Origin of the sequence: Idiomarina piscisalsi (genome assembly GCF_003987095.1) — a bacterium.
GTDB lineage: Bacteria > Pseudomonadota > Gammaproteobacteria > Enterobacterales > Alteromonadaceae > Idiomarina > Idiomarina piscisalsi.
On record NZ_PIQA01000003.1, the window covers coordinates 285803 to 343248 of the forward strand.

The following is a 57446-nucleotide window of genomic DNA, read 5'->3' on the forward strand; positions in this document are numbered from 1 at the left end:
AGCTCTACATCCGCTAACTGCTGAACCGCTTGTGGCACTTGCTCATTCAATACTTTTGCGCCCAGGCTTCCGCCGACAACTAATATCGTTATAGGCCCTGCAATGCTCTTGTCTTCCTGATGCGTTTTTACAACCTCGGTAAAAGCCTGGCGCAGCGGGTTTCCTACTACCGAGTATTGGCGCCATTGAGGTGTCGCCACCGGCAAACCTAAAAATACATTGGTTGCCCGAGGCGCCAGTAAGCGGGTTGTCATACCCGGTACTGCGTTCTGTTCATGCACTAACAGTGGAATGCCCATCATTTTTGCTGCAATGCCCATCGGCGCACAAACATAGCCACCAAAAGTCACAACAACGTTCGGCTGTAACTGCTTTAACAGCCGACGACATTGCAGGACAGCTCTCGCTAGCACCAACGGCATCTTCAACTTGCGCAATAGCCCGTGACCGCGAACTCCGGTCATGCTAATACTATGCAAGCTAAAGCCTGCGGCCGGAATAACTCTGGATTCAAGACGCCCTTCCCGGGTTCCCAGCCAGTCAACCTGCCAGCCGTCATCTCGTAAATTTTCAGCAACAGCCAGTGCTGGGAAAATATGGCCGCCAGTACCGGCAGCCGCAATCAGTGCACGGTTCATTCAGCACCTCCGCGCGGCGCAACCTTGCGACCACTCATTCGGCGCTCATGATCAATGCGCAGCAATAATCCGATAGCCAGTGCTGACACAACCAAGCTGGTGCCACCGTAACTTACTAATGGCAGCGTTAAGCCTTTTGTCGGCAACGCACCGGATGCCACACCGATATTCACAAAGGCCTGGATACTAAACCAAACGCCAATGCCATAGGCCAAATACCCGCCATAGCGTTGGTCGACCATTAGGCAGCGGCGCCCGATAATTAAAGCGCGCCAAACCAACATTAATACGACCGCTATCACGCCCATGACGCCTACAAAGCCAAGCTCTTCGGCAACAACGGCCATGATAAAGTCGGTATGAGCCTCTGGCAGGTACTGCAATTTTTGGATGCTATTCCCTAAACCCGCACCGCTAAATTGCCCCTGTCCAAAGGCAATAAGCGACTGCATTAGCTGGTACCCTGCGCCAAATGGATCTTTCTCGGGCTCAAGGAAGGTCAAAAAGCGCTGCATTCGATAAGGCTCAACAATAATCAGCAGTATCATTGCCAGCACACAAGTAATGAATACCGCGAAAAACTGCCAGAGTTTAGCCCCCGCCAGAAAAAGCATGGCGACAGTCGTCGCTGACAAAACAACGACGGTTCCAAAGTCAGGTTGCATCAGCAGCAATACCGCCGCGATAAACAACAAGACCAAGGGCTTGATAAAGCCTTTAATAGCTTCCCGGACTTCATCTTCACGACGCGCCAGGTAACTGGCCATGTACACGTAGAAAAACAACTTAGCCATTTCGGCCACTTGCACAGTGACGGGTCCCACTTTTATCCAGCGCTGCGAACCGTTCACTTCATGCCCAATAACCAGAACGACCAACAACATGGCCAGTCCAACCAACAATAGTTTGCCGCTATGTTCATTCCATAACGTGGTAGGAATCCGCAAGGACGCCAGCATTACCAATAAGCTGATAACAATATAAATGCCATGCCGAATTGCAAAGTGAAATGGATTTCCTGTCAACCGGTCAGCCGTTGGTAATGACGCTGAAGACACCATAATAAACCCAAAGGCTAACAATGCGAGTGACACCGTCAGCAGCACGCGGTCGTAAAGAGCCTGACTGGTTGACGGTTTAAACCACTCAACCAGTTGCTGCCAGCGCGGCGCTTTGGCGGCTGGCATTTCAAGCGCTAATTGTTCTTCACGCACTGTTGCCATTGGCTGCCTCCACCGCTTGACAGAATACGTCACCGCGATGCTCAAAGTTATTAAACTGATCAAAGCTTGCACATGCTGGCGATAACAACACCATGTCGCCGGGCTGCACCAGTGACTTAGCAAGCTCTACAGCCTGCTCCAGGCTCTTAACCTGCCTTGAGCCATTAAACAGCTTGCCAATTTTCGGACCGTCTTTGCCTATTGTCAGCAGTATGTCAACTTTGTCTAAGGTCTCGGTTAATTCCTTAAAATCCGCCCCTTTGCCGTCGCCACCGGCTATTAGGAGCAGTCTACCGGTAATTGCCGGTCGCAGCCCCTCTACCGCCGCAGCGGTTGCACCAATATTGGTGGCTTTTGAGTCATTAACCCACAACACGCCCGATTCCTGACTCACTAACTGGCAACGATGTGCTAACCCTGTAAAGTTTTTAGCTGCTTCTACTGCATCTTCTATTGAAATACCTAGCGACAATGCCAGTCCCAGTGCAGCTTGGGCGTTCAATAAGTTATGAACACCCTGCAGCTGAAGCTGATCTGCCCGCAGAACCACTTCCCCGGCATAGGTAATGGCAACAGGGCCGGTTGATTTATCAACATTGCCACCTAGCAAGCCGAAATCATTGGGATGAGCGTCTTTGCCAACGCTCAGTACTTTACCGGTGATAGGGTGAGGCCAGGTATCCTGTTGCTGACGGTTCAACACCCAGGTATCTGCGTTATTAAATATACGCTGCTTAGCAGCAATATAATCCTCAAGCGCATTATAACGGTCGAGGTGATCAACGCTAATATTCAGCAATGCTGCGGCTTTTAATTTTAACTTTTCTGTCAGCTCCAGCTGAAAACTCGATAACTCAAGCACGACAGCGTCTGGCTTGTTATCCAGCTGCAGCAGGTCTAATACAGGTAAACCAATATTTCCCGCAGCAACCACATTCTTTCCGACCTGCTGACCAATAAACTCGACCAGTCGGGTTACTGTCGACTTACCGTTTGAACCGGTCACAGCCACCAGCGGAAAATCGATGTTTTGAGCAAAAACCTCAATATCTCCAACGACTGGAATACCCGCATCGCGAGCTAGCGTCAGCGGCTCTTCACGTAAATCAATACCAGGACTTGTGATAATCAAGTCGGCGGCTAACGTGTCCTCTATTTCCCAACGGCGAGTGTTGAACTCAGCTCGTGGCATTATCGCTTTCGCGTCTTCGAGACCTGGCGGGTTTTCACGCGAATCAAACACTCGCACATCAGCAATTAACGACGGCTTGTTGGCCAGAAAACGCACAACCGATACCCCGGTCTTACCCAGACCAAGCACCATGATGTGTTTTATTTTCTGCCAGTTTATCGTTGTCATTGTTATTACCGAAGTTTCAGTGTTGCTAAACCAATTAGCACGAAAATTAAAGACAATATCCAAAAGCGCACAATAACGCGTGGCTCTGGCCACCCTTTTAGCTCGTAATGATGATGAATAGGTGCCATACGGAAGACTCGTTTACCTCTAAGCTTGTATGAGCCAACCTGAAGCATGACCGACACGGTTTCCATGACGAACACACCGCCCATAATAAACAGCACCAGCTCCTGACGAACCAAAATCGCAATGATGCCAAGCGCAGCCCCTAGCGCCAGCGAACCAACATCGCCCATAAATACCAGTGCCGGATAGGTGTTAAACCAAAGGAAGCCAAGACCGGCTCCCACAATAGCGGCACAAACAACCAGTAACTCTGCGGTTAGAGGTAAATAAGGAATTTGTAAGTATTCAGCGAAGTTCACGTTACCGGAGGCGTAAGCAAAAATACCCAGCGCCGCTGCCACCATAACGGTTGGCATGATGGCTAAACCGTCCAGGCCATCGGTTAAGTTCACCGCATTACTGGTACCCACCATTACAAAGTAGGCCATAAGAATGTAAAGCATGCCCAACTGCGGCATGACATCTTTAAAGAACGGCACCAGTAGCGCAGTTTCAGCCCCCATGGTGCTGCTCCAATACAGGTATACCGCCGCTGCACTGGCAATAACGGATTGCCAGAAGTACTTCCACTTGGCAATGAGGCCTTTTGGATCTTTACGCACAACTTTACGGTAGTCGTCGATGAAGCCAATAATGCCAAAACCTGTTATGACCAGTAGCACAACCCAGACATAACGGTTTTCTAAGTCAGCCCAGAGTAATGAAGAGCCAAGCACTGCCGCCAAAATTAAAACGCCCCCCATGGTTGGGGTTCCGCTCTTACTTAAATGACTTTGCGGGCCGTCATCTCTTACGGTCTGCCCAATTTGCAGAAGCTGCAGACGACGAATTAATGTTGGACCTAACCAGAGCGATAGTACCAATGCCGTTAAGATGCTTAATATTGCTCTCAACGTTAGGTAAGAAAACACGTTAAACGCGCTTTCAAATTGCATTAGGTACTCAGCCAACCAAACTAACATGCGTGTTTATCCCCTATACTGCTGTGGCTCTCTACAGCGCTTTGCAACGCCGCTACGACGCGCTCCATGTGCGCAGACCGTGAGCCTTTAACCAGCACTGTGACCGGCTGCTTACCCTGTTGTTCTGTAAGTCTTTGTAAAATCGCCTGCACTAGGGCATCTAGTTGACTGAAATGCTTGCCTCCGTGGCCGTTAAACACTTCACTGGCGCTTTGACTGAGTACGCCCAGACTGTATAAGTTATCAATACCTGTATCTATTGCATGCTCGCCTATTTCTTCATGATAGGCGCGGGCATCAGCCCCAAGTTCTCCCATGTCACCCAGGACAAAAATTCGATAACCACTGTAGCTACCCAGTAAATCTAGCGCAGCTTTTGTTGAGGCAACACTCGCATTATAGGTGTCGTCAATAATACGTAAGTGCTCACTAACTTTGATGGTGGTTAGACGACCTTTAGCGGGAGTTACCAGCTCTAAGCCGCGAATAATGTCAGTCAGAGAGGCGCCTAGCTGATAAGCTGCTGCTGAGGCTGACAGCGCATTAAGCACATTGTGGCGGCCACTTAACTGTAAAGTCACTGCCTCGGCTTGGCCGTCAATATGTAAGGTAAAGGTTGGGTGGCCTTCATCGTTGAGTTGAATGTCTGTTGCATATACATCGGCTTGATCAGATAAACCGAACGTCTGCCAGTGGTAATTAGCGCAAACTGACTCCCAGCTTTGGCTATACTCAGACTCCAGTGGGGTAATCGCCACTCCCTGGCTCCCCAGACCACGGAAAATCTCAGTTTTAGCGCGCGCAACACCGTGTACACTGCCAAACCCTTCAACATGGGCAGCGCTGACATTATTCAGTATTGCTACATCAGGCTTAGTTAATTGAGTGGTGTAGCCAATCTCCCCGGGGTGATTCGCGCCTAACTCAATAACCGCGTATTTATGTTGCTTTTCAAGGCGTAACAATGTCAGCGGTACACCAATGTCATTATTGAAGTTACCGGCTGTTGCCAGAGTACTGTCCTTAAGCGACAGAATGGAAGACAGCATTTCTTTAACGGTGGTTTTTCCGTTACTACCGGTAATAGCAACGGTTTTTGGGGCCACTTCTGCTTTCACTGCCGCACCAAGCAGCCCCAGTGCATAGCGCGTATCTTCAACGATAATTTGACTTAATTCGGTTTGCTGTGGCTTTTCGACAAGCAAGGCTTCAGCACCGCCTTGTCGAGCTTGTTCGGTAAATCGATGCGCATCGAAATTAGGTCCTTTTAACGCAATAAATAGCGCTCCGGTTAAGTCGTCACGCGTATCCGTTGATACCTTACTGATGGTTTTGTCTTCACCGACAAGACGTCCACCGACTTTCTCTGCTATCCAGGCTAAGGTTACAGAAATCATGCGCAGTCTCCTTGCAGCCAGTCGCTGACAACCGCTCGTTCGTTGTAATCAACACGTTGTGTGCCTATTACTTGATAATCTTCATGCCCCTTGCCAGCCAAAAGTACGACATCATCCTGCTGGGCTTCTTGCATAGCCCGAATCACCGCTTCCCGGCGACCCGGCCATACTTTTACTTTGTCCTTTTCAGCAATGCCGGCAAGAATGTCATCAATAATCTGTTCACTGGGTTCAGTACGCGGGTTGTCGTCGGTAACAACGACAACATCGGCTGAGTCTGCCGCGACTTTCCCCATTTGCGGGCGTTTACCCCGGTCTCTGTCACCACCACACCCAAACACACACCATAGTTTACCTTTGCAATGCAGTCGTAGCGCTCTTAGCACTTGGTCCAAAGCGTCCGGCGTGTGAGCGTAATCAACGACGACCAATGGCGAATGCTGATTGTGGAAGGCCTCCATACGACCCGGCACAGGCATTAACTGCTTGCAGGCATTGGCTAAGTCACTTAGCTTGTACCCAAGAGAAAGCAATGTCGCTATCGCAGTTAACACGTTGTAGATATTGAAACGCCCTAATAGCGGCGTTTCTATTGCATAAGACTGACCTTGCCAGTTCAACTCGAATGCCGAACCCTCTTCATGGAATTGCAGCCCTGACGCTTTTAAACTTGGCTCTAACGATGCGTCGTTTAATGTCACCCAAAGCTCGGCACCATGCTCTTTGTACCAGTTCGCCAATACCGCATCATCGGCATTCACAATTCGGTGTTGAACACCAAAGTCCGTAAATAGGCGCTGTTTTGCAGCAACGTAATTGTCCATCGTACCGTGGTAATCCAGGTGGTCACGACTAATATTGGTAATAGCGGCAGCCGCAAATTGAATGGCGTCTACCCGGCGCTGCACTAACGCATGCGATGACACTTCCATAGCCACCAACTCAGCACCTTCCGCTTTCAACGTAGCTAGCCGTTGTTGAATAGTAACCGCATCTGGTGTGGTATGACGCTCTGGTAACAGCCGTCCAATTAAGCCGCTTCCTGTTGTGCCAATAACGGCAGACTCCTTACCCAAGCGCTGAGTAAGTTGCGCAATAATATGAGTGACTGATGTTTTGCCGTTAGTACCGGTAACGCCGATAACAGTCATACCTTTTGACGGGTGCTCGAAGAAGTTTCCGGCAATTTCAGACAGATGCTCACGAACCCCACTAAAGCCGATAACAACGGCGCCTCGCCGCTGCTCTACCGCTGGGCCCGGAGACTCAGCAATCACCGCAACAGCGCCCTGGTCGATAGCCGCGTCGATATAAGCACGACCATCGGTTTCGTACCCGGGTATTGCAATGAATAAATCACCGTTAGCGACCTGACGGCTATCCAGTTTTACGCCCGAGACGGTCACATCTGGAATATTTAATGATGCAGGCAACATATTTAGAAGTTCAGAAAGCATTTTCATTGCTGACCTCCAAAGCCCGCTGCGCGAATTTCTGTGTCATCCGGGTTGTCCGGCGGCACGTTCAACAAGCGCATAGTTTGCGCGACGATATTCGAGAATACAGGGGCGGCTGCGGTACCCCCGTAATAGTCATCAGTTCCCGGCTCGTTTATCGTCACAACAACTACCACTTCAGGATTACTCACCGGCGCAATGCCGGCAAACAAAGCGACATACTCATCACCATAACCCCCCGTTGCTTTCGTTTTCCGCGTGGTTCCAGTTTTTCCGGCAATTCGATATCCCGGTACCTGAGCTTGTTTCGCGGTACCGTCACGCACGACTTCTTCCATCATGTGCATGACCGCACGTGTATTGTCAGGATTGAAGACTTGCTCGCCTGGTAGCGGTGACTCTTGGCGGAATATAGTCAGCGGTCGTTTTACACCACCCGATGCAATAATACTGTAAGCTTTAGCTAGCTGTAGGGTCGTAACAGACAAACCATAACCATAAGACAACGTGGCTATTTCAAACTCAGACCAACGGCGACGATCGCTCAACAGCCCCATCCCCTCACCCAGTAAGGCAACTCCTGTATCACTACCAAAGCCAGCATCCGCGTAGGTTTGCAGTAATGGGTCGACACCTAAGTCCAGTGCCATTTTCGTCACCCCCACATTTGACGAGTGTTTAAGAACTTCCGTCAGGGTAAGTTCTCCGCGGTTACGCGGGTCGCTCACACGGCGTCCACCCAGGCGCAGCCAACCAGGGCTAGTGTCAATAACGTCGCCGGCTTTATGACGGCCGTTTTCCAGCGCACTCAGCACCACCAAGGGCTTGACCGTCGAGCCTGGCTCGTAGCTGTCGGTAATCGCCCGATTTCGCATTCTGAATGACTGCAAATCGGCACGATTGTTAGGGTTAAAGGACGGGCTGTTGACCATTGCCAGGATTTCACCAGTATCAACATCGAGTACAATAGCGGAGCCAGACGTTGCCTGGTTGTAGCGCACGGCTTTTTTAAGCTCTGTATAGGCAGTCGCCTGAATCCGCTGATCAATACTCAAGGTTAATTGTTTTGGTTGTTGCGCCTCTGTCTGGCTAATTTCCTCAACAACCCGCCCTTGCGCATCCTTGCGATAAACTCGCTTGCCCGGTTGTCCGGTCAAGTGTTCGTCATACAGTAACTCGAGTCCTTCCTGACCCTCACCATCAATGTTTGTCAGACCCACTAAATGGGCAGCAATTTCACCGGTTGGGTAATAACGGCGAGACTCTGTTTTTAAATAAACGCCCGGAATTTTTAGTTGCTTGACGTAATCCGCTTCCGAAGGTGTGACTTTTCGTTGCAAATAAACAAAGCGTTTGCTTGGATCATCGACCTTATCAACCAAGGCTTCGCGATTCATTCGAAAGGTCTCTGCCAATGCCTGCCAGCGCCGCTTATCCGCCAACGCATTATGTTCATCAATACGTTTGGGGTCAGCCCAGACAGTTTCTACCGGGACACTAACTGCAAGCTCGCGGCCATGACGGTCGACAATACTGCCACGCTGCACTGGCAAGCTATCAGAGCGCAAACTACGCATATCGCCCTGCAAAGAAAAACGTTCAGGGCTAACAACTTGTATATAAGCCGCACGCGCAACCAGAACGGAGAAAACACCGAACAGCACGGTCACTGCGATATAAAAACGCCAGCGAGTACCAGCCGGTTCAGTCCGTTTTTTACGCTTCGCCATTACCATGAGACCATAACCTCCGTTTCGGATGTTACGTCACGCATTCCGAGCTGCTGTTGAGCAATACGTTCAACCCGACTGTGCTCTGTCAGTGCATTCTGTTCAATCACTAAATGTCGCCACTCGCGGTCAAGCGTGTCGCGGTAAGACAACAGGTCATCACGTTCAGCTGTCAGCTGACGGTTCAAGTGAGCCACATAAACAATGCTTAGTGCGTTAAAAACGACCACCACGCCCAGTAGCACAATCCACTTGTGCTGCACTAAATCTTGCAGCACCATTTTGGTTAAGCTGGGATAGCGTTGTTTAGTCATGGTAGACCCTCCTTGCTATACGCAGCACCGAACTGCGTGCCCGAGGGTTTAGTGAGACTTCGTGTTTGCCTGGTTTTATGGCTTTACCCACTTTCTCTAATGACTTGTCTTTATTTATCTCGGCATCAGTAACAGGTAATCCGGCTGGTACCTGCTTGCCTTCGCTGTGTTTGCGAATAAAACGTTTAACCAATCGGTCTTCCAGGCTATGGAAACTAATAACGACTAGACGTCCGTCTTGCTTCAGTGCCGACAGAGAGGCTTCAAGCGCCTGCTCTATTTGTTCCAGTTCTTTGTTGACATGAATTCGAATAGCCTGGAATGTCCGCGTTGCTGGGTGCTTATGCTTTTCTTTTACCGGGCTGACACGGGCAATCATGTCCGCCAGTTGTTTCGTGCGCACAAAAGGCTCTTTCTCGCGATCCATAACAATGGCGCTGGCAATTTTTCGCGCAAAACGCTCTTCGCCGTATTCTTTAAGTACCCAGCTTATCTCATCTTTTTCAGCTCGGTTCAGCCATTCGGCGGCTGTTTCACCGCGCGTGGTATCCATTCTCATATCGAGTGGTCCGTCGCGCATGAAGCTAAAACCTCTCTCGGCATCATCGAGTTGTGGGGACGACACGCCAAGGTCGAATAAAATACCGGTGACTTTTCCGGTTAATTGCCGCTGTTCAAGTACCTGTTGCAGGTTTGAGAAAGGGGTGTGGATAATGTCAAAACGTGGGTCGTCTTGCAGTGTTTTAGCGGCTTCAATAGCTTGTGGGTCTTGGTCTAACGCAATAACCTGAGCGTCATTGCCTAGCTTTTCTAACAACGCACGCGTGTGACCGCCACGTCCAAATGTGGCGTCAATATAGGTGCCTGCTGTATCAGTCACTAAAGCGTTGATGGACTCTTCCAGTAGCACCGAAACGTGTTGTGGTGACGTTGTTATCATTATAAAGAGAAGTCTTCCAGTCTTTCGTTTAGGGTGAAGTCGCCCTCGCGCTCAACGTCCATATCCTGAGCCACTTGGTCATGCCAAGCGTCTTCATCCCACAGTTCAAATTTGTTCAGCTGACCAACCAACATAAGCTTCTTCTCGAGCCCTGCGTGTTGTCTTAAAGGTGCTGATATCAGTAAACGACCGTTTTTATCCATTTCGCAGTCGTCTGCATGACCGAGTAACAACCGCTGCAAGCGGCGTTCTGCGGGGTTCATACTCGATAAACGGGTGAGTTTCTGCTCAATGATTTGCCACTCGGGAAGCGGGTACAACAACAGGCACGGTTGTTTAATATCAATCGTGCATACCATTTTCCCTTCACAGTCTAAAGACAAGGCTTGGCGATACTTAGCTGGGATTGCTAAGCGCCCTTTGCTGTCAAGACTGAGTGTTGTTGCTCCTCGGAACATGATCCCACCTGATCATTAAGATCCACTATTATCCACAAATCCCCACAATGTTACAGTCTAGGTGCCACTGTTTCCCACTGTCAAGAAAAAAACCGCTCTATTTGTCAGGGTTTCTGGCCGATAACAACTAAACTCTTGAAGAAACGTGTGAAATAGCAGTGTTAGAGCCTGGGATTAATTTGTGTAATACTCAGGAGAGTCACATTTGAGGTAAATTCGTGCATGAAGCGTTTTTGGCTTTTCATTATTTTTAGCTTTGCTGTTGCCAGCACCGGTGTTATTTGGTTTGCCGAAAACCAACACGCTCAAACCGTAGAAGCCCGAAAGCGCACAGCAACCGAACGCCTTGGCAAGTTGCGTGCTTCGTTAGAGGGGCAACTGAATTCCTCGTTAGTCACTGTGCGCGCTTTGCGAGCTGAAATTAAACTTTCTCCCAATATTTCTAATGCTCGGTTTAACGCATTGATGACCGAGTTAATCACCCAAGATGTCCCCATCCGCCATGTTGCCTTAGCACCTGACCTGGTTATTCAATTTGTGCACCCATTAAAGGGCAACGAGCAAGCTCTTGGTTTTAATTACCGAGAGTCACAAGCCCAACTTGAGGGCGTACAAAAAGCCATTACAAACGGCGACGTTGTTATAGATGGCCCCGTCGAGTTAGTACAAGGCGGTTTAGCCTTAATTGCGCGAGCCCCCGTTGTTTTAGAAAACGACTTATGGGGTGTCATTGCAGTTGTTATTCAAATTGATGAGCTTATGGCCAATAGTGGCTTAACTTCTGAGCAAAGCATCTATTCGACATCATTAGCGAAAGTTAATGCGGCGGGCGCCAGAGAGTTTCAGTTCGGAGATTTATCTGTGTGGGAGAAAGATCATGTCACTAGCGACGTCTCACTTTCCGCTGGGCAATGGCTACTAGCAACAGCGCCGGTTGATGGGAACTGGGTCTCCCGAGGCTTCGTCTACTGGAGCATTGTCGTTTTTGGTCTCATATTGGCAGCCTTAATGAATGCCTTTATGTATTACCTTTTTTATACGCAAATGCGACTGCGCAAAGCCCTTACCATTATTGATGAACAAGCCAGCTTTGACTCGCTCACACAGTTGCACAATCGGCGCTCCTTTATTAGACACCTCAACCGTTTAACGGGCAAAGCGGCTAAATACAACCACTTCGCAATTCTGTTTATCGACTTAGATCACTTCAAAGAGGTGAATGACAGTCTTGGGCATGACTCTGGTGATGAGTTATTAAAGGTGGCGGGCTCACGTTTAAGAAAAGAGCTTAGAACGGAGGATTTTATCGCTCGTTTGGGCGGCGACGAGTTTGTTGTTGTTATTAACCGGCTGAAATCAAAAGACGTTATTGACCAATTAGCCCTGAAACTAAATAACGCGTTGAATAAACCCTTTGCGTTAAGTCATAGCCAAGTGCAAACCTCATGCAGTATCGGCGTTGCACTTTATCCAGACGATGGCCTGACTACCGAACAGTTACTTAAAAATGCCGACTTAGCGATGTATGCCGCGAAAGAAGCTGGGCGACGCACGCACTACTTCTTCAACGAAGAGCTTCGCAGGCGTTCGGAGCACCAGAACTCGATACATAGCCGTATGCGAGCAGGGCTGAAAAACCGTGAGTTTCGTTTGGTGTATCAGCCTATCGTTAATTTTAGTAACGGCAAAGTTGAAAAGTGTGAGGCTCTGCTGCGATGGACAGACGACAACGGTAATGTCATATCCCCTGCAGAATTTATCCCGGTTGCCGAAAGTACCGGTTTAATACACGAACTTGGTCAGTTTGTTTTAGAGCAAGCCTGCGCTGATTGGAATTTACTGCAGAGAAACGACATTCATATAGGCTTGTCCATTAACCGCTCCGAACGGGAGCTGAATGATTTAAATGCCGCCAAACAATGGCTTGAATGTATTAGTCAGCACCAGTTACCGGCGGACAAAGTGACCTTTGAAATTACTGAATCACTGCTAATGAGCAATAAACAGCGACAGATTCACATTCTGCATTACTTGCGTTCAAACGGCGTTAAAATTGCGATTGATGACTTTGGGACTGGCTACTCCAGTATTAATTACCTTCAGCGCTATCCGGTTGATTACCTGAAAATTGATCGGAGCTTTCTGAACCACGCACCTGGCGATAGAATACAAGTTGCCTTGACTGAGGCATTGCTGCGAGTGGCCCGCGCATTAGATATTGATGTGATTGCCGAAGGCGTTGAAAACAAAGAACAATGGGAATTTCTCCAACACCAGAAATGCGACTTTGCACAGGGCTACTACATTAGTCCCGGCCTGGGTATTGAAGAGCTCACACGTTTCTTAAAACAGTGGCAATTTTGAAATAAGGGGAGAGCCGGCCGATAAGCCGGGTTCTGTCGTGGACAATCATTCATCTAGTGATCAGGTTGCCCTGATCCTCAAGCAGTCTACCCGGGTTCAACGCGGGCCGCGTCAATGAACCCCTATTTGACCTTGCTCCGGGTGGAGTTTACCGTGCCGCGGACTGTTACCAGCCGTGCGGTGCGCTCTTACCGCACCCTTTCACCCTTACCTGTGCTGCAAGCAGCCATCGGCGGTTTGCTCTCTGTTGCACTAGTCGTCGGCTTACGCCGCCCAGACGTTATCTGGCACCCTGCCCTATGGAGCCCGGACTTTCCTCCCCCTGTAAACAGGCAGCGATTGTCTGGCCAACTCTCCGGCGACGGATTCTACGCTGTGTGGCGCTCTAACTCAATCGTTGTTTTTCTGACTTAACGCCCACTGATACAATTCATTTTTTCGCTCGCCATGAAGCTTCGCACTTAAAGCCGCCGCTTTTTTCAAAGGCAGTTCTTCAAGCAGTATTTGCAAAGTGCGTTTCGCTTCTTCCCCTGGACCAGAGGTGTCCTTAGGTGCCTGAAACGGCTCAACCAACAGAACCATTTCCCCGCGCTGCTGGTTTGGATCCTCGTTTAAGCGTGTTATGAGCTCCCCAGCCGAGCCCGTTAAATAAGTCTCGAATTGTTTGGTAAGCTCGCGCGCTAACACCACTTGCCGCTCGTCCTCGAAAATATCCGCCATCGCTTCCAGAGTGTGCAGTATTCGGTGTGGGCTTTCATAAAACACTAAAGTACGCGGTGTGTTCACCAAGCTCTCCAGCTTTGCTCGACGTTGTGCCGGCTTAGACGGTAAAAAGCCCTCGAATTGAAAACTGTCGGTCGGCAAACCGGCCCCTGAAAGCGCCACTGTCAGCGCACAAGCTCCTGGCAACGAAGTGACTTTCACATTCTGTTTCCGACACAAACTTACCAGCGCATAGCCCGGGTCACTAATTAACGGAGTACCCGCATCAGAGACCAGAGCTATCGACTCACCATGTGTCACCCGCTCAATCAGTTGTTCAGCTTTTGCTTTTTCATTGTGATCGTGAAATGCAAAGACAGGAACCTGTACGCCATAATGTTCCAGTAATTTACGAGTATGACGTGTGTCTTCCGCTGCAATTGCGTCCACTTCCTTAAACACTGTGAGTGCTCGTTCGGTAATATCCGAGAGGTTTCCAATTGGCGTAGGTACTATATAAAGAGTGCCTGGTTCCGACATAAAAGCGCCTTCGTTTGTGTCCATGTTCAATGCGGTTTATAGTATCACCGAATAGTCGTCAATGCGGAATCTTACTGTGTTTAAAGCGTATCGTTTTGTTTTTATCGCCATTATTGCCTGCTTTGCTCTGACACAATGTACGTCAGCGCCACAACGCACCCCAAAGCCACAAGAGCGGCCGGATGTTCAGCAGCAAACGCTCGATTTAGAGGACGCGAAAAGCTCTGCTGACTGGCTGGAAGAAGCATGGCAGGCTTCCAATGATATTGCCAAAAACTCAGCATTAGTGCAGGCGGCACTGACCCTTCAGGACGAGAAGGAATGGCAGAAGTCGGCAGCGATACTTTCGCGCCTGGATAAAAGCCAGCTTACGAATGACGCTAACCGTTATTTCCGACTGGCCAAAGGCCGTTGGTATGCACACAATCAGCAGTGGCCTCAAGTTTACAAAACACTAAAAGGGCTGCCTGAGCAGTTCACTCAAAAAGAATACAAACGCCTAACTCTGGAGTTACTCGCCTTCGCTGCTGGAGAACGGCATCAGTATTGGCAGGCACTGACGTGGCAAGTCGAGGCCCAACGCTATTCCGACGAGCCATCACCTAACATGTTATGGCAAATAGCACGTCAGGTGACACAGTCTCAGTTGCCAACGGAACGACCTAGAGATCTTGTTTTAGCCGGTTGGTGGCGTCTAATCGATAACCACCATCAGGCAATGACGTCGCCAGGCGCTTTTTCAGCGTTGTTAGACAATTGGCAAAACAGTTTCCCGAATCACCCTGCGCGTGAACTCGTCAACTCCTGGGTTAGCTCTGATAGCCAAAGCAATGAAATCGACAAACGTAAAAATACACTCGTTGCTGTTTTACTGCCATTATCCGGTCAATATGAAGCGCAGGGCCTAGCAGTGCGTGACGGCATTATTGCCAAAGTTAGTGAAACCAGAAGCCATGAGCTGGTTTTTATCGACACTCACCAGCTAAGCTTCGAAGAGCAGCAGTCCAAGCTAGAAGAGTTAAAGCCAGCAGGAGTTATTGGTCCTCTGTTAAAAGACTCTGTTGCCGAATGGGTTGGACAGACAAGTTTAAATACTCCTCAGGTCTTTCTTAACCAAATTGATGCAGATACCTCAAAGGCGACGGCAAATAGCCATTCCATTTTCTTTGCGCTAAATCCTGAAACAGAAGCAGAGCAAGCGTCTGAGTTTATGAGCTCAGCATCGAGCCGAACGAAGCGTCCGCTGGTTTTGGCAGCGAATACCCCTGGTTCGCAACGCATGGTTGAGCGCTATAAAGAAAGCTGGTCAGGTATTAACGAGCCTTCGGTGAGCTTATTCAGCCAACGGGACGACATGAAGTCGGCAGTGGAAACATCGCTGGGACTCGTGGGCAGTAAAGAGCGAATTCGGGCAGTAAAAATTGCAGCTGGTAAAATCATCGTTGATGAGCAAGAGCGTAGCCGGCGTGATATAAGTGGTATTTATTTGCCCGGTAACCTCCAACAAGTTCGTCTGTTAAAACCCTTTATTGACGTCAGCATTTCACCTTTTGCTGAACGTATACCTGTTTACGGAACCTCGTCTGCACACGAGCTTACGAATCAACTCGGCGACAACGATCTCAACGGTCTTATATTTTCTGAAACACCTTGGTTAGTCCGGAACGGCGGCCAAAATATTTTGCTAAACCAATGGCTTGACGCTCGTTCAGGGTGGGACCTCTCACAAGCTCGTTTAGCCGCTATGGGTTACGATAGCGTCGACTTGTTACAACGTTTACCCATAATGCAACGTATGCCAGGAACACACTGGAAAGGTTTAAGTGGCGTTCTGAGTGTAGAAAACCAAGTCGTAAATAGACAGTTACAATGGGCTGCATTTAAAAACGGGAGTATCACCGTGCTAAAGGAGCAGCCCAATGCAGGAAAAAACAACCGGTAATAAAGCGGAGTCCATAGCGTCCGAGTTTCTGGCCAAGCATCAGATTAGCATTGTCGAGCGGAATTATCGTATTGACGGTGGAGAGGTCGACCTAATAGCCAGAGATAACGACGCTTGGGTATTTGTAGAAGTAAAGTATCGTGCTAATGAAAAGTTTGCGTCAATACTGGAACAAATAACGCCCCAACAATGTCGTAGAATTCGCTATACTGCGCGCCATTATTTAATGACTCATAATATAGATGAACATACCGCAGCAATAAGGTTTGATGTTATTGGCATAAGCGGAAGTTCGCTTAACATAGAATGGATTAAGGACGCCTTTTAATAATGATGACTGACGAGTCTATTAAAGCGCTTTTTACACAGAGCATTCAAACCCAAATATCGGCTGTCGAAAGCCTCTCAGAGGACATGCTGGCAACCGTTGAACTACTCGTTGGACATCTTCTGAACGGTCAGCGTGTTTTTATTTCCGGAACGGACACAAGTAGCTCACTGGCTGGTCATTTTGTGCACCTAATGACGGAAGGCATGAAATTAGAGCGTCCGCCTTTTCCGGTAATGAGTCTAACATCGAGCCCCAAAAAACAGCTTGCGGCACTCGGCCAGTCCGGCGATATCTTGCTCGTTATTGCGGATAAAGACTCCGAACAACTAACGGGGGTTATGGAAAGCGCAATTAGCCGGGAAATGATTATTATCGCACTGACCGGTGAAGGAAATGAGCTAGTGTCGGGCTTGCTGGGGCCAAATGACGTTGAATTGCGAGTGCCCAGTTTAAATGCAGCCCGAGTGCTGGAAACACAATTGTTTATACTGCACAGCCTGTGCGAGCAAATTGAATCGACTATTTTTCCTGAGGAGCATTAAAATGATGAACCAAAGTCGTCATATTCTCATTGTATCAGCGCTTTGTTTAGCGTTTCTTCAGGGCTGTGCGGCCGTAGCAGTGGGAGCTGCTGCCGTGGGCGTTAGCTCCGCCAGCGACCCTCGTACTATCGGTACCCAAATCGATGATCAAACCATTGAAATGAAAGCTAACGCCAAATTAGGCAATGAGAAAAAGCTTAACGAAGCTCGCATCGTTGCAGTTAGCTACAACAACAATGTACTTCTTATAGGTCAAGCTCCGACAGAAGCGCTAAAGCGCCTCGCAGAAGACACTATTCGCGATACCAATGGTATTAATAATATATTTAATCAGATCCGTATTGGTTCTAAAGCTAGTCCAGGGGTTTTAGCAGGGGACAGCTGGATAACCAGCAAGATAAAACTTAAATTTGCCAGCAATGATGCTGTACCAGCTACTAGCATTAAAGTAGTTACCGAAAATGGTGAAGTTTTCTTGTTAGGAAATGTCACTCAACAACAAGCAAATGCTGCTATCGACATTGCCAGAAATGTTGACGGTGTCGAGAGAGTCATCAAGGCATTAACGATTAAGGGTTAATGCCTTGGCTTACACTATTTGACGACTTTAAGATGGCCGCGTTTTTTCGGCTTATCTGACGGGGTGTCATTACCTTCATTCGAACCAGGGTTTGAATCTCCAACTTCATCATCAAGTTCGGGCATCTTATCAAGCTCTGGTTCCGCTTCGAACATGGCACCAGCGCCATTTTCGCGGGCATAAATAGCCAATGCCGCAGTCATAGGAACAACAACTTGCATAGGCTTTCCACCGAAACGAGCATTGAACCTGACTTCAGCGTCTCCTAATTGCAGTCCCTGTACAGCAGATGGTGAGATGTTTAAAACAATCTGACCATCGCTGACAAAGTTCTGCGGCACTACCGTACCCACAATGGTTGCATCGACAACCAAGTGGGGTGTGAGCTCATTGTCAACGATCCACTCATAGAGTGCTCGCAGTAAATAGGGACGTTTAGGTGTCATCATTACTTCCTCCACCTTTGAAGCGATTGGGCATTAATTAGCCGCGTGCAAGCTCTCTTTCAGCTTCAGTCAACGAGTCCTGGAATGTCTTACGTTCAAATAGACGGACCATGTACTGCTTAATTTCTTTTGCGCCTTGACCGTCTAACTCAATACCATAAGCAGGTAAACGCCAAAGTAGCGGTGCCAGGTAACAATCAACCAAGCTAAACTCTTCACTCATAAAGTAAGGTGCGTCGGCAAAAACAGGCGCCAAGGAGAGAATACCTTCTTTCAATTCCTGTTTCGCTTGTGCGTCACCTTTAGCAATTTTATCGGCCAACGAGTACCAATCCCTCTCAATACGATACATCATTAAGCGGCTAGTGCCTCGTGCGACAGGATAAACAGGCATAAGCGGCGGGTGTGGGAAACGCTCATCCAAATACTCCATGATGATTTGTGCGTTATATAGCACTAAGTCACGGTCAACAAGCGTTGGTGCCGCTTCAGGATAAGGGTTAAGCTGCAATAGATCTTCCGGGGTGTAGTCTTCCGTCACGAATGTGATTTCAACACCGACACCTTTTTCAGCTAAAACCAAACGCACCTGATGACTTTTTAAATCATCTTTTCCTGAATATAACGTCATTACTGAGCGTTTATTTGCTGTTACAGCCATTCCTTTCTCCAGATAATATCAACGGCAAAAGGGTGGCAAGCCACCCTTTTAAATTCCGCTTGTGCGGATAAACAGACCCAATTACTTAAGATCTTTCCAAAATTCTTTTTTCAAGAACCACGCTAAAATCGTAAAAATAAGCAGGAATCCGAACACAAACCAACCAATGCGACGTTGTTCCAACAGCATTGGTTCACCCGTGTAAACCAGGAATGAGGTTAAATCAAGCGCGGCTTGATCATATTCACTCCCTGATAAGCGGCCACTGCCGTCAGCCTGGATACCTACATAAACTTCTTTCATTTCACCATCTATCATACGCTCTTCGTATGTCTTTTCCGGTACACCCTGCAGTTCTTCCAAGACATGCGGCATTCCCACGTTAGGGAATACTGCGTTATTCACCCCAAACGGACGGCTGTCGTCTTTATAGAAAGAGCGTAAGTAAGTGTATATCCAGTCGGCTCCACGAACTCGGGCTACGTTAGTTAAGTCAGGCGCTGCAGTGCCGAACCAGTTAGATGCTGCTTCGGTGCTCATATTATTGGTAATACGATCACCCGCTTTTTGACCAGTAAACTGCAGATTTTCTTCACCCAGCTCCTGTGGAATGCCAAGATCTTCAAAGGTTCGGTTATAACGATGATACTGCAATTGGTGACAACCCAAGCAGTAGTTCATGTATAACTGTGCGCCACGTTGCAGTGATGCTTTATCGTGCAGGTCAACCTCAGCTTCGTCCAAAGGTACGGTTGGACCCGCCGCGAAAACCAGCGACGGGACCAAAGTCATAAGAGCGATTAACAATTTTTTCATTTCGACGTCACCCTTTCTGGAACCGGTTTCGTCTTCTCACGTTTACTGTAAAACCACAGTAACCCGAAGAAAGCGAAGTATAGGAACGTAAATATTTGCGCAAAAATAGTCGCTACAGGCGTCGCTGGCTGAGTACCTAAATAGCCAAGCACAATGAAGCTAATCGCAAATACGGTTAAGTTCAGTTTGTGCAATACGCTACGGAAGCGAATTGAGCGAACTTTACCACGATCTATCCATGGCAACAGCGCCAGGAAAACAATCGCTGCGAACATTAAAATAACGCCGAATAACTTGTCGGGTACCGCACGCAAAATTGCGTAGAACGGAGTGAAATACCAAACAGGCGCAATATGCTCTGGTGTCTTCAGAGGGTTCGCTGGCTCAAAGTTTGGTGGCTCCAGGAAAAATCCGCCCATTTCCGGATTAAAGAAAATGACATAGCAGAAGAAGAACATGAACACACCAAAACCGAACATATCCTTAATGATGTAGTAAGGGAAGAACGGTATTGAGTCGACAATGTCTTTTTTGCTTGTAAAGCGCTCGTGAAATTTGAACTTCGGCTTTTCTTCGTCTGGCACTGTGCCTTTTGGCTTTTTGGTATCGACACCGTCGGGGTTGTTCGAACCAACCTCGTGCAGCGCAACAATGTGTAAGAACACCAAAATAACCAATACCAGAGGCAAGGCTATAACGTGCAGTGCAAAGAAGCGGTTTAGTGTTGCTCCCGAGATAACGTAGTCACCACGAATCCACAGTGTCAGGTCATCACCAATAACCGGAATAGCACCAAACAATGAAATGATTACCTGTGCGCCCCAGTAGGACATTTGTCCCCAAGGCAGCAAGTAGCCCATGAAGGCTTCCGCCATTAGCACCAGGAAGATAAACATACCGAACAGCCAGATAAGCTCACGTGGCTTCTGGTAAGAACCGTACATCATGCCGCGGAACATGTGCAGATAGACCACGACAAAGAATGCGGAAGCACCGGTTGAATGCATGTAACGCAATAACCAACCGTATTCGACGTCACGCATAATGTATTCAACTGACGCAAAAGCACCTTCAGCACTTGGCACGTAATTCATGGTCAGCCAAACACCGGTCAGTATTTGGTTAATAAGAACTATCGTCGCCAAAAAACCAAATACGTACCACATATTGAAGTTTTTTGGAGCTGGGTACTGCGCCAGGTGGATGTTCCAAGTTTTTGTCATCGGGATGCGAGCATCCATCCACTCTACAAATCGCTTAAACATTATGCTTGCCCCTTATCTTCACCCACCAAAATGGTGTTCTCGTCGACAAAGTAATGCGGCGGTACAACCAAGTTTAATGGTGCAGGGACGCTTTGGAATACACGTCCGGCGATATCAAACTTAGAGCCATGGCATGGACAGAAAAAGCCTGATTCCACACCCTCTACGTGTTCGCCCATTCCGCTCGGCAAATAAGATGGAGAACAGCCCAGGTGAGTACAAATACCAACCGCAACGAAGAACTCTTCTTTAATTGAACGGTATTTATTCTGTGCATAAGGAGGCTGTTGTGGTTCTTCTGAATTAGGATCACGAAGTCTGTCTTCAATTTTCGACAGCCCATCGAGCATATCCTGTGTACGACGCACAACCCATACAGGTTTGCCACGCCACTTCACACGGATTAACTGACCCGGCTCAGCTTTACGAATATTCACTTCTACAGGTGCGCCCGCGTTTTTCGCTTTCGCACTCGGGTTCCACGACGCTATAAAAGGAACGGCGACACCCACCGCACCAGCGCCGCCAACCACTGAGGTTGCGACAGTCAAAAAACGACGGCGACCTTTATCTACAGGCGCATTGCTCATCCATCTATTCTCCAGTTTTGGACGCTTCACGATTCATTGCCGCGAAGTCGGAATTAGCTGCTGCTTTTGTCCGCTTTAGCGGATCACAGAAAATGCTTTGAGATAATAAAGAAAAGACACACTTTTTACAAGAGTAATGCGTCGACAACTGAGGTGTAACCCTGTTGGAGTACGCATAAAAAAACCCAGCCGAAGCTGGGTTTTTGACACCACACAAAAAGCAGATTAACGCTTCGAGAATTGTGGGCGTTTACGTGCTTTATGCAAGCCGATTTTCTTACGTTCAACCTGACGTGCGTCACGAGTAACGTAACCTTCTTTACGCAGCGTTGAACGCAGCGCTTCGTCGTATTGCATTAATGCACGAGTGATACCGTGACGAATCGCACCAGCCTGACCAGTAGTACCACCACCACTTACCGTGATGTAAAGGTCAAACTTCTCAGTCATTTCTACCGCTTCTAAAGGCTGACGAACAACCATTTGTGCGGTTTCACGACCAAAGTACTCATTCAGTTCACGTTGATTAATTTTGATGTTGCCGCTACCAGGACGCAAAAATACGCGAGCCGTGGAATTTTTGCGACGACCAGTACCGTAGTATTGATTATCTGCCATAGTGTTCTTGCTCCGTATTATATATCCAGTTGTTTCGGCTGTTGAGCATTATGGTTATGCTCAGCACCTGCGTACACTTTCAGTTTACGGAACATGGCACGACCCAATGGACCACGGGGTAACATACCTTTAACCGCTTTCTGAATGACCATTTCTGGTTTCTTAGCAATCAGCTTTTCAAAACTGATTGATTTGATACCACCCGGAAATCCAGTGTGCGAGTAGTACATCTTATCCTGAGCTTTGTTACCAGTTACAGCAACTTTCTCAGCGTTAACAACAACGATGTAATCGCCAGTGTCTACGTGAGGAGTGTACTCAGGCTTGTGCTTGCCGCGCAGGCGACGAGCGATTTCAGTAGCTAAACGACCTAAAGTTTTGCCTTCAGCGTCTACTACGTACCAGTTGCGTTTTACCGTTTCTGGCTTGGCTACAAATGTTTTCATTGTATAAAACCTACATTTTAAAAGTTCACGGACAGTAATTCCGGGCTTCCCCGCGAATCACAACAATAAAATAATGAATAAAATCATTAATTTACTTGCTGCAACCATTACTTAACCGAAGTTAACGCAATGGACTGTAACGTGGGCTGCGCGGATTATAGGAAAAATGCGGTTAAAGATCACGCATTTTTTGAAATTTATGCTTTGTGTGCCATCGCCAAATATTCACGGCTTTGCATTTCTTGCAAGCGACTCACGCAGCGGCGGAACTCAAAACTCAGCTGCCCTTCTGTATAAAGGGACTCGATGGGTACTTCCGCAGACAAAATAAGCTTCACTTTGCGTTCATAAAATTCATCCACTAACGCGATAAAGCGTCGAGCAATATCGTCTTTACCTGCGCCCATTTGCTCGACATTGCTTACTAACACGGCATGGTATAGCTGCGCTATTTCCATATAGTCATTTTGACTGCGTGCCGTTTTGCACACGGCATCAAAGTCGAAGAAAACGACATCATCGCACTCAGCTCGGACAGAAATTTTCCGACCTTCAATATCAATGCTGTCAGATTCATACTGGTCACGACACTCTGGTGCTAAATCTTTAAAGTACTGCCACAAGTTTTCATCCGCTTGAGGGTCTAACGGCGAGTGGAAAATCTCAGCTTGCGTCAGTGTACGCAGGCGATAGTCAATACCGCTATCGACATTCACTACCTCACAATTGGCCTGTATCAGTTTTATTGCCGGAATAAAGCGGGCTCTTTGCAAGCCGTTTTTATAGAGGTCATCTGGGACGATATTTGACGTTGCGACTAAAATTACGCCTCGCTCGAACAAATATTCAAATAACTTTCCGAGCAGCATTGCGTCAGTAATGTCCTGTACAAAGAACTCATCAAAACAAACAATTTGAGTTTCGTCTGCAATTTTATCGGCAATAATTTTTAGGGGGTCGCTTTTCTGGTCTAATTGCTTTAACTCATTGTGAACGCGGTGCATAAATCGATGAAAATGAATACGCCACTTCGCATCAATTGGTAAACTTTCAAAAAAAGTATCCACCAAATAGGTTTTGCCACGCCCGACACCGCCCCAGAAATAAAGTCCCTTAGGTTTAACAGGAGCCTTTGATAACCAGCGTTTAAGTGCTGGAAGCTGCTGATAGTTATTCCAGGCAATGAGTTCTTCGTAAAGTCTTTGTAAATGCTCGACAGCGTTAAGCTGCGCCGCATCCTCTGAAAAACCATTGTGCTCAATGTCATAACGGTAACGCTCAATTGGCGACATTTGCTGTTGCGGCACTACCACTTCACCTCAGTTGCGATTATCCTAATAAATAATATGTTATCATGAAGGCGTTTTGCAGCAATCAAGAAAAGCTGTCGCCATTTGCTGAGGAGTCAATTATGAGCTGGATTATTGGGGTTTTATTAGTGATAGCAGGAGCCATTATCGGCTTTTTTGTTGCACGTTATACTCAAACAAACGGTCAGTCCGGCAACCTTGAAGAGCAAGTAGAGAAAAGTCAGCAGCAATTGAGCGAGTACCAGCGTGAAGTTGCCGAACATTTTGCTACCGCTAACGCAATGATGGAGCAACTGTCTGACACTCAGCAGAAGTTGCAAAGTTACCTGAATCAAAGCGCGGAACTTCTCCAGCAGCCAGGTTCTCAAGGTGACCTTCCCTTCTTCTCGGAAGATACCATTAAGCAATTACGGGTTGCCAACTCATTAAATCAAGATCACCGCTCAGGTCGAGATGGCCGTGAGGCTGAACAAATTCCGCGTGACTATACGGAAGGTTCAAGCGGCCTTTTCTCTGATGATCGCCGTGAGTCCGACAAAAAAGATACGTCCAACATATCTTGAAACATTTTTAGAGTGAACTCATATCACTGACAAGCGGTCATAAACACGAACCGTTTGTTGGTGATTATTTAAGGAGTTACTCTAATCATGAAACGAGTCTTAGCCTTATTCAGTGCTCTTGTTATTGTTACATCGGCAACCTTGAGCTCTCCCGTAAGTGCAGGTATTCCATTTTTCAGTAAAAATGACGAGCAGCCGACACTTGCTCCCATGCTTGAAGAAGTCACACCTGCCGTTGTTAATATTTCCGTAAAAGGTAAACGCGAAGTAAGACAGCGCCTGCCCGATGCATTGCGCTTTTTCTTCGGCCCCAACGCACCACGTGAACAAGTTCGCGAGCACCCTTTTCAAGGACTAGGCTCGGGCGTCATTATTGATGCTGAAAACGGCTACGTTGTCACTAACAATCACGTTATTGATGACGCAACAGAGATTTTAGTGACTTTAAAAGACGGTCGCGAATTGGATGCTAAGGTGATAGGTACAGATGAGCGTTCAGACGTTGCGTTATTAAAAATCGAAAACGCTGAAGGTCTCAGCGAAATTGAACTGGGCAAGTCATCAGAACTTCGTGTTGGAGACTTTGTTGTTGCTATCGGTAATCCATTTGGATTAGGCCAAACCGTCACTTCAGGCATTGTCAGTGCGTTAGGTCGCGGTGGTTTAGGCATTGAAGAGTTAGAAAACTTCATTCAAACCGACGCTGCTATTAACAGCGGTAATTCTGGCGGCGCCCTGGTGACATTGGACGGCAAGCTGATAGGAATTAACACCGCTATCCTTGGTCCTAACGGCGGTAATATAGGTATTGGGTTTGCCATCCCTTCAGACATGATGAACAACCTGGTTCAGCAATTAATTGAATTCGGTGAAGTCCGTCGAGGTGTTCTGGGAGTGCGCGGTAACGACCTCACTCACGATGTTGCACAAGCGCTGAATATTCCTGTTAACCGGGGCGCTTTTGTGTCTCAAGTGATTCCGGGCAGTGCCGCAGCAGAGGCTGGAATTGAGTCCGGTGACGTTATTATTGAAGTCAACGGTCAGGCCATCCGATCATTCTCTGAGTTAGGCGCCTTAGTCGGATCCATTGGTTCTGGTCAGGACATAGAGCTTGGTATTATCCGCGACAGCGAGGAGATGACCGTTGATGTCACCTTGGGCTCGCAAGATACCGCTGTTACTGCTGCCGTCATACACCCCGCCCTTGAAGGAGCAACCCTTGCGGTGGCCAGTGGTCAGCAGGGCATTGAAATAACCGAGCTCGAGGAACGCTCACCCGCGGCCCATATAGGTCTTGAGGAAGGCGATATTATTCAAGGTGTTAACCGCAAACGAGTCACTAGTGTGGCAGACCTTAGAGCAGCAATAGAAGACAAGCAAGGGGTCATAGCTCTCAACGTTAAGCGTGGCGACAGTTCACTCTTTATTGTACTGCGTAACGCAAACTGAGGTTGTGACATTTCAGTGGCATCAGTGCTATGCTGATGCCACCTAATAATAAATATAAAAGGCGAGTAACGCGTGTCTCCAATACTACGGTTTTTGTTTCAATCGGTTGGTTTAGGTCTTGTCGTTGCCGCCATTGTTTTACTGACTCAACCCCTTTGGGGACAAAGCAACTCTTTCCGCCAGTCACAAAACGACGTTATTTCTTTTAGCCAGGCCGTCAAAAAGGCCGCGCCAGCTGTCGTCAACATTTACAGCATGGGTGAAATTCAAGGCTCTTACTACCAGCCTCAGTCATCGCGCGTTTGGCGATTGGGCTCGGGCGTTATCATGGACTCTAACGGCTACATTCTTACCGCTCATCACGTTGTCGATAGCGTCGATAAGATTGAAGTCGCACTACAGGACGGCCGTCGATACGCGGCGCAACTCATTGGTAGTGACAGATATACAGATCTTGCGGTGCTTAAAATAGACGCTAATAACTTGCCTGTCATTCCTGTGCAGTCAAGCCGCCGTGTGCAAGTGGGTGATATCGTTTTAGCCATTGGTAACCCCTACAATATTGGCCAGACCATTACTCAGGGAATTATCAGCGCAACCGGTGGACGCGTAGGTGTCAGCAATTCCTATTCTGACCTTATTCAGATGGATGCAGTCATCAATCAAGGTGCCTCAGGAGGAGCCCTGGTTAATACAGCTGGAGAGCTTATTGGTATTAATAACGCTCGGTATAACTCTTCATTCGATAATGGTGGTGAAGGTATTTATTTTGCAGTACCTTACGCAACTGCAAAGTCGGTAATGGAAACCTTAATCCGTGAGGGAGAAGTCGTTCGAGGCTACATTGGTATTACTGTTAATCCAAACTTTAGTGAGCAGCAGTCGTTATCGGGAATTTATGTGACTGGCGTAGAAAGGGGGAGCCCCGCCGCTTTAGCCGGGTTAAGACGTAATGACTTTATTGTTTCTATTGGCGGTCAACCGGTTCGCTCCGCTCCTGAAGGCTTGGATAAAGTTGCCAGCACGTCACCGGGTGACAAGCTTAAAGTCGAGTTTTATCGGGGTGAACAGAAGATGGTTACAACCGTAACCGTTTCTGAACTGCCCCGATAGCATTATTTTTCGCTGACACGAACAATATCAGCGCCAAGCGTTTGTAGTTTTTTCTCAATAGACTCATAGCCGCGATCGATGTGGTAAATACGCTCAACCGTTGTTTCACCAGTCGCTACAAGTCCGGCAATAACAAGCGATGCAGAGGCACGCAAGTCAGTACACATAACTTCTGCCCCGGTTAATTTATCAACACCATGACAGATAGCAGTATTACCTTCTGAGTCGACATTTGCCCCCATGCGTCTCAATTCTGGAATATGCATGAAGCGGTTTTCAAAAATCGTTTCGCGGATATTGGCAGTTCCTTCAGCAATAGCGTTGAGCGTACAAAACTGCGCCTGCATATCTGTCGGGAACCCCGGATGTGGAGCAGTAATAATGTTAACGGCTCTCGGTCGTTTAGTGCTTTTCAAAGACAGCCAGTTATCGCCTTTTTCAATATCAGCCCCTGCTTCCTCAAGCTTTTTTATAACAGCATCGAGTGCTGAAGGGTCTGTGTTCTCACATCGAACTGAGCCTCCCGTCGCCAACGCTGCAACCAGGAATGTCCCCGTTTCAATGCGGTCCGGCATTACGCTATACTCGCCACCCGACAAAGATTCAACGCCATTAATATAAATGGTGTCATTGCCTGCGCCTTTGATATCTGCGCCCAGTGCATTCAGGAAATTTGCTAAGTCGACAATTTCTGGCTCGCGGGCAGCGTTCTCAATCACCGTTTGCCCATCAGCCAACACGGCCGCCATCATTAAGTTTTCAGTACCTGTGACGCTGACGGTATCAAGAAGGATTTCGGCACCTTTTAGGCGTCCATTGACCGATGCTTTTATATAACCATTTTCAACATCAATATGAGCGCCCATTTTTCTCAGACCCTCAATATGCAAGTTAACAGGCCGCGCACCTATTGCGCATCCACCCGGCAATGACACTTCTGCCTTGCCTGTTTTAGCCAGCAGAGGACCTAGCACCAAAATGGACGCACGCATTGTTTTTACGAGCTCATAAGGCGCCTTAAAGTGGTTCAAGGTGGTTGGATCGATACATACTGCAGTCTCGCCGACACGGCGGTGTGTTACGCCAAGGCAATCTAACAGTTCCAGAGTAGTATCGACATCGTGCAGATTCGGCACGTTCGATAACGTCACTTTATCGGATGGCAAAACCGTTGCCATAAGAATAGGTAGTGCAGCGTTTTTAGCACCAGAAATAGTTACTGTGCCGGACAACGCCTGCCCACCTCTAATTTTAAACTTATCCATCAACAATCAGGCCTTAAGGCATCATCAGTTTTTTATCACGCGCCCAGTCATCCGGCGTGTACGCTTTTATTGATACCGCATGGATTTCACCGCTTGAAATATGAGGGTTCAGCGGTGCGTAGATAGCTTGCTGACGCTTCACTTTGCTCATACTTTCAAAGTCATCACTGACGGCGATAATTTCAACATTAGCACCGTCAACTTTCACGTAGAGTTCACTCAGGTTTAATGCGTCATTGAGCAATGTTTTTAACTGTTCTTCATTCATATCTAATAAACCGCTTATGTTCCGTCCAAAGGCGACTAGCTTAACGAAAGCAGCGACTCAACGCCACTTACTGACGCAATTTGCTTCAACTGGTCAGAAGCGCCAATACACTTGAGGGGGGTTTTAGTGCCCTGCGTTGCTTTCATAATTTCCAACAGGAAAGCAACGCCAGCAGTATCAATAACTTCAACTTGGCTTACATCAACTGACACTAGCTCGTCGCCAAGCCACTGTTTACGCGTTTTCCATAAAGCCGGGACACTGTTACGCGTCAGCGAGCCTTTAAAGGCAATAATACTATCTTGTGTTCGACTCACCGATGCCTCTGTCGTGCTCATTATATTCCCTCAGCTGGATTATCAACTTCTTCGTCAGCTTTGATAGGCTCTTGAGCCTTTTGTTCAATGAGCTCAATCGTTTTGTCGATGCCGTTTGAACGAATCACAGCAGAAATTTCACTTTGCTTGCTATTTAATAAACTAATGCCTTCCACCACTAAGTCATAGGCCTTCCAGATGTCTTCATCCCGGTCATAACGAATACGAAAATCCAGGCGTATCTCAGGGCGTCCAGTTTCCTTCACCCGTGTTTTTACAACCGCCGTCCGCGCGTCCTCCGGAAGCTCAGCTGCCGGCTCAAAAGAGACCGAGTGTTTGCTCTCGTCGTACTGTGTAAATGCGCGCGCATATGTCGCCACTAAATAGTCGTAAAAAGCTCGGTAAAAAGCTGCTCGCTGCTCTTTTGTTGTATCTCTCAAATACCGACCTAACACTTTCTTAGATGCATACAAGCTATCCACATAAGGCATAAGCTCTTCTTTAACGATGACCTTTAAATAGTTTGGATCTGCGTCAATTTTGTCTCTTTCGTTTTCAATACGTTCAAAAGTGACTTCAGCCACTTCCTTTAGCAGCTCGTATGGATCGTCATTTCGAATAAGTTCCGCTTTTGCTGCTGAGCTCACAACGACCATCGCGACAAGCGCTAGCAGCCACTTTTTAAATGACATGATTGACTCCTTTAAACTAATCATTGCCCTGACTAAATAAGAATTGCCCAATTAGATTCTCTAACACCAACGCCGACTTCGTGTCCGTGATTGAGTCGCCGTCTTCAAGCATACTGACGCTGTCGTCAATGAAGCCTGGCTGTAAGCCTAAGTACTGCTCTCCAAGCAAGCCCGATGTCAGGACAGAAACCGAACTGGTCTCAGAAAATTCGTCGTACTCTTTGCTAATAGACATCTCTACCAGTGGCTCGTAATAGTCGCCTGTCAACGAAATATTGGTGACACGACCAACGACGACCCCTCCCACTTTCACTGGTGAACGCACTTTCAAGCTACCGATATTGTCGAACTTCGCGTAAAGCGTGTAAGTTTCTCCTGATGTAGTCATGGTGCCACTGGCCGCTCGCAAAGCGATAAAAAACAGCGCCAACACGCCCAGCACAACAAAAATACCTACCCATAACTGTGTTTTTCTTGATTCCATGGTTACCCACCAAACATGATAGCTGTAAGAATAAAGTCTAGACCCAAAACGGCTAACGACGCCGTGACAACGGTTGAAGTTGTTGCCGCACTGATACCCGCAGATGTTGGCACTGCCCGGTACCCTTTATAGAGGGCTATCCAGGTGACTACAAATGCAAAAACAATAGATTTTATGACACCGTTTAATAGGTCATCCCGCCAGTCGACAGCCGATTGCATAACGGACCAAAACGCCCCTTCATCAACGCCCAGCCAGCCAGAGCCTACTAAGTAACCGCCATAAATACCCACTGCTGAAAACATCAGCGCCAACAGCGGCATACTGATTAAACCAGCCCAAAAGCGCGGTGCAATGACCCGTCGTAACGGGTCAACTGCCATCATTTCCAGGCTTGATAACTGCTCGGTTGCTTTCATTAACCCAATTTCTGCTGTGAGCGCTGAACCGGCTCGGCCCGCAAACAATAAGCCTGTAACAACGGGCCCTAGTTCGCGTAAAAGTGACAATGCGACCATTGGACCTAAGCTCTGCTCAGCCCCGTAGTCCACTAATATCGTATAGCCTTGCAAACCTAAAACCATGCCAATGAACAAGCCACTGACAATGATAATAACCATCGAAAGTACACCAACAACGTACATCTGCTTAATAAACAGAGGCCAGGACTTACGTGGTTGCGGTTTACCAATAATGGCACTGACAAACATCGCTAACGCAAAACCAATACCTGCAACACTATCGAGCACACGACGGCCGACATTTTCGAAAAACTGACTCATTTTTCGCCTCCGAGTAAGTCCGTCGTGAAGTCGTCGTTAGAATAGTGGAATGCCACAGGACCGTCCGCATTCCCCTGTAAGAACTGCTTAATAATATCGGTATCGTTATTTCTTAGCTCATCAGGAGTGCCTTCACCAACCACTTTTTTGTCTGCTATAACGTACGCATAGTCAGCAATAGAAAGCACCTCTTTTACATCGTGAGAAACCACTATAGAGGTTAAGCCCAGCGATTGATTCAGTGATTTAATCAGTTTAACGATAACGCCCATTGAAATAGGATCCTGCCCAGCAAAAGGTTCGTCATACATAATTAATTCGGGATCGAGCGCAATGGCTCTTGCCAGAGCTGCGCGCCGAGCCATACCGCCTGATAATTCAGAGGGCATTAAGTCTCTCGCACCACGAAGCCCTACAGCTTCCAGTTTCATTAAAACAACACTGCGAATAATATTTTCGGGAAGTTCAGTGTGCTCGCGCAACGGGAACGCCACATTGTCAAAAACAGACATATCGGTAAACAACGCACCGCTTTGAAACAGCATGCTCATACGCTTCCTTAACTCATAGAGCTTATCTCTACTGAGTTTCGGAACCTCTTCCCCTGCAACTTTAATGCTGCCTTTGTTTGGTTTTAGTTGCCCACCAATAAGTTTCAGCAATGTCGTCTTCCCGATACCACTGGGGCCCATCACCGCAATCACTTTTCCTTTTGGCACAGTCAATGACAAACCGTTGTATAAAGGTCTGTCACCATGCGCAAAATGAACGTCTTTTAACTCAACTAACTGTGTCACACGCTGTCCTGTTTCTCTCAACCGCCAAGCTTCATAAAAGCTGAAGAGTATAACGGTTTCCGGTTACATCCTGCACCGCAATAATTGTTGCAAAGTTTATCAGCTACCGGAGTTTGTTTCCGTTAATTTATCGATTTGATTCAGTAAATATTCCGCAAATTGCTCTCGTTCGGTCACGCATTGCTCGCACAAGTTCAGTTGCTCGAACAAACGCGCTCCATGCACCGAGTAAAACAGCATTCGCCCTACTTGTTCACCCAGGTGCCGCTCCATCTGCTTTATGGTGTCATTGACATGCCGTTTTAAAGGCTCGAGCAAATCTGGGTTGCTCGCTGCGGCTGCCAACATTCCGCTACCCAATCGAGCACACTCAGCATCAGTATCCAAAGCCGCCAGTAATATACTCTTAGGTTCTTTATTTGGGTCATTTTCCAAACGTTCTAAATGCTCTTGCTTCAACCGCTCAAAACGTTCAACCCGACGCTGCAACATGGCTTGCAGCAATGCATCCTTATTGGAAAAGTGATAAAGCAGGCCGCCTTTGCTAATTCCGGTCTGTTGGCTGAGTGCATCAAAGGTCAGGTGTGAGGCGCCTTCGCTTGCCACCAAGCTGTCCGCAGCATCCAGAATTAGTTCTTTATTGCTAGGCCGACCCACCTTATTTTTATGCTGCATATTGCAGTGCATACAAAACTCTCTTTATAAACCGTCTGGTTGGTATAGTAATTAAATTCCTGCAAAATCGCAAGAATTCTTCCTATGCGGTAGGCATAACCTAAGTGAATAACGTATTATAGCCCCAGTATAGTTAAGATTGGGAAAAAGCTATGAAGCAAGTGACCCAGAACTTCCGCCAATTAGGCCAACAAGTCCTGGATATTGAGAAACAGGCCATTGAAGGGCTGTATGAGTACCTTGATGACAACTTCGATGCTGCCTGCCAGACATTATTTAACTGCAAAGGCCGGGTTATTGTTACCGGCATGGGTAAATCAGGACACATTGGCGGGAAAATTGCGGCGACACTCGCCTCAACCGGAACACCATCGTTCTTCGTTCACCCGGGTGAAGCCAGCCACGGCGATCTGGGCATGGTCGCTGCTCAAGACGTTGTCATCGCTATTTCAAACAGCGGTGAAACATCAGAAGTTCTCAATATTTTGCCAGTTATAAAGCGCCTTGGTGTGCCGCTGATAGCCATGACAGGCAAGCCCGAGTCGACACTTGCCCGACTGGCTGATACACACGTTTGCATTGCAGTAGCACAGGAAGCCTGTCCGTTAGGTTTGGCGCCAACAGCCTCGACTACAGCAACCCTGGTGATGGGTGATGCGTTAGCCGTGGCCCTGTTAAACGCCCGTGGCTTTACGGCGGACGATTTTGCATTGTCACATCCTGGCGGTTCTTTAGGTAAGCGTTTGCTGCTTCGTTTGCAAGACATTATGCACACCGGCGAACGTATTCCGTTAGTGTCAGAAAGTGCCATTATTCGTGATGCATTGCTGGAAATGTCACGTAAAGGTCTAGGTATGACGGCAATTACCGACGCACAAGGTCGACTGGCCGGTATTTTCACCGATGGCGATTTACGCCGCATTCTCGATAACCAAGTCGATGTACACACAACTTCTATTGCCGATGTTATGACTCGTTCTTGCACAACAGCAAATGCTGATATGCTGGCCGCAGAAGCCTTAAAACTTATGCAAGACCGCAAGATAAACGGCCTTATCATTACTGACCAGGAAGGCCGTCCTTGTGGCGCGATGAATATGCATGACTTACTGCAAGCAGGAGTTCTGTAACATGGAATGCATTAATACTTGGTATGGCGACATCGAAAAGCCATTGTTCGAGCGTTTTTCTCAAGTTCGACTGTTAGTGCTCGATATCGACGGTGTTTTTTCCGATGGTCGCATTTACCTCGGTAACGACGGAGAGGAACTAAAAGCTTTTCACACTCGTGACGGCTTTGGTATGAAAGCACTAAAGAATGCCGGTATAGAAACAGCCGTTATAACTGGCCGTCAATCGGACATCGTTCAGCGGCGCATGCAGCACTTGGATGTGTCTCACATTTATCAGGGACAAACGGATAAAACCCAGGCGTTCAACGAGCTTCTGTCTCAACACAACTTAAGTGCGGAACAAACCGCTTATGTGGGTGACGACACACCAGATCTTGCACTAATACAACAGGCAGGCATTGGCGTAGCGGTGAAAGACGCACACCCGTCTGTTCAGCAACAGGCACAATATATTACCCGGTGCGCTGGCGGTTTTGGTGCCGTGCGTGAAGTATGCGATTTAATTATGTTGAGCCAGGGGCTTTTGCATGACGCCAAAGGAGCCAGTGTGTGAATTGGCGTATCGTCGGTATTATTGTCCTTTTGTTTGGCTTAGGACTCTTACTTGTGCTGCGTCCTTTTAGTGATGACGACGAAGAAGGCGCTGCTACTGCGACAAAGTTGATGCAGCCGGACTTTACGGCCTACGGCCTTGAGACCAAGATATTTGAGAGTTATGGTGCTTTGGCGCACCAAATTCGCTCTGAAGAAATGGCACACTACAACCAAATTGGTTTGACCGAACTGAAACAGCCAAAGTATTCCGTCTTTTCACAAGACGGTACTGAAACCTGGCAAGTCAGTGCGGAGCAAGGTACCTTTTACGATGACAAAACGCTGATTCTGGAGCGCAGTGTCGAGATACAGGCTTTGCTGGAAAGTTCACCAATACAACGCATCATGACAGAATACCTGGTTATAGACTTAGCCAATGAGTCCATGAGTACTGAATACCCAGTAATAATGCGAGGGCCACAAGTGGTCGTTCGTGGTGATGGTTTAAGCGCCGACATGAGCGCAGAAATAATGGAGTTAAAACGACATGTTAAAACGGTTTTCCAGCCAAAGTCTTAGCTTCCTGGCGCTATTAGTGCTTCCTTTGGCTGTTATGGCGCAAGGAAAAGCTGACTTTAAAAAGCCGATGGAAGTCGAGTCGAGCCACGAGCAGTTCGACATCAAGAATAATAAGCTAGTACTGACTGACAACGTTATCATTCGGCAAGGTACCTTGCTTATTAACGCTGACCGACTTGAAGCCTCTGCCAGTGAAAACGGTGAACAAGCAGACACCTTTATTGCGGAAGGCTCTCCGGCAACCTATACACAAACGCTGGAAAACGGTAATGAAATTAGTGCTCAAGCCAATAAGATAACCTACTTCCAGGCTGAGCAGCGGCTGGAGTTAAGTGGCGATGCAAAAATTTCGCAAGGTACCAGTAGTTCAAGTGGCGATACTATTGTTTATGACTTGGCTGAGCAAACCATCTCGGCAAGCAGTTCTGATACCGATAACGGACGCGTGATTACGATATTTACGCCGAAAACAAAAGACGACAAAAACGATAACGAGAACCCTTAATATGGCAACCTTACGAGTTAAACATCTCGCCAAAAGCTTTAAGCGTCGTCAGGTTGTAAAGGACGTCAGCCTGGAAGTCAGTCAGGGCCAAATTATTGGGCTGTTAGGGCCAAATGGTGCCGGCAAAACAACCACCTTCTATATGATAGTCGGCTTAATCAACAGCGACAAAGGCCAAATTTTACTGGATAAAGACGACTTAACCGCTCTACCTATGCACGAGCGTGCTCGCCGCGGAATTGGCTACTTACCGCAAGAGGCGTCTATTTTCAGAAAATTGACCGTGCGTGATAACTTGATGGCTATTTTAGAAACTCGCAAAGAGCTCTCTGCAAACGAGCGTGAAGAGCAGCTCGACTCGCTGCTGGAGGAGTTTAATATTGGGCATATCGCTAATAGCCTGGGCATGAGTTTATCTGGCGGCGAGAGGCGCCGCGTTGAAATCGCCCGCGCATTAGCTGCTGAGCCCACGTTTATTCTGTTAGATGAGCCTTTCGCAGGCGTTGACCCTATTTCGGTTATCGATATTAAGAAAATTGTTGAACATTTAAAACAGCGTGGTATTGGTGTACTTATTACCGATCATAATGTCAGAGAGACACTGTCCGTTTGTGAACACGCGTATATTGTTAGTCATGGAGAACTTATTGCCAGCGGAGATGCAGAAAGTATATTATCAAATCAACAGGTTAAAGACGTTTACCTCGGTGAGCAGTTCACCCTTTAATGTGATACCGGGACGATAACCATGAGACAAAGTCTGCAGCTAAAAATTGGTCAGCAACTGACCATGACGCCTCAGTTACAACAAGCTATACGCTTGCTGCAGCTCTCTTCGCTCGACTTACAGGCAGAGATTCAAGACGCTCTGGACAATAACCCACTGTTAGAAGTAGAGAGTGAGCAGTCCCAGGACAGCGACAATGCGGACCATGTAAACTCCTCACATAAAGACGACAGCCAGCGCGAAACATCCGACGTTATTAAAACTCAGGAAATGCCGGAAGACCTGCCTGTCGACAGTACCTGGGACGATACTTATTCGTCATCTACGCCAGTCAATGGCGCAGCATCGAGCAATAAGTCGTACGACGGCGACTACGAGGTTTACCAAGGCTCAACCAGCGAATCTCTGCAGGATCATCTCATTTGGCAAATGCAGCTCTCACACTTTTCTGAGGAAGACACCGCCATTGGCGAAGCCATTATTGAGGCTATTGACGACAACGGTTATTTAACCGCCGATATCGACGACATTATAGAGTCTGTGCACCTACCCGAGGTTGGCGAGGAAGAAGTTTGCATGGTACTCAAGCGCATTCAACATTTCGATCCTGTCGGAGTTGGTGCGCGCACAGTCAGTGAGTGTCTCGCTATTCAGTTACAACAACTGGATGACCGCACGCCGTTCAAAGACGACGCCCTAACCCTTGTTTGCGATCATATGGACTTGTTAGGCAACCGCGATTTTCGCAATATTCAGCGCAAACTAAAGCTAACAGAAGGCGACTTGCGGGAAGTGATGCGCCTGATTCAGCAAATGCACCCGCATCCGGGCGAGCAAATTGCTCAGCAAGAAGTCGAGTACGTTGTTCCTGACGTTGCGGTCATGAAAAAGAATGGTCGCTGGGTGGTCGAATTAAATCCGGACAGCGTACCTAAATTAAAGGTGAATGAAGAATATGCTGCCTTAAGCAAGGCTGCGAAATCATCGGCTGACAGTCAGTATATTAAAAACCATACGCAAGAAGCGCGTTGGTTTATTAAAAGCCTCGAAAGCCGTAATGAGACGCTACTGAAGGTGGCTAACTGCATTGTCCAGCGCCAACAAGGCTTTTTTGAGCACGGCGAGGAGGCAATGAAGCCAATGGTGCTTAATGATGTCGCCGAAGCGGTGGAAATGCATGAAAGCACAATTTCACGAGTGACAACGCAGAAGTTTTTACATTGCCCAAGAGGCATTTTTGAACTGAAATACTTTTTCTCTAGCCATGTCAGTACAGAAGGTGGAGGTGAGTGTTCAAGTACCGCAATACGTGCTTTAATTAAGAAGTTAGTCGCTGCAGAGAATCGCAGCAAACCGTTAAGCGACAGCAAAATCGCTGAACTGATAGCCGAGCAAGGCATCAAAGTAGCGAGGAGGACAATTGCGAAGTACCGGGAATCATTGAATATTCCCTCATCGAGTCAACGCAAGAGTCTTTTATAACTTGTAAACTGCAGAAGGAAGACGTTATGCAAATTAATCTTACTGGTCATCATATCGATATCACTGAGTCTCTGCGTGAGTATGTGGATACAAAATTTGCTAAGTTAGAGCGCCATTTTGACCATATAACCAACGTTCACGTCATCCTTAATGTTGAAAAAACGAATCAAAAAGCAGAAGCTACCGTGCATTTGAACGGCGGTGAAATTTTTGCTGACTCTGTTCACGATGATATGTACGCAGCCATTGATGGTTTAATCGATAAGCTTGACCGTCAGGTTATTAAACACAAAGAAAAAATGAAAAAGCATTAGTCCATGCAAATAAGTGAGTTGTTAAGCCCCGACTGCACCAAGTGTGCAGTCGAGGGTGCAAGTAAAAAGCGGTTATTAGAAACCATTAGCCAAATTGTCGCGCCGAAACTGTCAGGCATTACCCGTCATGACATTTTTGAAAGCCTTATAAATCGCGAGCGCTTGGGAAGTACCGGCATTGGTTTAGGTATTGCGATACCTCATGGACGACTCGCTAAAGCCAGCCATCCGGTTGCCGTATTATTGACGTTGGATGAGCCGATTGAATTTGACGCTATTGATAACCAGCCGGTTGATATTATTTTTGCGCTGTTAGTACCTGAGTCAGAGCATGAAAACCATTTACAGACACTGGCCGCAGTTGCACGTCGCATGAACGACAAAGATTGCACCAGAGCACTTCGCAACGCTGATACAGACAACGCACTTTATCAACTATTTATTGGGGAAGGTGAAGATAAGCCATGCAACTGATTATTGTCAGTGGTCGCTCGGGATCGGGTAAAACTATCGCCCTTCGAGTACTCGAGGATCTTGGCTTTTACTGTGTCGACAACTTACCCATTAGCCTACTACCAACACTGGTCCATGCGGTCATGGAACAGTATTCTAAAATTGCCATAAGCATTGACGTTCGCAACTTGCCAGAGCATTCAGAAGAGCTGCTCGATTCACTGAATTTTCTACCCAAAGGGGTTGAACCAGAAGTTCTGTTTATTGACGCCGACGACAACACCCTACTTAAGCGATTTGGTGAAACACGCCGGTTGCACCCGCTGTCGCAAAAAGAGTTACCTTTGGTTGATGCGTTACAAGCTGAACTGAAGTTGCTAGAGCCTATTATGGAACGCGCCACCTGGCGCCTCGACAGCAGCGACTTGTCATTGCATCAACTGAGCGAAGAGGTGCGAGAGCGTGTATTAGGCAGAGCAGATAAAAAACTGATTATCGTTTTTCAGTCATTCGGGTTTAAGTATGGACTGCCGAAAGACGCCGACTTTGTGTTTGACGCTCGCATATTGCCTAATCCGCACTGGCAACCCGAGCTCAAATTGCTCACGGGGTTAGACCCGGATGTGCAGCATTATTTCCGGCAACAGCCGTTAGTGACTAAGTTTATTTATCAGCTCGAAAACTTTTTAGGAACCTGGCTGCCACACTTCCAGCGCAGCAACCGCAGCTACTTAACAATTGCTACAGGCTGTACTGGCGGGCAGCATCGTTCCGTTTATATTTCTCAGCAGTTAGCAGAGCGTTTTGAACAAAAATCGGTGAAAGTTCAGGTTCGTCATCGGGAGTTAAAGCAGCATGACTAAAGCTTGCAAGACACTTGTTATACAAAATAAACTAGGACTTCATGCTCGGGCAGCCACTAAACTTGCGCAGCTCACACAGTCATTCAAATCTGAAATTACCGTTCAGCAAGGCGAGCAGTGTGTTAACGCAGCAAGTGTTATGTGTTTAATGCTACTTGCCAGTCAACAGGGCAAGTCGGTTGAGGTTTGTGCTGAAGGCGATGACGCAGAAGACGCATTAGTAGCAGTGAGTGAATTGTTCGAAGATCGCTTTGAGGAAAACGAGTAACACATGATAGCCGAGCTGTCCGATAAAGAATATGCCATGCAAAGAATTCAGGAGGTTAACTCTGCGTTAGCCGACGGTATGTTCGTGGCCGCTCGACGCATGCTTCACAACATGCCTGCCTGCGACGTTGCCTTACTTCTGGAGTCGTCGCCACCGAAAAGCCGTTCGAAAATCTGGAAGCTTGTCGACATTGACGAGCACGGCGAAATTCTTGAAGAACTGAACGAAGAGGTTCAGAAAGATATTATTCGTCAGATGGCGCCGGAAAATCTGGCCGCCGCGACTGAAGGCATGGATACCGACGACTTGGCTTACGTGTTACGGGGTTTGCCCGAGCCAGTGTATCAGGAAGTCTTAAAGTCGATGGACGAAGGCGACCGGGAGCGGGCTGAAACCGCTCTTTCCTACGCCGAAGACAGCGCTGGTGGTATCATGAATACTGATACCATTACGGTGCGCTCAGACGTCACCATCGACGTTGTATTGCGTTATCTGCGCCTTAAAGGGGAGTTACCGGAAGCAACAGACAAGCTCTATGTTGTCGACCGTAATGAAAAAGTTACCGGTGAAATATCTCTAACGCAATTACTGACCGTAGATCCCAGCCGCCGTATCGATGAAATTATGTCGTCAGATATTACGACCATACCCGTCGATATGGAAGAAACCGAAGTAGCAAAGCTCTTCGAACGTCATGACTGGGTCTCCGCGCCGGTTGTGGATAGTGACCAGCAGCTTGTTGGTCGTATCACTATCGACGATGTGGTGGATATTATTCGCGAAGATGCTCAGCACTCTATGCTGAGTATGGCAGGTTTGGAAGACGACGAAGATACCTTCGCGCCCGTACTGAAAAGTACCCGCCGCCGCACTGTTTGGTTAGCCGTCAACTTAGTTACCGCCTTGCTCGCCGCCATGGTGAGTTCATTATTCGAAGATATTTTAGCGCAAATGGCGGTGCTGGCTATTCTCAATACCATAGTTCCAAGTATGGGAGGAATTGCCGGTAGTCAGACTCTGACGTTGGTGATTCGGGGCATGGCGCTCGGCCATATAGGCTCCAGTAACTCTCGCTGGTTAATCGGTAAAGAGCTCGCAATAGGCTTTCTGAACGGCGTTATTTGGTCGGTACTTATTGCGGCGGTTGTCGCGCTCTGGAAGCAGGATTTACTGGTCGGCGGTATTATCGCCTTTGCCATGATGATGAACTTACTGGCAGCAGCACTGGCCGGTGCAACCGTACCGCTGATACTGAAACGCTTTAACATTGACCCGGCTCTTGCCGGCGGTGTTATTCTGACTACGGTCACCGATGTAGTGGGTATTTTCGCCTTCCTTGGCTCAGCAACCCTGTTACTCTCTTAACCGCCTTAAGCGCGTAAAGGGAAGCTTAGTGGCCTGCCACACTCATTTGCTCTAACAGTACAGAGCCGGTATGCAACGCATGGCGATCATCCGTATCGTTACCAATAGCGACTATATTCGCCAGCATATCTTTTAAGTTTCCGGCGATAGTCACCTCTTCTACAGGGTATTGAATTTCGCCATTTTCTACCCAAAAACCAGCGGCACCGCGTGAGTAGTCACCATTGACCAGATTAACACCCTGCCCCATGACCTCCGTTACAAGAAGCCCGGTTCCCATTTGCTGGCACAACTGCTGCAACGAGTTGTCTTGCTGACTTACACGCCAGTTATGTATGCCGCCTGCATGGCCGGTTGGTTGCATATCCATTTTACGAGCCGCGTAACTCGTCAACAGGTAGGTTTCGAGCGTTCCCTTATCAACAATGGTTCTGTCCTTGGTTTTTAGACCTTCCGCATCAAATGGTGAGCTTGCCAGGCCTCCCACAATATGTGGGCGCTCTTGAATGGTCAGCCATTCTGGCAACACCTGTTTGCCGAGGTGGTCGAGTAAAAAGCTCGACTTACGATACAAATTGCCACCACTAATAGCTGACACTAAATGCCCAAACAAGCTGCCAGCAATATCGGCGCGGAAAATGACCGGGACTTTGGCGGTTGGTACCTGTCTGGCTCCCAGACGAGACAACGTTTCACTGGCGGCGTCTTCTGCCACCTTCTCTGGCGTCCACAAGTCCGACGTTTTTCTCGCTACCGTGTAGCTCATGTCCCGCTGCATTTTATCGCCTTCACGGGCAATTAACGCACAGCCCAGGTTGTGGCGAGACTGCAGGAACCCGCCGATAAAGTCGTGTGTGTTTCCATAAACACGGAAACCGGTATGACTTCCGTAGTGTGCGCCGTCGGAATTCACAATACGGTCATCGAGATTCAGTGCGTGCTTCTCGCACGCAAGCGCTTGCTCAATCGCATATTCGGCGCTTTGGTCACCCGGATGACACAAATCTAAGTCCGCAATTTCGGTTGCCATGAGCTCTGCCGGGGCCAAGCCATTATATGGGTCTGGCGACGTGAAGCGAGCAATGTCACAGGCTTTCTCGACCGCCGCCTCAATAGCCTGCTTTGACAGGTCCGTCGTCGAAGCAGAGCCCTTCTGATTTCCTCGGTATACTGTGATACCTAACGCGCCGTCCTGATTAAACTCGACAGTCTCGACCTCACCCAAACGAGTCCCTACAGAAATACCTGAAGTTTGGCTAATAGAACATTCCGCATCACTGGCTCCTTTTTGCTTCGCCAGTGACAAGGCTTCTTTTACCGCAGCCTCAACCTGCCCCATCTCTTTATTAAGGTCATCCAGTTGTACTATCAAAAAACTCTCCTCACTGCTAAACTAGCGGCTTTAGCGCTAATCGAGTTGTAATTATGTCGAAACGAAAATCACAAAAACCATCCTCTGATGTCGACGCTCATGACAATGACGATTTCGTCAGTAAGTCACAAAAAAAGCGCGAAATGGCAGAGCGACAAAAGGTCGGTACCGACTTAGTCGAGCTCAGTGATGCTCAGTTAAAGAGCATGCCACTAGACGATGAGCTTCGTGACGCCATATTACTGGCTCGTAAAATTCGTAATAAACACGAAGGCTACCGACGCCAGCTTCAATTCATTGGTAAACTGATGCGCTCCCGGGACATTGAGCCCATTGAACAAGCGCTGTCAGACCTTCGTAATGCGCACCAGCAGGAAACCACTAAGTTTCACGCTGTCGAAGACGCCCGGGACTCGCTCCTCAATGGCGGAGACGAGGCCTTGCAAAGCTTTATCGAGAACTACCCTCAGGCCGATCGTCAAAAAATCCGACAACTTATGCGCTTAGCTGAGCAGCAAAAAGCCCAGGAAAAGCCACCTAAGGCGGCCCGCGAGCTTTTTGTTTATCTGCGCAGCGTTATTCTTTAATTACTCCGTACCACCAACGGTCATTGAATCCAGTTTCAAGGTTGGTTGTCCGACACCAACAGGAACACTTTGACCGTCCTTACCACAAACACCAACGCCGGCGTCCAGTTCCAGGTCATTGCCGACCATAGAAACCTGTGACATAGCATCAGGTCCGTTACCAATCAAGGTAGCCCCTTTTATTGGCGCGGTAATTTTACCGTCTTCAATTAAGTAAGCCTCTGACGCTGAAAACACAAACTGCCCTGAGGTTATGTCGACTTGTCCGCCGGCAAACTGAGGCGCATAAATGCCCTTTTTGACACTGCTGATAATCTCATCCGGCGTACTTTCGCCCGGCAGCATATAAGTATTCGTCATACGAGGCATGGGTAAATGAGCAAAGCTTTCCCGGCGACCATTACCGGTTACGCTTTGCTTCATTAGACGCGCGTTCATTTTATCCTGCATATAACCACGTAGGCGGCCATTCTCAATCAGAACATTGTAACCACTCGGTGTTCCCTCGTCGTCTATGGTCATAGAGCCACGACGGTCATTCATAGTGCCGTCATCAACAATAGTACACAGCTCTGACGCCACTTTTTCACCCACACGACCAGAGTAAGCTGACGACCCTTTACGGTTAAAGTCTCCTTCCAGTCCATGACCAACCGCCTCATGCAGTAACACTCCAGGCCAACCTGCCCCTAAAACGACAGGCATGTTACCTGCAGGTGCCGGGCGCGCTTCTAAATTCACCAGCGCCTGGCGAACCGCCTCTTCGGCGAAGTGCTTCCAACGGGTACTGCCGTTTGTGTCTTCAATAAAAAATTCGTAACCAACGCGCGCTCCACCACCGGCGCTACCGCGCTCACGACGGCCGTTTTGCTCCGCAATAACAGAGCAGTTCAAACGAATAAGCGGACGTTTATCGGTAGCAAAGGTGCCATCTGTCGCAGCAACCAGTACATCGTCATAACTGCCACTTAAACTGACAACCACTTGCGACACTCGGCTGTCCTGCGCACGCGCATGAGCATCAGTCTGTTTTAACAGCTCAATTTTTTCATCTTCCGACAGCGTATTTAAAGGATTAATGCCTTCATATCGTGATGCGGCCTGCACAGACTGTAACGCCGCTACCGACTTACTCTGCCCCTGACGGGCAATACCGCGGGCAGCTTCACTGGTGCGCTTAAGCGCTTCCAGTGTAATTTCATCAGCGTAAGCAAAGCCAGTTTTCTCGCCCTGCACCGCTCGAACGCCCATACCGGTTTCAATATGGAATGCGCCATTTTTAATGATGCCGTCTTCCAGCACCCAGGATTCATTGACACTGTGTTGCAGATAAATGTCTGCAAAATCAATTGTACCGCTGTATAACGTTGCCAACGCTTTACTAATATCGCTCTCAGACAACGAATAATCATTTAGTGTCATGTATATTTACTACCTCAAATTGGTTTTGTTTGGCGACCGGCATTTGTTGACGTATTTCTTCGGTTCGGTCTAAGTCGACTTCGACCGAAATAATGCCTTCACCTTTTGCCTGTTCCGCTAAAATTTCACCCCAGGGGCTGACAATAATGGAGTGCCCATAAGTCTCGCGTCCGTTATCATGCACGCCAACCTGATTTGGCGCTACCACGTAGGCTTGTTGTTCAATCGCCCTCGCTCTAACCAATGCGTGCCAGTGCGCTTCGCCCGTCACCCGAGTAAAACCGGACGGCAAAGCAATAATATTGGCGCCTGCCTGACGCAGCGCTCTGAACAATTCCGGAAAGCGAAGATCATAACACACTGACATACCGACAGCACCACAGTCAGTGTCTACAGCAACCACCTCCCTGCCCGGTTGAGTCCATTTTGATTCGCGGTATTGCTTAGTGTTGTCCGCCACATCTACGTCGAACAAATGTATTTTGTCGTAGCGCGCAACAAGCTCTCCCGTTGGCGAATACATTAACGATGCGGCTGAAAAGCGTTCACCCGCGTCAATAGGAATGGTACCACCTATCAAATACACGCCGTGCTGCTTCGCGAGCGAAGAGAGCTCCCTTTGCACAGCGCCATCTTTGTATTTTTCAGCCATATCCAGTTGCGCTCTGTCACCGGCGCCGAAGCAAACAAAGGCTTCAGGAAGGACCACTAAATGGGAGTAATTGGAAGACGGGAGATTGTTAAGAAGCTTTTTGACAATGTCGAGGTTGTCTTCAGGTTTAGAGCGGCTGCTCATTTGCACCGCGGTCAGTTGCACCTTCTTCATCATTCACCTCTGAGTCAGTTGAGTCTTCCTCCAATTCTGGCAAATCAACAGGGCGACTGTCACGCTCTATTTCCTGAACAACCGGATTCTCTATGGTTCCACTCACTTCATAGCGTAATTTCGAAATGACTTTGGCGTCATGCAGTACTTTATCGATGAGCAACGCCGCCAATCCGCTGGGAGGGTTGACCATCCAGGCCAGAATAACCGGCAAACTCGAGGTCACTTTAGGGGCGTACGTCAGGTTATAATTCAACTCACCACTTGCCATGTCTGTCCAGCCACGAATATCCATATCACCAGCGGAGCCAAGTAACCGGGCATCATCGGTTTGAGCCACGCCGTCTTCGATAGCGGCACTCCCCGATAATTCAGTAAAAAACATACCCTGGGAAAATATGTCACGAAAGTCCAGGGTTAGCTTACGCAGAATACTATCCAAACTCAGTATCGAGAATATCCTCGCACCACCGTCGCTTACTTCGGCAAGATACCCTTTACCTAACGACCAGGAAATTTCGCCATCTAGCGACGGCCAGCTTGGTTGATGCAGGTGGTCATCCCAGCTTAAATCAAATTCAATATTCGCAGAGCTGTCGCGTATTGCGGTTTCTATGCCGAATTGGCGCAATAGCTCACCTAAATCACTGGTGTTCAAGCGACCGTTTAACTTGCTATATGCCTGCTCATTTTCATAACGCCAAACTCCGTTTGTCTGAATGCTATCTCCATTTCGGGTCACATTTAGACGGTCAATGGTAAAGCCTTTAACCTGCGACGTAGCCTCTATTGGAGAGATGGCTAAATCGACTTCCCCCAGGTTATGCTCGTTAATCCTGCAGCTTCGGCAATTGACCGTTACCGGTGGCACTTTTCCAAGCCAGTTCCACTTAGATTCGTCGTCGCCCTCTGAGTCTGGCAGTTCGATATCAGTGGATAGCACCAGGTAATCTGCTCTGACATCAATACCCTCGCTCATAAACTCTTTAGGAATACCGACGTTCAGCACCGCTTTATCAGAGTTCACCTGCACCTGCCACTTATTCTGCTCTGGCCAACTGCGTACATCGGCCGCGCCAAAGCTTTGCTCCGCCCATTTCAGGTTAGGTGTCGACACGTGTATTGAGTCGGGTAACCAGGGGTTGCTTGCAGAGCTGGCGGGCTCGGAGGACGACTCTCCACCCGCCAATGCATAAATAAGAGAATACCAGCGACCGATATCCGCTTCATCCAGCTGAGCTAACACAGCAAAACCGCGACTTACATCATCCGCTTCATTGTCATTGCCAATCGTTAATGTGGCTTTTTTCCAGCCGGCTTTGTCGAGTTGCCACTCCCCTTCAAAGTTTGCGCGTTCGTCAATATTCCCATTTATTACATAATCATCATTCTGACCATTTAAAGAAAAGCGGAACTGCCAACCTTCGCCAAAGCTCTTTTGTAACGGTGCCGGTAAATAGGTTTCTAAGCCGGTTAAGTCGTATTGGCCATCGGCTTCCACATTGAAGTTGTCACCCACAAACTGCAACGTTACGCTACTTTCACCATTTACAGCACCGTAGAAGAATTCTTCCCACTGGTCATACGGAAATTGCTTAAACAGTGGCTCCGTTTGCCAGTCTAGTGCCGTTTGAATGGCCAGCTCATAACCTTGGCGGCTCTCATCTCCATTAACAGACGCGGTCACCGGCATACCATACCAGTTCATGACTAAGTCAGAGGTACTAACTTTGGCGTTGTTAATGGTTAAGATGCCTTGCTTAACGTTAAATTGTTGCTTTATTGCATCAACGGTAACCTGGACACCGGCAAGTGGCGCTTCCACAAAGACACCAACCTCACGCGACTCATCGAACGGAATATCGAGCTCCATACGACCCGTGACCTTACCTTCCGGATTCAGCTGATTAAAGGTTTCAGTGACTGAGTCCAGCGGAGAGTTTTGGAAAACCTCATAAACTTGCTCTGCTTCTCCCGACGCCTGCGCTTGTATTTGTAAACCAACACTGCCATCAGTTAGGTTTGGAATCTGTGCAGAAACATTATTGACGCGGGCTGAACCAATACTTCCCGTCTTGGCATGCATAAATAAGCTGTTCTGATAAAAGTCTAAATGAATAGGAGTATTCTCAAGCGCTAACCAGTCGGACTGGAACTTAAAATTTAATGATTCAAAGCCCACCCGGGCATTAAACACTGATTCAAAACCGCCACTGGCAAAGCTATCAACTTCGCCCCGCCACACGGCTTCAATTCCGCTTAACCGGCCGGCTTGCAAAGCTCCGGACAGGTAGCTTTGCACGCCTTTGCCCATTGCCTGAGGCAATAACTGACGGGCGGTTTCCACCGAAAACGGTTCGTTTGAATAAATGAAGGAATCAATATGCATTTTTCCTGAAACGCTATTTGAAGACAGTTGAGCACTTCCGGCCAATCTTAAGTCATTGACTTGTAGTTGTGCTTTAGTTAATGAAACAGACCAACCAGTATTATTCGTCATCCACGAGCCAGACAAATCCAGCTCATTTATGTTCCAGGCCTGCTCCGGAGATAAATGCCGACTGGCCAGAGAAACGTCAGAGCCATACAAACGCCATTGAGCTTTATTACTTATTTGGCTCACACTCATACGTAAGCCGCTTACGCTGGGCGTGTTATTACCACCTTCAATCGATAACCCTTTACCATCGACACGCCATTGGCTTCCTACAATAGGGTGTAGCCGATATTGACCATCAACCTGGCCGCTGATACCTGTTTTTTTAATCCATTGACTTGTTTCTTCCGAAGTAAACGGAAGCAGTGTTAACAGCGACGTAGCATTATCTATATCGACATTCGATACACTAATATCGTGAATATTATTCTCATTCTGCCAAGCGATTCTGGGAACCCGAACACTGCCAGCCGAAGAGTTCAGAGTCATTGGCAGACTATTCATTAACCAGCCATCCTCTTGCGGCCTTAAAATCACTTTTCCACCGGGAATATCTAACCAGTGCGCTTGCTCAACGCCTTTATACTTCCATGTAATACGGTTCTGACGAAGCTGCAGAAGTCCTTCGAACAACTCCCCGTTTTGAATATCCAACCAGCCCGTAAAATTGACATCGGACTCCTGTACATCAACATCGCCCAACCGCTCCTCCAGCCACGGGCTAATATCAATATTTTGCGCATTGACATAGAACTGACCGGTTAAGTCCGACCACGTATCCCCCTTAAGATCGACAATGACATCCAGTGCGTTCGTCGCAAAGTCATCCATTCTCAGACTACCAACCGCACGGTGCCGGGCCCCTTCGTTGACCCAAGACAAACGCTCAAGATCAATGCGTCGAGTAACCCCTCGTAAGTTCGTTAAAAACACCTGCCCCTGATGAATCGAGAATTTTTCAAGCTGATGTAGGAAAAGCTCACTAAGGTTATCGATATCGAAGGTGTCATCATCCGAAACATCGTTTAACTGGCGAAGATCAATAGCAACATTGGCGTTGTCCAGAATAAACTCATCAGCCACAAATTGCTGTTGAACAATGCTTTGCCAAAAATTCAAAACCACATGCACTTCGGCAACTTTGAACTTCACTTTGGCGTTGTCGTCTGCTGACAACGATAAATTCTCGAGCACAACAGATGGACCTTGCTGCGTCCAGGCCATGGACAAGTCGCTGATACTAACGGGTTGCTGGAAACGCGCTTCCAGCTCGTTTTCAAGAGGTTGAGTTAAATCGGGAAGGTACGGCAGACTGTAGCGGAGCAAACTCAGAACAACAGCAACCAATACCAGCGCAATAGCCAGTAGTAGCCACAGTTTTTTTAATACCCAGGACAGTGCTCGCATTAACCTACATCATTACCACGTCAAATTGCTCTTGATTATACAGAGGTTCGGTCTGTACTGTAATTTGACGTGAAACAAACAGTTCAAGTTCAGCCAATGCATGAGATTCTTCGTTGACTAAGGCCTCGCTGACTTTAGCTGACGCATACACAACGAACTTATCGGCCTCGTAGGCTTTATGTACCCGGACAATCTCTCGCATAATTTCATAGCAGACGGTTTCTACTGTTTTCATGGTGCCGCGTCCCTGGCAAACCGGGCATTCCGAGCACAGCACATGTTCGAGACTCTCGCGGGTGCGCTTGCGAGTCATCTCAACAAGCCCCAGTGTGGTAAAACCGTTAATAGTGGTTTTTGCCCGGTCTTTAGACAAGGCAAGCTCAAGGCTATGTAAAACCCGACGTTTATGCTCTTCGTCGCGCATATCGATGAAATCAATAATAATAATACCGCCCAAATTACGCAGTCGTAGCTGCCGGGCAATTGCTTGCGTCGCTTCTATGTTGGTGTTGAATATGGTTTCTTCGAGGTTTCTGTGACCAACAAAAGCACCGGTATTGATATCAATGGTGGTCATCGCCTCGGTTTGATCAATAATTAACGAGCCGCCAGATTTTAATTCAACACGGCGATCGAGCGCGCGCTGCATTTCATTTTCAATATCAAATAAATCGAAAATAGGCCGGTCACCGGTGTAGTACTCCAATACACTGGTTAATTCTGGAATAAAGTCTTTCGTAAAGGTTTTGAGAGTATCAAAAGTGACTTTTGAATCCACCCTAATGCGCTCTATTTCTTCACCGACAAAGTCTCGTAACACACGGCAGGACAGGTTCAGGTCTTCGTACAGCATGCCAGCTTTACGCTGGCTTTTCTTGCGCGTTTTAATTTTTTCCCAAAGCCGGAAAAGAAAGTCGGCATCACTTTTTAATGACTGTTCGGACGCACCTTCCGCCGCAGTACGAACAATAAACTTACCGTCATCAGTGCTGACCGATTCCGCAATTTCCTTGAGACGATCTCGTTCTTCACCTTCTTCAATACGCTGTGAAACACCCACATGGTCACTTTTCGGCATAAACACCAGGTAACGGGACGGTAATGTAATGTCCGTCGTTAGCCGCGCCCCTTTAGTGCCTAAGGGGTCTTTGACAACCTGAACCATAATTTGCTGGCCTTGATGAACCAGCTCGGTAATGCTTCTTTCAGGGCGATCAGGCTGAGGTATGTCGTCACCATCAACTTGCACGACAATGTCGGATGCGTGTAAGAAGGCGGCTTTATCTAAACCAATATCGATGAACGCCGCCTGCATGCCCGGCAAAACACGAGACACCTTGCCCATGTAAATATTACCCACCAGACCACGTTTCGCCTGCCGCTCAATATGAACTTCCTGCAAAATACCGTTTTCAACAAGAACCACCCGCGTTTCTGTCGGGGTGACGTTCATAAGAACTTCAACGCTCATCTCAACCACCTGTTACTTCGAACATGCGAAGTAATTGTTCTGTTTCATATAAGGGTAAGCCAACCACCGCAAAGTAGCTACCTTCAATGCGCTTTACGTATTTGCCGCCGTAGCCCTGAATACCATAACCACCGGCTTTATCTTGTGGCTCGCCAGTTGCCCAATAACTCTCTATATCGTCGTCTGCCAATGCGGCGAACTCAACTTTCGTGGTAATAAGTGCAGACTCACTCGCCACTAAACACTGCCCACTCCAGTGACAAACGGCAACCGATGTCAGCACATCGTGGGTACGTCCAGACAATTGACGCATCATCTTTTGGAAATGCTCAAAATCCAACGGCTTTTCCATGACGTCTTGGTTGCATCGAATCAGTGTGTCTGAGCCAATGACCAAACATTCATCAGACTGTCGTTTAGCAACGGCTAAGGCTTTGTCGTTTGCTAGCCGTAATACGTAGTCTTCGGGGTCTTCAGCATTAGCGCGACTTTCTTCTATATCGGGCACATCGCAGTCGAACGGGCGATGCAGAAAGTGTAAGAGTTCACGTCGGCGGGGAGACGAAGACGCCAGGACAATGCGCATTATGACACTCCAAACTGACGGCGTACTTTTCGTAATAACGGAAATACCCATAGCCAAAAAACCGCCGAGGTAAGTACCGGCCAAAAATAGGAGAAAGTAAACTCAGCGTCATGTAGGAATACATTGGCTTCAAAAACGATAAACCGCTTCAATAATATAAGAACGGCGATGACGACTGCCTGCTGAATCAATGCAAAGTTACGAATGCGTTGGAAGTTTCTCGCCGCAAGGTAAGCAACAATAACCATTCCAAGTGCATGAACACCAACAATAGAGCCGAGCAATACGTCGCTTAATACGCCAAGAATAAGCGCGGTTCCTATGCTGACGCGGTGTGGCAAAGCAATAATCCAGTAAAGCATGACCAAAGTCACCCAGTCCGGACGGAACACGTCAAAAGTCGCCGGCATGGGCATGACCATTAATGTTAGCGCAATGACATAGGTGACGAGTAAAGTCACTATTCCTGGCTTCACAACCTTCATTTATCACCCCCGTAAATCGGTTGCAGCTCGCTTTCACTTGGCCATAACAGTAAGACATTTCTGACTCTGTCCAAAGCGCTCACCGGATCAGCAAAAACGGTAGCGAAAGGCAGTGACTCGTCTCTCACGATACTGCCGATACGCGCTACGGGGTACCCCTCCGGAAACACGCCACCTAATCCTGAAGACATCAGTAAGTCGCCTTCTCGTAGCTCTGTACTATGAGGAATAAACATCAATTCTAACCGACCTATATCGCCGGTACCCTGAGCGAGCACGCGAATGTCGTTTCTTTCAGAGCGTAAAGAAATGGCATGGCTTTGGTCGGAGATAAGTAACACCCTAGCAGTATTTCCGCCAACATCCTGCACTTGCCCAATAATACCACTGCTGTCGAGCACTGGCTGGCCCTCATAGACACCGCTTAAGGTGCCTTTATTAATGACCAACTGCTGAGAAAATGGTTCGGACGCCACTGCAATGACCTCAGCGACCATGCGGCGAGCAGACTCCCGCGCTTCTGAGCCTAATAGCTCTCTAAGCCGGCGATTTTCATTCTGTAGAAACTGTAGCTGTTGCTGTTGGCCTTGAAGTTTTAATATCCGCTGTTTTAACGCTTTGTTTTCCGCACTTAGTTGATCAGTAGTTTTGACTGACTCTGAAAAATTATCTAATAGCTGTTCAGGCAGTATTGCTAAATACTGAACCGGAGCAACAAGTGAGTTAAGAAACACGCGAACAGGCTGCATAGCTTGCAACCGATGATCAATAAATATGAGCAGAAACGAACAGGCTAGTGCGAGCACTAGCCTGGAGAGTAAAGACGGGCCGCGGACAAACAGCGTTTTCATGACTTACTCATAACTGAATAAATCACCACCGTGCATGTCTATCATTTCTAATGCTTTACCCCCACCGTGAGCTACACACGTAAGCGGGTCATCAGCAATAATTACCGGTATACCCGTTTCCTCGACAAGCAGGCGATCTAAGTCTTTCAGTAACGCACCACCGCCGGTTAATACCATGCCACGCTCTGAGATATCCGATGCTAGCTCTGGTGGTGACTGTTCTAGCGCAACCATGACTGCACTCACGATCCCCATCAAAGGCTCTTGCAAAGCTTCTAGAATTTCGTTGCTATTCAGTGTAAATGAACGTGGAACACCTTCCGCTAAGTTACGACCGCGAACTTCAATCTCTTTCAGTTCTTCACCCGGGTACGCAGAGCCAATTTCATGCTTAATACGCTCCGCTGTCGCGTCACCAATAAGCGCACCAAAGTTACGGCGAACGTAGCTAATAATAGCTTCATCGAACTTATCACCACCGATGCGGACTGACGAGGAGTAAACAACACCATTCAACGAAATAATCGCAACTTCTGTTGTACCACCACCAATGTCTACAACCATAGAGCCAGTAGCTTCTGACACAGGCAAGCCAGCACCAATTGCTGCGGCCATAGGCTCATCTATTAAGTAGACTTCACGAGCCCCAGCCCCTAAAGCTGACTCACGAATCGCTCTGCGCTCTACCTGAGTTGACCCGCAAGGAACACACACTAAAACCCGAGGACTTGGACGGAAATAATGGCTGTCATGCACTTGTTTAATAAAAAACTGGAGCATTTTTTCGCACACATAAAAGTCAGCAATAACGCCGTCTTTCATGGGGCGAATAGCGCGAATGTTTCCCGGTGTACGCCCCAGCATTTGCTTAGCGGCCGAACCAACTGCAGCAATCGACTTGGGGCCGCCTGAGCGCTCCTGTCGAATAGCGACAACCGAAGGTTCATTCAAGACGATACCTTCGTCTTTAACGTAAATAAGAGTGTTGGCGGTACCAAGGTCAATTGATAAATCGTTTGAAAAAAGGCCGCGAATTTTTTTAAACATGAAGCGGTATATCCCTACTTATAAAGCTAACAGAGTGACAGCAAAGAGCACAGTAAGTACTTACTGCGCTCTTACAACACGAAATCCAATGTAGTTAGAGTTGAAATCTGCCGGAAGTTCCATTTTAGTCGAAACTCGGGCAAGACTTGGCGTAAAGTTCCACGCACCGCCTTTCACAACGACACCGTTGTCAGTTTGCGCCCACTCCCAGACATTACCAACGGTATCAAATAATCCCCAAGGATTACGGTGGAAACTGGCTACTGGTGCAGGACGTTGATTAGACCAGTCAGAGCCACAGTTGCGGCAGTTTGCCTTACCAAAACCAACATCGTTACCCCACCAAAAGTCCGTTTCAGTTCCAGCACGAGCGGCATATTCCCACTCAGCTTCGGTTGGTACGCTGTATTTAAATCCGCTTTTCGTTGTCAGCCAGTCAGCATAAGCTTTCGCATCGTTGTAACTTACGCATACAACGGGTGAGTTATCAGACTGTTTGTAGCCCGGATTCTTCCAGCTTAGTTTTTCATTAAACTCAGGACGCCCGTTTTTAAGCGTTGCACAAGTTCCGCGTTTCTCAGCATCGGTTACGTAGGCGGTGTCTTCAACGAAGTCTCTAAAGTGCTTAACGGTAATTTCTGTATCTGAAATACCTAATGCATTGGGAATTTCACGAGTTTCCGCTGGGCGTTCATTAGGTAAGCCATTGCCAATTAAATTACCCATCTTGAACTTACCGGCAGGCACTACAACAAGCTCTGGACCTCGAACGTCACGATATAAAATATCCTGAATTTTTTCACCACGAGTAAATGAGTACTCAGACTTTTCCAGTTCCGCTCGAATAGACATAGCGTCTTTAAGGCGAATTTTTTCCGCATAGGCTGAATAGCCATACTTCAGGACTTCGACTTCGTGCTCGCCACCTGGCAACATCACTTCGATAGGTGTCGAACCATAACTAACACCATCAATGATAACTTCGTCGTCGTATACGTTTGAGCGTATCGTTAACGGGTGCATGACGGAGCTATCAACCGTTTCTTCATCACCCGCCTGCAACTCCCCCGGCCGTTGCTCCGTTGCGCAATAACGCATATCGACGCCAAGCAGTGTACATGCCTGGCTTTGAGGTAGCTGACCACGTAGTTCTACTGCGAGTTTAACACCGTAGTTACCCGCTCCGCTGAAACCGTTGCTAATAGTTTTTGAACCTAAAATCTGAACATTCGGGCTGGCTTTCTCTAAATTCTCGCGCGCTAGAGAAGACTCACTTAAACTTGCAAGAATTTCATCAAGATATTGCTTCGACGCTTTTTGCTTAGCCATCAGCTTACCGCGGTTTTCACATTGTCCAAGCGTTTCATTGCGGTCACAGCTAATTGACTGGCTAACTTCAAGTTCTCCTGAGCGGTTAAATTCATTTTCAAGACGATCAACACGAGCGATATTACGCTGCTCTTTTAACGTCTCAATTTCGTTAATCAGGCTATGCTTGCTAACTCGAGCTTCTTCTACTTCTTTTGATTTTTGGTTCACCAAGCTGACTTGTTTTTTTATGTCTTCTTTATTTTGCTGATGAGCCATAACCGCTTGCTTATACGCTTCCTGAGCGCCAGCGATATCAATGGTAGGATCTTCCACTAAGCGCTGATAGCGGTCATTCATTTCCGCTAGTGCAGACTCTCTTTTCTGCTCAAGTTCGTTATTACGCTCGCGTAGATTCTGCAACTTATTCCTTAGCTCCCGCTCTTCTTGCTGAAGTTGATTCACGGTACCGGAAAAGTTTTCAAAATCGCTCTCTAGCGTCGAAATTTGATTTGTAATTTCTTCGACGGTCATCTCCTGCTGAGCAAGAGCCGTCGAGGCGAGAGTCAATGTAGAGGCCATAATTAAGGCCAGTCGAGCCAATCGCATCATGTTTCCATTCCAAGCTTGAAAAAATAACAAAGCGGCGTAAAAGCCAAAGCCGTCATCGCGCTATCGTTATTGTAATAATGAACGTTCGTCAACGTCGCGCATTTTTTGTTTAAACTCTGCTTTATGCTATTTGCTTGTTAACAAAAGAGCAAGAGGCATTGTCACCGAATTGTCGATTATTCGTTAAAAGAATACTACCATCCTAACTCACGCCAGTAAATCTGGCGATCTCGTCCTCGGTAAATACCAAAGGTGCCTTCTGCTTGAGGGTTTTCATCAAACGAGCCATCGCCGTGTAAGTGTCCTGAAGGTTTAATCGACCATAGTAAAGGTTTGCTGAGTCTACCTCCGCAGCACCGTAAGAAGCCGACAAATCACTATTTTGAAGCGTTGAGTAAAAGTTCGCGTCTTCCCGGTCATCTAACTGCCACCCCAGAATATAATTTCTGAACGGGCCATCGGGTTGCCCCGAACTTAAACGAGAAACCGATACTGAAGCGTTCCCTGTAAACTGACCCACACCGTCACCCCACTCCCAAACCCCGTCATAACTGACGGTGTGATCAACAAGTTGGTTCCTAGACGAGTCATAGGCGTAAAATAACGGCTCAGCTTTTGCTAAAGAACCAGTGTAGTTGAGCGTTTTATTACCTGAAGCATTAACCACTTGTGCTGACAGCGATACCGGCTGAGGTTGACCCATATAGTAGAAGTCAGTGCAGGTTCCATCAAATTCAGCCGTTAAAAGTTTAAATTTATCCATCCACAACACTAACTTTTCTGTGTCGGTTGCGTAACCTTGCAAGTAAATCTTTTCGCCATTAAGCCCGAAGTTTTCCAGCCAAATACCCTGTGGCGTAATGTCCGCCAACTCTCTCAATAAAGAAGCCACCGCAGACGAAGCCGACGTTTCAAAGTCATTAATACTTTGTCGAAACGTTCTTGCATCTTGAATATAGGTTTGTAATTCCGTTTTCTTAGCCACCAAATCGGGGCTTTGTTTACGGTTACTTAAACGGTCACGCAACGACGTTAATTGGTTATTCGCGGCGTTTAATTGCTCGGTCAGCTCTTCATTCTTAGCTTGAGCCTGGCTTTGTTGCCACCCGGCAATAGTAGCTAACGCAAGAATCACTACCGCAATAACCACTAAACCCATGGTTAACTTACCCAAAGTTAGGCGCTGATTAACAGGGACTAAGTCACCACGATATAAGTTAACGCTTTGCTTCATTGCGGTAACGCCGCGCAAAATACGGGTAAACAGCAGTCCTTTCGAGGTGTAAATTTGAGCCAAATACTGCTTTTCCTGAGTTTGGTAAATGACCATTTCAGGGTGAGTTGGCGGCTTAATCAAGCTCGGTAATGTCAATTCAGATACGGTAATAGCGACCAATGACAAATCATTATCTTCCAGAAAGTCCACCCAAGGCTTGAGGAGCTGTTTACTCGCCACTACAGCCACAACTTTATCCTGACCCGTTGGTTGTTCAGGGAACTCATAATAATCCGCGATAATATCGTCTGCAGATAAAGACACGAGATCATCTAAACTGTACTTCAGGCTATCTGCTATCTCTTCTGAATCAACCATGGGACGGTCAACCAGAACCGACTCATAGCAGTCGGTACCTAATACCAGCGAAACCGATGCATCTTTTAACGAGAGTCGTTTGTATTTTTTTAGAATATGGGCGGCTTTTTCAATGAGGTTGCCGGGCTGCGCGTCTTCTTGATCGTTCACAATGAGCTCACACTTTCCCGCGTAACTCTTTGCGACTAATAAGCGCACACTCTTTTGCGTAATTTGGAAGCAAACGTGATGAGCATTTTTTTCTGTTGCTTAAATCCAAACACCCGGCAACACCTTTTTATTATTTTTAAAGCATCTTATCAGAATCTTTGCAAAGCACATTATAAAATGCGCTTTAAACACTCAAATATAACCAATATCATAACCCATATTTCTATGGGCTCTTTCACTCTTAGCTCTGAACCTTCCAGTTAAGTGATTCACCCGACCAATACGGCACCATGGGTCCATTTTCGGTATCCACGGTTGCCGGCACCTGCCAAGGCTCTTTAACCAGAGTCAACTCGCTGGTATTTCTTGGCATACGATAAAAGTCTGCACCAAAACCACTGGCGAAATCGGCCAGTTTATCCAGCGCACCATGTGCATCGAAAAACTCAGCGTAGAGTTCAATGGCCGCCGGTGCCGAATAACAGCCCGCGCAGCCACATGCTGTTTCTTTTTTGTCTTGTGTATGTGGCGCAGAGTCGGTTCCTAAAAAAAACTTCGGATTACCCGACAGGGCGGCTCTTTGCAGTTCCATTTGATGAGAGCGACGTTTTAAAATAGGCAGGCAATAATTGTGAGGGCGCACGCCTCCAACCAATAAGTCGTTGCGGTTCATCAGCAAGTGCTGTGGCGTCATTGTCGCAGCCACATATTCAGACGACTCTTCAACAAAGGCAACAGCGTCCGCAGTTGTTATATGCTCGAGTACCAAGCGCAAAGTCGGGAATTTTTCCGTAATAGGACGTAAATGACGGTCAATAAAGACTTTCTCGCGATCGAAAATATCCACGTCAGCGTCTGTTACCTCTCCGTGCACCAACAACGGCACCTCGTGTTGCTGCATAGCT

General features: G+C 47.7%; 59 protein-coding genes, 1 other RNA gene and 1 pseudogene (2 of these 61 running past the window's edge). 20 read left to right on the forward strand and 41 right to left on the reverse strand.

The window, feature by feature from the left end; translation table 11 throughout:
• The 10 genes in view from murG to mraZ are tightly spaced (at most 5 nt apart) and all read right to left on the reverse strand, a layout consistent with a single transcriptional unit that may run on beyond the window.
• On the reverse strand, positions 1 to 638 hold the 5' portion of the coding sequence (murG, locus tag CWI73_RS06205) for an undecaprenyldiphospho-muramoylpentapeptide beta-N-acetylglucosaminyltransferase (protein ID WP_126751992.1). It extends 451 nt beyond the left edge of the window; the window shows 638 of its 1089 coding nt (coding positions 1-638); it begins with the start codon at positions 636 to 638; the stop codon falls past the left edge of the window.
• On the reverse strand, positions 635 to 1861 hold the full coding sequence (gene ftsW / locus CWI73_RS06210; RefSeq protein ID WP_126751993.1) for a cell division protein FtsW: 1227 nt from the start codon (positions 1859 to 1861) through the stop codon (positions 635 to 637). The genes murG and ftsW overlap by 4 nt, the downstream gene beginning before the upstream one ends.
• Positions 1845 to 3221 (reverse strand): UDP-N-acetylmuramoyl-L-alanine--D-glutamate ligase, encoded by a 1377-nt coding sequence (gene murD, locus CWI73_RS06215; RefSeq protein WP_126751994.1) that lies wholly within the window; start codon positions 3219 to 3221, stop codon positions 1845 to 1847. Before murD ends, ftsW begins: the two co-directional genes overlap by 17 nt.
• Before the next feature lie 5 nt (positions 3222 to 3226).
• Positions 3227 to 4309, reverse strand: a complete 1083-nt coding sequence (gene mraY, locus CWI73_RS06220) for a phospho-N-acetylmuramoyl-pentapeptide-transferase (RefSeq protein ID WP_126751995.1) — start codon at positions 4307 to 4309, stop codon at positions 3227 to 3229.
• The gene (locus CWI73_RS06225; protein ID WP_126751996.1) at positions 4303 to 5706 is read right to left on the reverse strand and encodes a UDP-N-acetylmuramoyl-tripeptide--D-alanyl-D-alanine ligase; all 1404 of its coding nucleotides are present in this window, start codon (positions 5704 to 5706) and stop codon (positions 4303 to 4305) included. Before CWI73_RS06225 ends, mraY begins: the two co-directional genes overlap by 7 nt.
• A complete protein-coding gene (gene murE / locus CWI73_RS06230; RefSeq protein ID WP_126751997.1) occupies positions 5703 to 7169 on the reverse strand; it encodes a UDP-N-acetylmuramoyl-L-alanyl-D-glutamate--2,6-diaminopimelate ligase in 1467 nt (488 codons plus the stop codon). The genes CWI73_RS06225 and murE overlap by 4 nt, the downstream gene beginning before the upstream one ends.
• Positions 7166 to 8899, reverse strand: coding sequence for a peptidoglycan D,D-transpeptidase FtsI family protein (locus CWI73_RS06235; protein WP_126751998.1), 1734 nt, complete (start codon positions 8897 to 8899; stop codon positions 7166 to 7168). The genes murE and CWI73_RS06235 overlap by 4 nt, the downstream gene beginning before the upstream one ends.
• On the reverse strand, positions 8893 to 9207 hold the full coding sequence (gene ftsL / locus CWI73_RS06240) for a cell division protein FtsL (protein WP_058576796.1): 315 nt from the start codon (positions 9205 to 9207) through the stop codon (positions 8893 to 8895). Before ftsL ends, CWI73_RS06235 begins: the two co-directional genes overlap by 7 nt.
• Positions 9200 to 10147 carry a 16S rRNA (cytosine(1402)-N(4))-methyltransferase RsmH gene (gene rsmH, locus CWI73_RS06245; protein WP_058576795.1) on the reverse strand — a complete coding sequence of 316 codons (948 nt, stop codon included), beginning with the start codon at positions 10145 to 10147 and terminating at the stop codon, positions 9200 to 9202. The genes ftsL and rsmH overlap by 8 nt, the downstream gene beginning before the upstream one ends.
• Complete coding sequence (gene mraZ / locus CWI73_RS06250) at positions 10147 to 10605, reverse strand: division/cell wall cluster transcriptional repressor MraZ (protein ID WP_053953047.1); 459 nt, start codon at positions 10603 to 10605, stop codon at positions 10147 to 10149. Before mraZ ends, rsmH begins: the two co-directional genes overlap by 1 nt.
• A 222-nt stretch (positions 10606 to 10827) precedes the next feature.
• Between mraZ and CWI73_RS06255 the strand changes: the two genes are divergently transcribed.
• Positions 10828 to 12969 (forward strand): putative bifunctional diguanylate cyclase/phosphodiesterase, encoded by a 2142-nt coding sequence (locus CWI73_RS06255; RefSeq protein ID WP_126751999.1) that lies wholly within the window; start codon positions 10828 to 10830, stop codon positions 12967 to 12969.
• Positions 12970 to 12974: 5 nt separating this feature from the next.
• Here the strand turns inward: CWI73_RS06255 and rnpB are convergent.
• An RNA gene (gene rnpB, locus CWI73_RS06260) (RNase P RNA component class A) lies at positions 12975 to 13324 on the reverse strand.
• 35 nt (positions 13325 to 13359) lie between these two features.
• Positions 13360 to 14211 (reverse strand): 16S rRNA (cytidine(1402)-2'-O)-methyltransferase, encoded by an 852-nt coding sequence (rsmI, locus tag CWI73_RS06265; RefSeq protein WP_126752000.1) that lies wholly within the window; start codon positions 14209 to 14211, stop codon positions 13360 to 13362.
• A 76-nt stretch (positions 14212 to 14287) separates the two neighbouring features.
• Between rsmI and CWI73_RS06270 the strand changes: the two genes are divergently transcribed.
• From CWI73_RS06270 to dolP, 4 genes are read left to right on the forward strand one after another with little or no spacing between them, the layout of a single operon-like run.
• Positions 14288 to 16153 (forward strand): penicillin-binding protein activator, encoded by a 1866-nt coding sequence (locus CWI73_RS06270; protein WP_126752001.1) that lies wholly within the window; start codon positions 14288 to 14290, stop codon positions 16151 to 16153.
• Positions 16131 to 16481 (forward strand): YraN family protein, encoded by a 351-nt coding sequence (locus tag CWI73_RS06275; RefSeq protein WP_126752002.1) that lies wholly within the window; start codon positions 16131 to 16133, stop codon positions 16479 to 16481. The genes CWI73_RS06270 and CWI73_RS06275 overlap by 23 nt, the downstream gene beginning before the upstream one ends.
• A 2-nt stretch (positions 16482 to 16483) precedes the next feature.
• Complete coding sequence (locus CWI73_RS06280; RefSeq protein ID WP_241968848.1) at positions 16484 to 17026, forward strand: SIS domain-containing protein; 543 nt, start codon at positions 16484 to 16486, stop codon at positions 17024 to 17026.
• Position 17027: 1 nt separating this feature from the next.
• The gene (gene dolP / locus CWI73_RS06285) at positions 17028 to 17606 is read left to right on the forward strand and encodes a division/outer membrane stress-associated lipid-binding lipoprotein (RefSeq protein ID WP_241968849.1); all 579 of its coding nucleotides are present in this window, start codon (positions 17028 to 17030) and stop codon (positions 17604 to 17606) included.
• Between the two features lie 14 nt (positions 17607 to 17620).
• On the opposite strand, the gene CWI73_RS06290 is transcribed toward dolP, so the two are convergent.
• The 8 genes from CWI73_RS06290 to zapE form a co-directional block, all read right to left on the reverse strand.
• The gene (locus CWI73_RS06290) at positions 17621 to 18052 is read right to left on the reverse strand and encodes a ClpXP protease specificity-enhancing factor (RefSeq protein WP_126752054.1); all 432 of its coding nucleotides are present in this window, start codon (positions 18050 to 18052) and stop codon (positions 17621 to 17623) included.
• A gap of 37 nt (positions 18053 to 18089) precedes the next feature.
• The gene (gene sspA / locus CWI73_RS06295; RefSeq protein WP_053953051.1) at positions 18090 to 18713 is read right to left on the reverse strand and encodes a stringent starvation protein SspA; all 624 of its coding nucleotides are present in this window, start codon (positions 18711 to 18713) and stop codon (positions 18090 to 18092) included.
• A gap of 81 nt (positions 18714 to 18794) precedes the next feature.
• Positions 18795 to 19529, reverse strand: coding sequence for a cytochrome c1 (locus tag CWI73_RS06300; RefSeq protein ID WP_126752003.1), 735 nt, complete (start codon positions 19527 to 19529; stop codon positions 18795 to 18797).
• The gene (locus CWI73_RS06305) at positions 19526 to 20794 is read right to left on the reverse strand and encodes a cytochrome b (RefSeq protein ID WP_126752004.1); all 1269 of its coding nucleotides are present in this window, start codon (positions 20792 to 20794) and stop codon (positions 19526 to 19528) included. Before CWI73_RS06305 ends, CWI73_RS06300 begins: the two co-directional genes overlap by 4 nt.
• Positions 20794 to 21384, reverse strand: coding sequence for a ubiquinol-cytochrome c reductase iron-sulfur subunit (gene petA, locus CWI73_RS06310; RefSeq protein ID WP_126752005.1), 591 nt, complete (start codon positions 21382 to 21384; stop codon positions 20794 to 20796). The genes CWI73_RS06305 and petA overlap by 1 nt, the downstream gene beginning before the upstream one ends.
• 225 nt (positions 21385 to 21609) lie before the next feature.
• Entirely contained in the window at positions 21610 to 22002 is a 393-nt protein-coding gene (rpsI, locus tag CWI73_RS06315; RefSeq protein WP_088768912.1) for a 30S ribosomal protein S9, read from the reverse strand.
• 17 nt (positions 22003 to 22019) lie between these two features.
• Positions 22020 to 22448, reverse strand: coding sequence for a 50S ribosomal protein L13 (gene rplM / locus CWI73_RS06320; protein WP_126752006.1), 429 nt, complete (start codon positions 22446 to 22448; stop codon positions 22020 to 22022).
• Positions 22449 to 22645: 197 nt separating this feature from the next.
• The gene (gene zapE, locus CWI73_RS06325; RefSeq protein WP_126752055.1) at positions 22646 to 23740 is read right to left on the reverse strand and encodes a cell division protein ZapE; all 1095 of its coding nucleotides are present in this window, start codon (positions 23738 to 23740) and stop codon (positions 22646 to 22648) included.
• A gap of 119 nt (positions 23741 to 23859) precedes the next feature.
• Here zapE and CWI73_RS06330 point away from each other — a divergent pair, with 119 nt between their 5' ends.
• The 3 genes from CWI73_RS06330 to CWI73_RS06340 all read left to right on the forward strand — a co-directional run bounded on the left by CWI73_RS06330 (position 23860) and on the right by CWI73_RS06340 (position 26883).
• A complete protein-coding gene (locus CWI73_RS06330; protein ID WP_058576790.1) occupies positions 23860 to 24321 on the forward strand; it encodes a Z-ring associated ZapG family protein in 462 nt (153 codons plus the stop codon).
• A gap of 87 nt (positions 24322 to 24408) precedes the next feature.
• Positions 24409 to 25770, forward strand: coding sequence for a DegQ family serine endoprotease (locus CWI73_RS06335; protein WP_126752007.1), 1362 nt, complete (start codon positions 24409 to 24411; stop codon positions 25768 to 25770).
• 72 nt (positions 25771 to 25842) lie between these two features.
• Entirely contained in the window at positions 25843 to 26883 is a 1041-nt protein-coding gene (locus CWI73_RS06340) for a trypsin-like peptidase domain-containing protein (RefSeq protein ID WP_198675157.1), read from the forward strand.
• Positions 26884 to 26885: 2 nt separating this feature from the next.
• Here CWI73_RS06340 and murA read toward each other — a convergent pair whose 3' ends face one another.
• The 8 genes from murA to CWI73_RS06380 all read right to left on the reverse strand — a co-directional run bounded on the left by murA (position 26886) and on the right by CWI73_RS06380 (position 32175).
• Positions 26886 to 28148, reverse strand: a complete 1263-nt coding sequence (gene murA, locus CWI73_RS06345; RefSeq protein ID WP_126752008.1) for a UDP-N-acetylglucosamine 1-carboxyvinyltransferase — start codon at positions 28146 to 28148, stop codon at positions 26886 to 26888.
• Between the two features lie 13 nt (positions 28149 to 28161).
• Positions 28162 to 28416 (reverse strand): BolA family protein, encoded by a 255-nt coding sequence (locus CWI73_RS06350; RefSeq protein WP_126752009.1) that lies wholly within the window; start codon positions 28414 to 28416, stop codon positions 28162 to 28164.
• 35 nt (positions 28417 to 28451) lie between these two features.
• Positions 28452 to 28754, reverse strand: coding sequence for an STAS domain-containing protein (locus CWI73_RS06355; protein WP_126752010.1), 303 nt, complete (start codon positions 28752 to 28754; stop codon positions 28452 to 28454).
• Positions 28754 to 29425, reverse strand: coding sequence for an MlaC/ttg2D family ABC transporter substrate-binding protein (locus tag CWI73_RS06360; RefSeq protein WP_126752011.1), 672 nt, complete (start codon positions 29423 to 29425; stop codon positions 28754 to 28756). The genes CWI73_RS06355 and CWI73_RS06360 overlap by 1 nt, the downstream gene beginning before the upstream one ends.
• A gap of 16 nt (positions 29426 to 29441) precedes the next feature.
• Entirely contained in the window at positions 29442 to 29909 is a 468-nt protein-coding gene (gene mlaD, locus CWI73_RS06365) for an outer membrane lipid asymmetry maintenance protein MlaD (protein ID WP_126752012.1), read from the reverse strand.
• A 2-nt stretch (positions 29910 to 29911) separates the two neighbouring features.
• Positions 29912 to 30691, reverse strand: a complete 780-nt coding sequence (gene mlaE / locus CWI73_RS06370) for a lipid asymmetry maintenance ABC transporter permease subunit MlaE (RefSeq protein WP_126752013.1) — start codon at positions 30689 to 30691, stop codon at positions 29912 to 29914.
• Entirely contained in the window at positions 30688 to 31488 is an 801-nt protein-coding gene (mlaF, locus tag CWI73_RS06375; RefSeq protein ID WP_126752014.1) for a phospholipid ABC transporter ATP-binding protein MlaF, read from the reverse strand. The genes mlaE and mlaF overlap by 4 nt, the downstream gene beginning before the upstream one ends.
• 99 nt (positions 31489 to 31587) lie before the next feature.
• Positions 31588 to 32175: a TetR/AcrR family transcriptional regulator gene (locus CWI73_RS06380; RefSeq protein ID WP_241968850.1), complete on the reverse strand. Its 588-nt coding sequence runs from the start codon at positions 32173 to 32175 to the stop codon at positions 31588 to 31590.
• Positions 32176 to 32315: 140 nt separating this feature from the next.
• Here CWI73_RS06380 and CWI73_RS06385 point away from each other — a divergent pair, with 140 nt between their 5' ends.
• From CWI73_RS06385 to mgtE, 11 genes are read left to right on the forward strand one after another with little or no spacing between them, the layout of a single operon-like run.
• Positions 32316 to 33293 (forward strand): KpsF/GutQ family sugar-phosphate isomerase, encoded by a 978-nt coding sequence (locus CWI73_RS06385; protein ID WP_058576783.1) that lies wholly within the window; start codon positions 32316 to 32318, stop codon positions 33291 to 33293.
• 1 nt (position 33294) lies between these two features.
• Positions 33295 to 33849: a 3-deoxy-manno-octulosonate-8-phosphatase KdsC gene (kdsC, locus tag CWI73_RS06390; protein ID WP_126752015.1), complete on the forward strand. Its 555-nt coding sequence runs from the start codon at positions 33295 to 33297 to the stop codon at positions 33847 to 33849.
• Positions 33846 to 34409, forward strand: coding sequence for an LPS export ABC transporter periplasmic protein LptC (lptC, locus tag CWI73_RS06395; RefSeq protein WP_126752016.1), 564 nt, complete (start codon positions 33846 to 33848; stop codon positions 34407 to 34409). The genes kdsC and lptC overlap by 4 nt, the downstream gene beginning before the upstream one ends.
• On the forward strand, positions 34378 to 34914 hold the full coding sequence (gene lptA, locus CWI73_RS06400; RefSeq protein WP_126752017.1) for a lipopolysaccharide transport periplasmic protein LptA: 537 nt from the start codon (positions 34378 to 34380) through the stop codon (positions 34912 to 34914). The genes lptC and lptA overlap by 32 nt, the downstream gene beginning before the upstream one ends.
• Position 34915: 1 nt before the next feature.
• Positions 34916 to 35641: an LPS export ABC transporter ATP-binding protein gene (gene lptB / locus CWI73_RS06405; RefSeq protein WP_053953071.1), complete on the forward strand. Its 726-nt coding sequence runs from the start codon at positions 34916 to 34918 to the stop codon at positions 35639 to 35641.
• A 21-nt stretch (positions 35642 to 35662) separates the two neighbouring features.
• Positions 35663 to 37123: an RNA polymerase factor sigma-54 gene (locus CWI73_RS06410; RefSeq protein WP_126752018.1), complete on the forward strand. Its 1461-nt coding sequence runs from the start codon at positions 35663 to 35665 to the stop codon at positions 37121 to 37123.
• 26 nt (positions 37124 to 37149) lie between these two features.
• Complete coding sequence (gene hpf / locus CWI73_RS06415) at positions 37150 to 37437, forward strand: ribosome hibernation promoting factor (protein ID WP_053953073.1); 288 nt, start codon at positions 37150 to 37152, stop codon at positions 37435 to 37437.
• 3 nt (positions 37438 to 37440) lie between these two features.
• Positions 37441 to 37911, forward strand: coding sequence for a PTS IIA-like nitrogen regulatory protein PtsN (ptsN, locus tag CWI73_RS06420; RefSeq protein WP_053953074.1), 471 nt, complete (start codon positions 37441 to 37443; stop codon positions 37909 to 37911).
• A complete protein-coding gene (rapZ, locus tag CWI73_RS06425; protein ID WP_058576778.1) occupies positions 37902 to 38753 on the forward strand; it encodes an RNase adapter RapZ in 852 nt (283 codons plus the stop codon). The genes ptsN and rapZ overlap by 10 nt, the downstream gene beginning before the upstream one ends.
• Entirely contained in the window at positions 38746 to 39021 is a 276-nt protein-coding gene (locus CWI73_RS06430; protein ID WP_053953076.1) for an HPr family phosphocarrier protein, read from the forward strand. The genes rapZ and CWI73_RS06430 overlap by 8 nt, the downstream gene beginning before the upstream one ends.
• 3 nt (positions 39022 to 39024) lie before the next feature.
• Entirely contained in the window at positions 39025 to 40386 is a 1362-nt protein-coding gene (mgtE, locus tag CWI73_RS06435) for a magnesium transporter (RefSeq protein ID WP_126752019.1), read from the forward strand.
• 25 nt (positions 40387 to 40411) lie between these two features.
• Here mgtE and pmbA read toward each other — a convergent pair whose 3' ends face one another.
• Positions 40412 to 41725, reverse strand: coding sequence for a metalloprotease PmbA (gene pmbA / locus CWI73_RS06440; RefSeq protein WP_198675161.1), 1314 nt, complete (start codon positions 41723 to 41725; stop codon positions 40412 to 40414).
• Positions 41726 to 41811: 86 nt separating this feature from the next.
• Here pmbA and yjgA point away from each other — a divergent pair, with 86 nt between their 5' ends.
• Positions 41812 to 42345, forward strand: coding sequence for a ribosome biogenesis factor YjgA (yjgA, locus tag CWI73_RS06445; RefSeq protein ID WP_126752021.1), 534 nt, complete (start codon positions 41812 to 41814; stop codon positions 42343 to 42345).
• On the opposite strand, the gene tldD is transcribed toward yjgA, so the two are convergent.
• The 12 genes and pseudogenes from tldD to pyrC form a co-directional block, all read right to left on the reverse strand.
• A complete protein-coding gene (gene tldD, locus CWI73_RS06450; RefSeq protein WP_082343161.1) occupies positions 42346 to 43767 on the reverse strand; it encodes a metalloprotease TldD in 1422 nt (473 codons plus the stop codon). It lies immediately after the preceding gene.
• Positions 43754 to 44596, reverse strand: a complete 843-nt coding sequence (locus CWI73_RS06455; protein WP_241968851.1) for a carbon-nitrogen hydrolase family protein — start codon at positions 44594 to 44596, stop codon at positions 43754 to 43756. Before CWI73_RS06455 ends, tldD begins: the two co-directional genes overlap by 14 nt.
• Positions 44547 to 48437, reverse strand: a complete 3891-nt coding sequence (locus CWI73_RS06460) for a YhdP family protein (RefSeq protein ID WP_126752022.1) — start codon at positions 48435 to 48437, stop codon at positions 44547 to 44549. Before CWI73_RS06460 ends, CWI73_RS06455 begins: the two co-directional genes overlap by 50 nt.
• A 4-nt stretch (positions 48438 to 48441) precedes the next feature.
• The gene (gene rng, locus CWI73_RS06465; protein ID WP_126752023.1) at positions 48442 to 49908 is read right to left on the reverse strand and encodes a ribonuclease G; all 1467 of its coding nucleotides are present in this window, start codon (positions 49906 to 49908) and stop codon (positions 48442 to 48444) included.
• A 1-nt stretch (position 49909) separates the two neighbouring features.
• Positions 49910 to 50494 (reverse strand): Maf family protein, encoded by a 585-nt coding sequence (locus CWI73_RS06470; protein WP_126752024.1) that lies wholly within the window; start codon positions 50492 to 50494, stop codon positions 49910 to 49912.
• The gene (gene mreD / locus CWI73_RS06475) at positions 50494 to 50979 is read right to left on the reverse strand and encodes a rod shape-determining protein MreD (protein WP_126752025.1); all 486 of its coding nucleotides are present in this window, start codon (positions 50977 to 50979) and stop codon (positions 50494 to 50496) included. The genes CWI73_RS06470 and mreD overlap by 1 nt, the downstream gene beginning before the upstream one ends.
• Positions 50976 to 51830, reverse strand: coding sequence for a rod shape-determining protein MreC (mreC, locus tag CWI73_RS06480; protein WP_126752026.1), 855 nt, complete (start codon positions 51828 to 51830; stop codon positions 50976 to 50978). The genes mreD and mreC overlap by 4 nt, the downstream gene beginning before the upstream one ends.
• Before the next feature lie 3 nt (positions 51831 to 51833).
• A complete protein-coding gene (locus CWI73_RS06485; protein ID WP_053953085.1) occupies positions 51834 to 52877 on the reverse strand; it encodes a rod shape-determining protein in 1044 nt (347 codons plus the stop codon).
• A 60-nt stretch (positions 52878 to 52937) separates the two neighbouring features.
• Complete coding sequence (locus CWI73_RS06490) at positions 52938 to 54797, reverse strand: formylglycine-generating enzyme family protein (RefSeq protein WP_126752027.1); 1860 nt, start codon at positions 54795 to 54797, stop codon at positions 52938 to 52940.
• 194 nt (positions 54798 to 54991) lie between these two features.
• Positions 54992 to 55114 carry a DUF6701 domain-containing protein gene (locus CWI73_RS12660; protein ID WP_380298998.1) on the reverse strand — a complete coding sequence of 41 codons (123 nt, stop codon included), beginning with the start codon at positions 55112 to 55114 and terminating at the stop codon, positions 54992 to 54994.
• Positions 55102 to 56391 (reverse strand): annotated as a pseudogene (locus CWI73_RS06495) (PilN domain-containing protein); the annotation flags it as partial. The pseudogene CWI73_RS06495 and the gene CWI73_RS12660, both read right to left, overlap by 13 nt.
• 391 nt (positions 56392 to 56782) lie before the next feature.
• Positions 56783 to 57446 carry the 3' portion of a dihydroorotase gene (gene pyrC / locus CWI73_RS06500; protein ID WP_126752029.1) on the reverse strand. The gene runs 371 nt beyond the window's last position, so only the last 664 of its 1035 coding nucleotides appear in the window; its start codon lies off the right edge, out of view; its stop codon occupies positions 56783 to 56785.

Coding starts and splice junctions, on each gene's coding strand:
- mreD (WP_126752025.1), bottom strand. CDS start 50,979: ATGAAGGTTGTGAAGCCAGGAATAGTGACTTTACTCGTCACCTATGTC.
- yjgA (WP_126752021.1), top strand. CDS start 41,812: ATGTCGAAACGAAAATCACAAAAACCATCCTCTGATGTCGACGCTCAT.
- CWI73_RS06460 (WP_126752022.1), bottom strand. CDS start 48,437: ATGCGAGCACTGTCCTGGGTATTAAAAAAACTGTGGCTACTACTGGCT.
- ftsW (WP_126751993.1), bottom strand. CDS start 1,861: ATGGCAACAGTGCGTGAAGAACAATTAGCGCTTGAAATGCCAGCCGCC.
- CWI73_RS06470 (WP_126752024.1), bottom strand. CDS start 50,494: ATGCGCATTGTCCTGGCGTCTTCGTCTCCCCGCCGACGTGAACTCTTA.
- lptA (WP_126752017.1), top strand. CDS start 34,378: ATGTTAAAACGGTTTTCCAGCCAAAGTCTTAGCTTCCTGGCGCTATTA.
- murA (WP_126752008.1), bottom strand. CDS start 28,148: ATGGATAAGTTTAAAATTAGAGGTGGGCAGGCGTTGTCCGGCACAGTA.
- CWI73_RS06350 (WP_126752009.1), bottom strand. CDS start 28,416: ATGAATGAAGAACAGTTAAAAACATTGCTCAATGACGCATTAAACCTG.
- dolP (WP_241968849.1), top strand. CDS start 17,028: ATGATGAACCAAAGTCGTCATATTCTCATTGTATCAGCGCTTTGTTTA.
- CWI73_RS06335 (WP_126752007.1), top strand. CDS start 24,409: ATGAAACGAGTCTTAGCCTTATTCAGTGCTCTTGTTATTGTTACATCG.
- CWI73_RS06275 (WP_126752002.1), top strand. CDS start 16,131: ATGCAGGAAAAAACAACCGGTAATAAAGCGGAGTCCATAGCGTCCGAG.
- rng (WP_126752023.1), bottom strand. CDS start 49,908: ATGAGCGTTGAAGTTCTTATGAACGTCACCCCGACAGAAACGCGGGTG.
- rapZ (WP_058576778.1), top strand. CDS start 37,902: ATGCAACTGATTATTGTCAGTGGTCGCTCGGGATCGGGTAAAACTATC.
- CWI73_RS06410 (WP_126752018.1), top strand. CDS start 35,663: ATGAGACAAAGTCTGCAGCTAAAAATTGGTCAGCAACTGACCATGACG.
- mreC (WP_126752026.1), bottom strand. CDS start 51,830: ATGAAAACGCTGTTTGTCCGCGGCCCGTCTTTACTCTCCAGGCTAGTG.
- petA (WP_126752005.1), bottom strand. CDS start 21,384: ATGAGCAATGCGCCTGTAGATAAAGGTCGCCGTCGTTTTTTGACTGTC.
- CWI73_RS06225 (WP_126751996.1), bottom strand. CDS start 5,706: ATGATTTCTGTAACCTTAGCCTGGATAGCAGAGAAAGTCGGTGGACGT.
- CWI73_RS06330 (WP_058576790.1), top strand. CDS start 23,860: ATGAGCTGGATTATTGGGGTTTTATTAGTGATAGCAGGAGCCATTATC.
- rsmI (WP_126752000.1), bottom strand. CDS start 14,211: ATGTCGGAACCAGGCACTCTTTATATAGTACCTACGCCAATTGGAAAC.
- CWI73_RS06380 (WP_241968850.1), bottom strand. CDS start 32,175: ATGCACTGCAATATGCAGCATAAAAATAAGGTGGGTCGGCCTAGCAAT.
- CWI73_RS06455 (WP_241968851.1), bottom strand. CDS start 44,596: ATGATGAAGAAGGTGCAACTGACCGCGGTGCAAATGAGCAGCCGCTCT.
- rpsI (WP_088768912.1), bottom strand. CDS start 22,002: ATGGCAGATAATCAATACTACGGTACTGGTCGTCGCAAAAATTCCACG.
- CWI73_RS06280 (WP_241968848.1), top strand. CDS start 16,484: ATGATGACTGACGAGTCTATTAAAGCGCTTTTTACACAGAGCATTCAA.
- CWI73_RS06430 (WP_053953076.1), top strand. CDS start 38,746: ATGACTAAAGCTTGCAAGACACTTGTTATACAAAATAAACTAGGACTT.
- CWI73_RS06485 (WP_053953085.1), bottom strand. CDS start 52,877: ATGTTTAAAAAAATTCGCGGCCTTTTTTCAAACGATTTATCAATTGAC.
- mlaE (WP_126752013.1), bottom strand. CDS start 30,691: ATGAGTCAGTTTTTCGAAAATGTCGGCCGTCGTGTGCTCGATAGTGTT.
- ptsN (WP_053953074.1), top strand. CDS start 37,441: ATGCAAATAAGTGAGTTGTTAAGCCCCGACTGCACCAAGTGTGCAGTC.
- ftsL (WP_058576796.1), bottom strand. CDS start 9,207: ATGACTAAACAACGCTATCCCAGCTTAACCAAAATGGTGCTGCAAGAT.
- murD (WP_126751994.1), bottom strand. CDS start 3,221: ATGACAACGATAAACTGGCAGAAAATAAAACACATCATGGTGCTTGGT.
- kdsC (WP_126752015.1), top strand. CDS start 33,295: ATGGAATGCATTAATACTTGGTATGGCGACATCGAAAAGCCATTGTTC.
- CWI73_RS06290 (WP_126752054.1), bottom strand. CDS start 18,052: ATGACACCTAAACGTCCCTATTTACTGCGAGCACTCTATGAGTGGATC.
- pmbA (WP_198675161.1), bottom strand. CDS start 41,725: ATGGGGCAGGTTGAGGCTGCGGTAAAAGAAGCCTTGTCACTGGCGAAG.
- mraZ (WP_053953047.1), bottom strand. CDS start 10,605: ATGTTCCGAGGAGCAACAACACTCAGTCTTGACAGCAAAGGGCGCTTA.
- CWI73_RS06360 (WP_126752011.1), bottom strand. CDS start 29,425: ATGTCATTTAAAAAGTGGCTGCTAGCGCTTGTCGCGATGGTCGTTGTG.
- CWI73_RS06255 (WP_126751999.1), top strand. CDS start 10,828: ATGAAGCGTTTTTGGCTTTTCATTATTTTTAGCTTTGCTGTTGCCAGC.
- mgtE (WP_126752019.1), top strand. CDS start 39,025: ATGATAGCCGAGCTGTCCGATAAAGAATATGCCATGCAAAGAATTCAG.
- CWI73_RS06385 (WP_058576783.1), top strand. CDS start 32,316: ATGAAGCAAGTGACCCAGAACTTCCGCCAATTAGGCCAACAAGTCCTG.
- CWI73_RS06490 (WP_126752027.1), bottom strand. CDS start 54,797: ATGATGCGATTGGCTCGACTGGCCTTAATTATGGCCTCTACATTGACT.
- CWI73_RS06355 (WP_126752010.1), bottom strand. CDS start 28,754: ATGAGCACGACAGAGGCATCGGTGAGTCGAACACAAGATAGTATTATT.
- rsmH (WP_058576795.1), bottom strand. CDS start 10,147: ATGATAACAACGTCACCACAACACGTTTCGGTGCTACTGGAAGAGTCC.
- rplM (WP_126752006.1), bottom strand. CDS start 22,448: ATGAAAACATTTGTAGCCAAGCCAGAAACGGTAAAACGCAACTGGTAC.
- tldD (WP_082343161.1), bottom strand. CDS start 43,767: ATGACACTAAATGATTATTCGTTGTCTGAGAGCGATATTAGTAAAGCG.
- murE (WP_126751997.1), bottom strand. CDS start 7,169: ATGAAAATGCTTTCTGAACTTCTAAATATGTTGCCTGCATCATTAAAT.
- zapE (WP_126752055.1), bottom strand. CDS start 23,740: ATGTCGCCAATTGAGCGTTACCGTTATGACATTGAGCACAATGGTTTT.
- lptB (WP_053953071.1), top strand. CDS start 34,916: ATGGCAACCTTACGAGTTAAACATCTCGCCAAAAGCTTTAAGCGTCGT.
- CWI73_RS06235 (WP_126751998.1), bottom strand. CDS start 8,899: ATGGTAATGGCGAAGCGTAAAAAACGGACTGAACCGGCTGGTACTCGC.
- mraY (WP_126751995.1), bottom strand. CDS start 4,309: ATGTTAGTTTGGTTGGCTGAGTACCTAATGCAATTTGAAAGCGCGTTT.
- hpf (WP_053953073.1), top strand. CDS start 37,150: ATGCAAATTAATCTTACTGGTCATCATATCGATATCACTGAGTCTCTG.
- mlaD (WP_126752012.1), bottom strand. CDS start 29,909: ATGGAATCAAGAAAAACACAGTTATGGGTAGGTATTTTTGTTGTGCTG.
- sspA (WP_053953051.1), bottom strand. CDS start 18,713: ATGGCTGTAACAGCAAATAAACGCTCAGTAATGACGTTATATTCAGGA.
- CWI73_RS06305 (WP_126752004.1), bottom strand. CDS start 20,794: ATGTTTAAGCGATTTGTAGAGTGGATGGATGCTCGCATCCCGATGACA.
- CWI73_RS06300 (WP_126752003.1), bottom strand. CDS start 19,529: ATGAAAAAATTGTTAATCGCTCTTATGACTTTGGTCCCGTCGCTGGTT.